Annotated in this window: 60 protein-coding genes and 1 riboswitch (2 of these 61 running past the window's edge); of the genes, 23 read left to right on the top strand and 37 right to left on the bottom strand. The window is 60.1% G+C overall.

Features of this window, described 5'->3' with window-relative positions; all coding sequences use genetic code 11:
• The 3 genes from P3S72_RS05605 to P3S72_RS05595 all read right to left on the bottom strand — a co-directional run.
• Positions 1-1,318: the 5' portion of a DUF1329 domain-containing protein gene (locus tag P3S72_RS05605; protein WP_276196559.1), read on the bottom strand. 47 nt of this gene lie to the left of the window's left edge; only the first 1,318 of its 1,365 coding nucleotides appear in the window; the start codon lies at positions 1,316-1,318; its stop codon lies off the left edge, out of view.
• Positions 1,319-1,347: 29 nt separating this feature from the next.
• On the bottom strand, positions 1,348-3,219 hold the full coding sequence (locus P3S72_RS05600) for a DUF1302 domain-containing protein (RefSeq protein ID WP_276196558.1): 1,872 nt from the start codon (positions 3,217-3,219) through the stop codon (positions 1,348-1,350).
• 332 nt (positions 3,220-3,551) lie between these two features.
• Positions 3,552-5,234: a fatty acid--CoA ligase gene (locus tag P3S72_RS05595; protein WP_276196557.1), complete on the bottom strand. Its 1,683-nt coding sequence runs from the start codon at positions 5,232-5,234 to the stop codon at positions 3,552-3,554.
• A gap of 256 nt (positions 5,235-5,490) precedes the next feature.
• Between P3S72_RS05595 and P3S72_RS05590 the strand changes: the two genes are divergently transcribed.
• The 3 genes from P3S72_RS05590 to P3S72_RS05580 are packed head-to-tail and all read left to right on the top strand — an operon-like array spanning position 5,491 to position 8,594.
• On the top strand, positions 5,491-6,846 hold the full coding sequence (locus P3S72_RS05590; protein WP_276196556.1) for a lipase family protein: 1,356 nt from the start codon (positions 5,491-5,493) through the stop codon (positions 6,844-6,846).
• Positions 6,827-7,531, top strand: coding sequence for a hypothetical protein (locus tag P3S72_RS05585; protein WP_276196555.1), 705 nt, complete (start codon positions 6,827-6,829; stop codon positions 7,529-7,531). The genes P3S72_RS05590 and P3S72_RS05585 overlap by 20 nt, the downstream gene beginning before the upstream one ends.
• Positions 7,524-8,594: a hypothetical protein gene (locus tag P3S72_RS05580; protein ID WP_276196554.1), complete on the top strand. Its 1,071-nt coding sequence runs from the start codon at positions 7,524-7,526 to the stop codon at positions 8,592-8,594. The genes P3S72_RS05585 and P3S72_RS05580 overlap by 8 nt, the downstream gene beginning before the upstream one ends.
• A 93-nt stretch (positions 8,595-8,687) precedes the next feature.
• Here P3S72_RS05580 and P3S72_RS05575 read toward each other — a convergent pair whose 3' ends face one another.
• Positions 8,688-9,320 carry a LysE family transporter gene (locus P3S72_RS05575; protein ID WP_253393439.1) on the bottom strand — a complete coding sequence of 211 codons (633 nt, stop codon included), beginning with the start codon at positions 9,318-9,320 and terminating at the stop codon, positions 8,688-8,690.
• A gap of 84 nt (positions 9,321-9,404) precedes the next feature.
• On the opposite strand from P3S72_RS05575, the gene P3S72_RS05570 reads away from it, so the two are divergent.
• The 3 genes from P3S72_RS05570 to P3S72_RS05560 all read left to right on the top strand — a co-directional run bounded on the left by P3S72_RS05570 (position 9,405) and on the right by P3S72_RS05560 (position 12,244).
• A complete protein-coding gene (locus P3S72_RS05570; protein WP_276196553.1) occupies positions 9,405-10,370 on the top strand; it encodes a 2-hydroxyacid dehydrogenase in 966 nt (321 codons plus the stop codon).
• Between the two features lie 30 nt (positions 10,371-10,400).
• Entirely contained in the window at positions 10,401-11,399 is a 999-nt protein-coding gene (locus P3S72_RS05565; RefSeq protein ID WP_276196552.1) for a class I SAM-dependent methyltransferase, read from the top strand.
• Positions 11,400-11,450: 51 nt separating this feature from the next.
• Positions 11,451-11,570, top strand: a riboswitch (yybP-ykoY riboswitch).
• An 89-nt stretch (positions 11,571-11,659) separates the two neighbouring features.
• On the top strand, positions 11,660-12,244 hold the full coding sequence (locus tag P3S72_RS05560; RefSeq protein ID WP_276197899.1) for a TMEM165/GDT1 family protein: 585 nt from the start codon (positions 11,660-11,662) through the stop codon (positions 12,242-12,244).
• 143 nt (positions 12,245-12,387) lie between these two features.
• Here the strand turns inward: P3S72_RS05560 and P3S72_RS05555 are convergent, their stop codons facing one another.
• The 4 genes from P3S72_RS05555 to P3S72_RS05540 all read right to left on the bottom strand — a co-directional run bounded on the left by P3S72_RS05555 (position 12,388) and on the right by P3S72_RS05540 (position 14,473).
• Complete coding sequence (locus P3S72_RS05555) at positions 12,388-13,206, bottom strand: M48 family metallopeptidase (protein WP_276196551.1); 819 nt, start codon at positions 13,204-13,206, stop codon at positions 12,388-12,390.
• A 155-nt stretch (positions 13,207-13,361) separates the two neighbouring features.
• Positions 13,362-13,982, bottom strand: a complete 621-nt coding sequence (locus P3S72_RS05550; protein WP_247395962.1) for an SOS response-associated peptidase — start codon at positions 13,980-13,982, stop codon at positions 13,362-13,364.
• Between the two features lie 36 nt (positions 13,983-14,018).
• Entirely contained in the window at positions 14,019-14,279 is a 261-nt protein-coding gene (locus P3S72_RS05545) for a DUF2007 domain-containing protein (protein WP_276196550.1), read from the bottom strand.
• 11 nt (positions 14,280-14,290) lie between these two features.
• The gene (locus P3S72_RS05540) at positions 14,291-14,473 is read right to left on the bottom strand and encodes a CPXCG motif-containing cysteine-rich protein (RefSeq protein WP_276196549.1); all 183 of its coding nucleotides are present in this window, start codon (positions 14,471-14,473) and stop codon (positions 14,291-14,293) included.
• A 133-nt stretch (positions 14,474-14,606) separates the two neighbouring features.
• Between P3S72_RS05540 and P3S72_RS05535 the strand changes: the two genes are divergently transcribed.
• Positions 14,607-15,770, top strand: a complete 1,164-nt coding sequence (locus tag P3S72_RS05535) for a 1-acyl-sn-glycerol-3-phosphate acyltransferase (RefSeq protein WP_276196548.1) — start codon at positions 14,607-14,609, stop codon at positions 15,768-15,770.
• 121 nt (positions 15,771-15,891) lie between these two features.
• On the opposite strand, the gene P3S72_RS05530 is transcribed toward P3S72_RS05535, so the two are convergent.
• Complete coding sequence (locus P3S72_RS05530; RefSeq protein WP_276196547.1) at positions 15,892-16,149, bottom strand: hypothetical protein; 258 nt, start codon at positions 16,147-16,149, stop codon at positions 15,892-15,894.
• A 181-nt stretch (positions 16,150-16,330) separates the two neighbouring features.
• On the opposite strand from P3S72_RS05530, the gene P3S72_RS05525 reads away from it, so the two are divergent.
• The gene (locus P3S72_RS05525; RefSeq protein ID WP_276196546.1) at positions 16,331-16,540 is read left to right on the top strand and encodes a hypothetical protein; all 210 of its coding nucleotides are present in this window, start codon (positions 16,331-16,333) and stop codon (positions 16,538-16,540) included.
• A gap of 54 nt (positions 16,541-16,594) precedes the next feature.
• Here P3S72_RS05525 and P3S72_RS05520 read toward each other — a convergent pair whose 3' ends face one another.
• Positions 16,595-17,179: a YajG family lipoprotein gene (locus P3S72_RS05520; RefSeq protein ID WP_276196545.1), complete on the bottom strand. Its 585-nt coding sequence runs from the start codon at positions 17,177-17,179 to the stop codon at positions 16,595-16,597.
• 193 nt (positions 17,180-17,372) lie between these two features.
• On the opposite strand from P3S72_RS05520, the gene P3S72_RS05515 reads away from it, so the two are divergent.
• Both P3S72_RS05515 and mqo read left to right on the top strand, forming a co-directional pair.
• Positions 17,373-17,606 carry a hypothetical protein gene (locus tag P3S72_RS05515; protein WP_276196544.1) on the top strand — a complete coding sequence of 78 codons (234 nt, stop codon included), beginning with the start codon at positions 17,373-17,375 and terminating at the stop codon, positions 17,604-17,606.
• A 728-nt stretch (positions 17,607-18,334) separates the two neighbouring features.
• Complete coding sequence (mqo, locus tag P3S72_RS05510) at positions 18,335-19,843, top strand: malate dehydrogenase (quinone) (RefSeq protein WP_276196543.1); 1,509 nt, start codon at positions 18,335-18,337, stop codon at positions 19,841-19,843.
• Positions 19,844-19,905: 62 nt separating this feature from the next.
• Here mqo and P3S72_RS05505 read toward each other — a convergent pair whose 3' ends face one another.
• From P3S72_RS05505 to P3S72_RS05490, 4 genes are all read right to left on the bottom strand, one after another.
• A complete protein-coding gene (locus tag P3S72_RS05505; RefSeq protein ID WP_276196542.1) occupies positions 19,906-20,193 on the bottom strand; it encodes a PA4642 family protein in 288 nt (95 codons plus the stop codon).
• Positions 20,194-20,323: 130 nt separating this feature from the next.
• Positions 20,324-20,809, bottom strand: coding sequence for a hypothetical protein (locus P3S72_RS05500; protein WP_247395972.1), 486 nt, complete (start codon positions 20,807-20,809; stop codon positions 20,324-20,326).
• Between the two features lie 35 nt (positions 20,810-20,844).
• Complete coding sequence (locus P3S72_RS05495; protein ID WP_276196541.1) at positions 20,845-21,312, bottom strand: WbuC family cupin fold metalloprotein; 468 nt, start codon at positions 21,310-21,312, stop codon at positions 20,845-20,847.
• A gap of 3 nt (positions 21,313-21,315) precedes the next feature.
• Complete coding sequence (locus P3S72_RS05490) at positions 21,316-21,873, bottom strand: hypoxanthine-guanine phosphoribosyltransferase (protein WP_276196540.1); 558 nt, start codon at positions 21,871-21,873, stop codon at positions 21,316-21,318.
• A gap of 163 nt (positions 21,874-22,036) precedes the next feature.
• Between P3S72_RS05490 and upp the strand changes: the two genes are divergently transcribed.
• Together upp and P3S72_RS05480 are read left to right on the top strand one after the other, a co-directional pair.
• Positions 22,037-22,675 (top strand): uracil phosphoribosyltransferase, encoded by a 639-nt coding sequence (gene upp / locus P3S72_RS05485; protein ID WP_247395974.1) that lies wholly within the window; start codon positions 22,037-22,039, stop codon positions 22,673-22,675.
• A 2-nt stretch (positions 22,676-22,677) separates the two neighbouring features.
• Entirely contained in the window at positions 22,678-23,952 is a 1,275-nt protein-coding gene (locus P3S72_RS05480) for a uracil-xanthine permease family protein (RefSeq protein WP_247395975.1), read from the top strand.
• 129 nt (positions 23,953-24,081) lie between these two features.
• Here P3S72_RS05480 and hisC read toward each other — a convergent pair whose 3' ends face one another.
• The 10 genes from hisC to P3S72_RS05430 form a co-directional block, all read right to left on the bottom strand.
• Positions 24,082-25,134 carry a histidinol-phosphate transaminase gene (hisC, locus tag P3S72_RS05475; protein ID WP_276196539.1) on the bottom strand — a complete coding sequence of 351 codons (1,053 nt, stop codon included), beginning with the start codon at positions 25,132-25,134 and terminating at the stop codon, positions 24,082-24,084.
• 3 nt (positions 25,135-25,137) lie between these two features.
• Positions 25,138-26,463, bottom strand: coding sequence for a histidinol dehydrogenase (hisD, locus tag P3S72_RS05470; protein WP_276196538.1), 1,326 nt, complete (start codon positions 26,461-26,463; stop codon positions 25,138-25,140).
• A 379-nt stretch (positions 26,464-26,842) separates the two neighbouring features.
• A complete protein-coding gene (hisG, locus tag P3S72_RS05465) occupies positions 26,843-27,478 on the bottom strand; it encodes an ATP phosphoribosyltransferase (RefSeq protein WP_017845970.1) in 636 nt (211 codons plus the stop codon).
• 216 nt (positions 27,479-27,694) lie between these two features.
• Positions 27,695-28,960 (bottom strand): UDP-N-acetylglucosamine 1-carboxyvinyltransferase, encoded by a 1,266-nt coding sequence (murA, locus tag P3S72_RS05460; RefSeq protein WP_247395978.1) that lies wholly within the window; start codon positions 28,958-28,960, stop codon positions 27,695-27,697.
• Positions 28,961-28,983: 23 nt separating this feature from the next.
• Positions 28,984-29,223: a BolA family protein gene (locus tag P3S72_RS05455; RefSeq protein ID WP_247395979.1), complete on the bottom strand. Its 240-nt coding sequence runs from the start codon at positions 29,221-29,223 to the stop codon at positions 28,984-28,986.
• Positions 29,224-29,337: 114 nt separating this feature from the next.
• Positions 29,338-29,643: an STAS domain-containing protein gene (locus P3S72_RS05450; protein ID WP_276196537.1), complete on the bottom strand. Its 306-nt coding sequence runs from the start codon at positions 29,641-29,643 to the stop codon at positions 29,338-29,340.
• The gene (locus P3S72_RS05445) at positions 29,640-30,287 is read right to left on the bottom strand and encodes an ABC transporter substrate-binding protein (protein ID WP_276196536.1); all 648 of its coding nucleotides are present in this window, start codon (positions 30,285-30,287) and stop codon (positions 29,640-29,642) included. The genes P3S72_RS05450 and P3S72_RS05445 overlap by 4 nt, the downstream gene beginning before the upstream one ends.
• 11 nt (positions 30,288-30,298) lie before the next feature.
• Positions 30,299-30,766 carry an outer membrane lipid asymmetry maintenance protein MlaD gene (mlaD, locus tag P3S72_RS05440; protein ID WP_247395982.1) on the bottom strand — a complete coding sequence of 156 codons (468 nt, stop codon included), beginning with the start codon at positions 30,764-30,766 and terminating at the stop codon, positions 30,299-30,301.
• Complete coding sequence (gene mlaE / locus P3S72_RS05435; protein ID WP_247395983.1) at positions 30,766-31,563, bottom strand: lipid asymmetry maintenance ABC transporter permease subunit MlaE; 798 nt, start codon at positions 31,561-31,563, stop codon at positions 30,766-30,768. Before mlaE ends, mlaD begins: the two co-directional genes overlap by 1 nt.
• The gene (locus P3S72_RS05430) at positions 31,563-32,372 is read right to left on the bottom strand and encodes an ATP-binding cassette domain-containing protein (RefSeq protein ID WP_276196535.1); all 810 of its coding nucleotides are present in this window, start codon (positions 32,370-32,372) and stop codon (positions 31,563-31,565) included. The genes mlaE and P3S72_RS05430 overlap by 1 nt, the downstream gene beginning before the upstream one ends.
• Before the next feature lie 315 nt (positions 32,373-32,687).
• Here P3S72_RS05430 and P3S72_RS05425 point away from each other — a divergent pair, with 315 nt between their 5' ends.
• The 10 genes from P3S72_RS05425 (at position 32,688) to P3S72_RS05380 (ending at position 39,711) form a co-directional block, all read left to right on the top strand.
• Positions 32,688-33,662, top strand: a complete 975-nt coding sequence (locus P3S72_RS05425) for a KpsF/GutQ family sugar-phosphate isomerase (RefSeq protein WP_276196534.1) — start codon at positions 32,688-32,690, stop codon at positions 33,660-33,662.
• Positions 33,663-34,187, top strand: a complete 525-nt coding sequence (locus tag P3S72_RS05420; protein ID WP_017738753.1) for an HAD family hydrolase — start codon at positions 33,663-33,665, stop codon at positions 34,185-34,187.
• An 8-nt stretch (positions 34,188-34,195) separates the two neighbouring features.
• Positions 34,196-34,768: an LPS export ABC transporter periplasmic protein LptC gene (gene lptC, locus P3S72_RS05415; RefSeq protein WP_276196533.1), complete on the top strand. Its 573-nt coding sequence runs from the start codon at positions 34,196-34,198 to the stop codon at positions 34,766-34,768.
• On the top strand, positions 34,755-35,288 hold the full coding sequence (lptA, locus tag P3S72_RS05410) for a lipopolysaccharide transport periplasmic protein LptA (RefSeq protein WP_247395988.1): 534 nt from the start codon (positions 34,755-34,757) through the stop codon (positions 35,286-35,288). The genes lptC and lptA overlap by 14 nt, the downstream gene beginning before the upstream one ends.
• On the top strand, positions 35,288-36,013 hold the full coding sequence (lptB, locus tag P3S72_RS05405) for an LPS export ABC transporter ATP-binding protein (protein WP_049709979.1): 726 nt from the start codon (positions 35,288-35,290) through the stop codon (positions 36,011-36,013). The genes lptA and lptB overlap by 1 nt, the downstream gene beginning before the upstream one ends.
• A gap of 197 nt (positions 36,014-36,210) precedes the next feature.
• Positions 36,211-37,704, top strand: coding sequence for an RNA polymerase factor sigma-54 (locus P3S72_RS05400; protein WP_247395989.1), 1,494 nt, complete (start codon positions 36,211-36,213; stop codon positions 37,702-37,704).
• 75 nt (positions 37,705-37,779) lie between these two features.
• Positions 37,780-38,085, top strand: a complete 306-nt coding sequence (gene raiA / locus P3S72_RS05395) for a ribosome-associated translation inhibitor RaiA (protein ID WP_247395991.1) — start codon at positions 37,780-37,782, stop codon at positions 38,083-38,085.
• Between the two features lie 12 nt (positions 38,086-38,097).
• A complete protein-coding gene (gene ptsN, locus P3S72_RS05390; protein ID WP_247395993.1) occupies positions 38,098-38,562 on the top strand; it encodes a PTS IIA-like nitrogen regulatory protein PtsN in 465 nt (154 codons plus the stop codon).
• A 2-nt stretch (positions 38,563-38,564) separates the two neighbouring features.
• A complete protein-coding gene (rapZ, locus tag P3S72_RS05385) occupies positions 38,565-39,422 on the top strand; it encodes an RNase adapter RapZ (RefSeq protein WP_276196532.1) in 858 nt (285 codons plus the stop codon).
• A gap of 16 nt (positions 39,423-39,438) precedes the next feature.
• Positions 39,439-39,711: an HPr family phosphocarrier protein gene (locus tag P3S72_RS05380; RefSeq protein WP_276196531.1), complete on the top strand. Its 273-nt coding sequence runs from the start codon at positions 39,439-39,441 to the stop codon at positions 39,709-39,711.
• 38 nt (positions 39,712-39,749) lie between these two features.
• Here P3S72_RS05380 and P3S72_RS05375 read toward each other — a convergent pair whose 3' ends face one another.
• The 6 genes from P3S72_RS05375 to pmbA all read right to left on the bottom strand — a co-directional run bounded on the left by P3S72_RS05375 (position 39,750) and on the right by pmbA (position 45,004).
• Complete coding sequence (locus P3S72_RS05375; RefSeq protein WP_276196530.1) at positions 39,750-40,643, bottom strand: ZIP family metal transporter; 894 nt, start codon at positions 40,641-40,643, stop codon at positions 39,750-39,752.
• Positions 40,644-40,676: 33 nt separating this feature from the next.
• Positions 40,677-41,288 carry a superoxide dismutase gene (locus tag P3S72_RS05370; protein ID WP_276196529.1) on the bottom strand — a complete coding sequence of 204 codons (612 nt, stop codon included), beginning with the start codon at positions 41,286-41,288 and terminating at the stop codon, positions 40,677-40,679.
• Position 41,289: 1 nt separating this feature from the next.
• On the bottom strand, positions 41,290-41,718 hold the full coding sequence (locus P3S72_RS05365; protein WP_247395999.1) for a hypothetical protein: 429 nt from the start codon (positions 41,716-41,718) through the stop codon (positions 41,290-41,292).
• A 27-nt stretch (positions 41,719-41,745) separates the two neighbouring features.
• The gene (locus tag P3S72_RS05360) at positions 41,746-43,122 is read right to left on the bottom strand and encodes a class II fumarate hydratase (protein WP_276196528.1); all 1,377 of its coding nucleotides are present in this window, start codon (positions 43,120-43,122) and stop codon (positions 41,746-41,748) included.
• Positions 43,115-43,510, bottom strand: a complete 396-nt coding sequence (locus P3S72_RS05355; protein ID WP_253393416.1) for a FagA protein — start codon at positions 43,508-43,510, stop codon at positions 43,115-43,117. The genes P3S72_RS05360 and P3S72_RS05355 overlap by 8 nt, the downstream gene beginning before the upstream one ends.
• Before the next feature lie 147 nt (positions 43,511-43,657).
• Positions 43,658-45,004 (bottom strand): metalloprotease PmbA, encoded by a 1,347-nt coding sequence (gene pmbA / locus P3S72_RS05350; RefSeq protein WP_247396002.1) that lies wholly within the window; start codon positions 45,002-45,004, stop codon positions 43,658-43,660.
• A gap of 108 nt (positions 45,005-45,112) precedes the next feature.
• On the opposite strand from pmbA, the gene yjgA reads away from it, so the two are divergent.
• Entirely contained in the window at positions 45,113-45,634 is a 522-nt protein-coding gene (gene yjgA / locus P3S72_RS05345) for a ribosome biogenesis factor YjgA (RefSeq protein ID WP_247396003.1), read from the top strand.
• A 45-nt stretch (positions 45,635-45,679) separates the two neighbouring features.
• Here the strand turns inward: yjgA and tldD are convergent, their stop codons facing one another.
• From tldD to mreC, 7 genes are all read right to left on the bottom strand, one after another.
• Complete coding sequence (tldD, locus tag P3S72_RS05340) at positions 45,680-47,122, bottom strand: metalloprotease TldD (RefSeq protein ID WP_253393415.1); 1,443 nt, start codon at positions 47,120-47,122, stop codon at positions 45,680-45,682.
• 16 nt (positions 47,123-47,138) lie between these two features.
• Positions 47,139-47,987 (bottom strand): carbon-nitrogen hydrolase family protein, encoded by an 849-nt coding sequence (locus tag P3S72_RS05335; RefSeq protein WP_276196527.1) that lies wholly within the window; start codon positions 47,985-47,987, stop codon positions 47,139-47,141.
• A gap of 48 nt (positions 47,988-48,035) precedes the next feature.
• Complete coding sequence (locus tag P3S72_RS05330; protein WP_276196526.1) at positions 48,036-51,851, bottom strand: YhdP family protein; 3,816 nt, start codon at positions 51,849-51,851, stop codon at positions 48,036-48,038.
• Positions 51,852-51,927: 76 nt separating this feature from the next.
• Positions 51,928-53,385 (bottom strand): ribonuclease G, encoded by a 1,458-nt coding sequence (gene rng, locus P3S72_RS05325; protein ID WP_010567681.1) that lies wholly within the window; start codon positions 53,383-53,385, stop codon positions 51,928-51,930.
• Positions 53,386-53,454: 69 nt separating this feature from the next.
• Positions 53,455-54,051 carry a nucleoside triphosphate pyrophosphatase gene (locus tag P3S72_RS05320; RefSeq protein ID WP_276196525.1) on the bottom strand — a complete coding sequence of 199 codons (597 nt, stop codon included), beginning with the start codon at positions 54,049-54,051 and terminating at the stop codon, positions 53,455-53,457.
• A gap of 51 nt (positions 54,052-54,102) precedes the next feature.
• A complete protein-coding gene (gene mreD, locus P3S72_RS05315) occupies positions 54,103-54,591 on the bottom strand; it encodes a rod shape-determining protein MreD (protein WP_276196524.1) in 489 nt (162 codons plus the stop codon).
• A protein-coding gene (gene mreC, locus P3S72_RS05310; protein WP_276197898.1) for a rod shape-determining protein MreC crosses the window boundary here: on the bottom strand, positions 54,591-55,116 show its 3' end. The gene runs 590 nt beyond the window's last position; 526 of the gene's 1,116 nt are visible here — the last part of the coding sequence; its start codon lies beyond the right edge, outside the window — the gene reads right to left on this strand; its stop codon occupies positions 54,591-54,593. Before mreC ends, mreD begins: the two co-directional genes overlap by 1 nt.

The following is a 55,116-nucleotide window of genomic DNA, read 5'->3' as shown; positions in this document are numbered from 1 at the left end:
TGGTGGCGGTGAAGCCAAAGTCATACGCCTGCTTCTCTTCGTTCTTCATGCCCAGGGCCAGGTAACGGCCGGACTGCAGGTCGTAAAGGGTTTCCAGGGCGTACCACGGCACTTGCTTGTCGTAGTAGTTCTCGGCATGGGCTTCGGCGACGCGCCACAGTTGGCCGCGACCGTCGTAGTGATCGATCACCGCCGCTTGCCAGGTGTCTTCGTCGATGAAGAAATCACGCTTGGCGTAGATGTGGCGCTGGCCTTCCTTCAGGGTCGCGACCACGTGCCACACGCGGCGCAGCTCGTAGCGTGCGAGGTCCTGGTTGATGTGGCCGGCCTTGATGATGTCGGCGTACTTGAGTTTCGGATCGTCGATCTTGTAGCTGTTGGAGGCGATGTAGATTTCTTTCTTGCCTTCCAGTTTCCAGTCGTAGCGGTCCGGCGCACCGTTGTACATGTCGAGGTTGTCGGAGGTACGCAGGCCGTCGGCGGCGGTGCCCGGCCCGTCATAAGACACTTGCGGCGCCCGGCGCACACGGCGCTGGCCGGCGTTGTAGACCCACGCCGAGCGCGGTTCCTTGACCTGGTCGAGGGTTTCGTGGACCAGCAGCACACCACCGGCCAGGCGCGCCGGCGCGGTCACTTGCTGCTTGAAGTAGAACAGCACGTTGCCGGGGTTTTTCGGGTCGAAGTCCTTCATCTTGTCGCGAAACACGAACTGGTCTTTGAAATACACCAGGCTGAACGAACCGTTGGTTTGCGGCGTGGCTTGGGTCACCAGACGGGTCACGCTGCCGCCACGGTAGCGGGTGATGTGGTTCCAGATGACTTCAACGCCGCTTTTCGGAATCGGGAACGGCACGGCGGTTTCGAAGTTTTCCAGGCCGTTGCCGCCGGACACCAGGTTGGTGGTGGTGGCGTTCTTCTTGATCGAGGCGAACACCTCGGCCGGTACGGTGGCGCCGCGATGGGTCGGGTAGACCGGCATCTTGAAGGTTTCCGGGTAGCGCTTGAACATCGCGTACTGCCCCGGCGCCAGCTTGTCTTTGTATTGCTCGACGTTTTGCGCGGTGATGGTGAATTGCGGTTGCTCACTGGCGTAAGGGTTGGCCAGGAAACCACGGGCGTCGACGGCGCCAGCATTCGTTGCCAGTGGCGACCATTTAGGAATGGTGCCTGCCGCGTTACCGGCCATTTCGGCGCCCATCGGGGTCAGGGTCGTGCCCAACTTGGCGGCCTCATCCGCCGATACCGCCGCCATGACGTTGCTCGCCAGGATCGACAGCCCAAGCACACCAACGTGCAACAGACTTTTAGTTATTTTCATGTTCTGGTTCTTCCTGAAATGCAGTGTGCTTAGAAGTTGGCGCCGACGCTCAGGGCGATGAAATCACGGTCGTCTACAGTGGAATACTTACCGCCGAAGAAGTTGGTGTAGGCCAGGCTCGCGGTGTAGGTATTCTGGTATTCAGCATCCAGGCCGAGACTGACAGCCTTGCGACCTTCTTCGAAGTTGCCGCCTGGGCCTGGCGAATAACCGCTGACGTCGTGGGACCAGGCCACGTTGGGCTTGAGGTTCACGCCAGCAAACACATCCGGGTATTCCCAGATTGCCCGGCCGCGATAGCCCCAGGAGTTGGCGGTGGTAAAGCCGTCATTGTTGCAGTTGGCCGTCAGATTACTGCGGTCAGTACCTGCGCCTGCTCCCGCAATGGTTCCCGCGTTAAGCGTCGCACACAGTGGGCCTTCCCCAGGGCCAAATACCGGATCACGCCCGTAGCGGGCTTTCGAGCTGCTTTCCAGGCCACCGACGTGGGTCATCCCCACTTCGCCCACCAGCGTCAGCCGGCTGGCGCCCATGACCTGATCAAAGAAGTGCGTAAAGGTTGTCTGGATCTGGGTAATTTCCTTGCGGCGGTAGCCATTCAGATCCTGACCTGCGGCGCCCTTGAGCGGGGAGGCGCCATTCAAGCCAATCAGCGGTGTAACGCCCGCGTACAAGATGTCGGTGGTGTTGAGCTGAACCGGTGCGTTCGGCCGGTAGCTGATCTCGCCGCTCCACGCTGTGCCGGTAGGCAAGGTCGTCGAGAAGCTCAAACCGTACAGGCGAATGTCTTCTGGATATTCGACGAAGTAGCTGGAGTTACCGGCCACGATGAGTGGACGCAGACTACTGGCTGGCGTGGACGTCAATGCGTTAGCTGCGGCGTAAGTCGCCGCCGATGCGCCCTTGGCGCTGAAAATCGGCGCACGGCTATGGTAGTTCATGAAATAAGCGCCGAACTCAGTGTCCAGCGGCTCGAAGTTGTAGTGCATGGCTACGCCGAACTGCCCGCTATCGCGTGCGTCACGATCAGCGCCGCGCTTGACCAGTACACCTTCTTCGTTAATGTCGACGCCAAACCGATTCATCAGCGGCAAACCACCGCCCGCGGTTATGACAGAGCGCTTGCTGAGCAACCGCAGGTTGTCATTGCACCCGCCCGTAATGACGTCCGCCTGGGAGAAAAATGTTCCGCAGTTATCGGTGACGGTCTTCTCCCAATCCAACTGATAGAAGCCTTCCGCCGACAAGTTTTCGGTCAGAGTCTGTGACACATAGAACATGTTGACCGGAATCAGGCCTTCCTTGATTTCGGCGCCAGGGCGACGGAACGCCGCCACGTCAATCGGGTTGACGGAGTTAATACCGCCGCCAATGAAGGTACTTTCGCCCCAGCTCACAACCTGCTTACCGAAACGCACGGAACCGGGCTCATCGGCAATCGAGTAGTTGTGATAAATGAATGCGTCGAGAATTTCCCCGCCAGAAGACCGGGCGCCCATAGGACGGCCGTTGTCACTGATGTCCTTGAACTCACGATTTTCGTCCTTGAGCTCAAAGTCATACCAGTACTTGCCCCGCACAAACACACCGGTGTCGCCGTATTTCAACTCCAGGTCGTGGATACCCTTGAAGATTTTCGAGAACGTTTCGCCGCGCTTGAAGTTCAAGTGGCCGTCATCGGAGGTCTGGGACAAGCCCTTGCCACCATTGTTGACGCCGATCAGGTCGCGGTTGGCGTTGGCTGTCGACCAACTGGCTCCCACGGAAAGGGACGAATCGAAGCTACCTTCGATTTCACCAATGTTGAAACTGACGCCGAATGCCGGCCCGGCGAGCGTAGAGGCGAGACTGACAGCCAGGGGCAATCTTGCCCGGCGCCAGAACTGGTTTACTGAGGTCATCGACGCTACTCCATGTGCATTATTGTTATGGCAGTGAGTTCTTTCTGTGATGCATGTAACGGCCGAAATACAACGATTCCAATGCCGCTCCGGCAACCGAGCCCCCGTGGCTCGAAGTGCAACATCCTTGAAAAACTCTGAGAGGGACTATAGCCAGCAGGGGGTACCGCTTGATCCCTCTAAAGTGTGATTTGCATCACCGACCCGTCTGCCACAGCCCTTTCGCCACGTCGACGAAGGCCGACGCGGCAAGGATGGCTGAAAATCGGCAAATCACAAGTGAAGCCGCGAGATAGAGCATTGCCGTGCCCGAACGAGCACGGCGAAGGGTATCAAAGGGTGGACAGGAACGTGCTGTTGTTGGCCTGCCATTCGATGATGTCGATGCGGATACGTTTTTTGTCGAGCTTGCCGACACTGGTCTTGGGAATTTCAGTAACAATGGCGATCTGGCTTGGAATTGCCCACTTGCTCAAGTGGCCCAATTCCACGAACGGCTTGAGGTGTTCCTTGAGCTCGCGAGCCCCTATCACATGGCCATCACGCACCACCAGCAAGGCAAACGGGCGCTCGCCCCACTGCGGGTCGGCGATGCCGACCACCGCTACTTCGCGTACCGCCGGGTGGCGGCTGACCAGGTCTTCGAGGGCCAGGGACGAGACCCACTCGCCACCGGTCTTGATCACATCCTTGATGCGGTCGCGGATATCGATCACCCCAAACGCGTCGAGAGTCGCCACGTCGCCGGTGTGCATCCAGCCACCTTCCCACAGCTCCGCGCCCTTTTGCGGCTCGTTGTAGTAGCCCTCGGTCAGCCACGGCGCACGCAACACCAACTCGCCCTGGGACTCGCCATCAGCGGGCAGGAAATGGCCGTCGCTGTCGATGATCGCCGCTTCCACCAAGGGCCCGGGCACACCGGCCTTGATGCGGTAAGTGGTGCGCTCGTCTTCGGTGCCGGCCATCAGCTCATCGTTAAGATGGGCGCAGGACACCAGCGGCCCGGTCTCGGACATGCCATACGCAGCGGTCAGTTGAATCCCACGGGCCTTGGCCGCTTCATACAGCGTGCGGTTGAGGGCGCTGCCGCCGATGACGATCTTCCAGCCGCCAAAGTCCACGCCCTGGGCGGCCTTGGCATTGAGCACCATCTGCAGGATGGTCGGCACACAGTGGGAGAAGGTGACCTTCTCCTTGCGCCACAGCTCCACCAGGTATTCCGGATCATAACGGCCGGGGTAGACCTGTTTCAGGCCCAGCATGGTAGCCACATACGGCAGGCCCCAGGCATGCACATGGAACATCGGCGTGATCGGCATGTACACGTCGTTGGTGCCCAGCAGGCGCACGCTGTCGACACTGCCCATGATGGTCGCCACGCCGATGGTGTGCAGCACCAATTGGCGATGGGTGAAGTACACGCCCTTGGGGTTGCCGGTGGTACCGGTGGTATAGAAGGTGGTGGCGACAGAATTTTCGTCAAAATCCTCGAAATCGTACTTCGGGCTGGCGGCGGCCAGCAAGGTTTCGTACTCCCCCACCAGATTGGGCAGCTCGGCGGTTTTCTCCGCCGCATCGGTCAGCAATAACGTTTTGTCGACGGTGGTGAGCTGCCCGGCAATGACCTGGTAGAGCCCCACGAACTCGCTGTTGACCAGCACAAAGCGGTCCTCGGCGTGGTTCATGGTGTAGAGAATCTGTTCGGGCGACAGGCGCACGTTGATGGTGTGGATCACCGCGCCGATCATCGGGATGGCGAACATGCATTCCAGGTAACGGTGGCTGTCCCAGTCCATCACAGCGACGGTATCACCGGCCTTGACCCCGGCGTCAGTGAGCACATTGGCCAGGCGAGCAACCCGCTCGATCAGGGTCGGGTAGGTGTAGCGCAGTTTGTCGCGGTAGATGATTTCCCGGGTCTTCTCGTAACGGGCCCCGGACATCAGCAGGCGTTTGATCAACAGCGGATATTGGTACGCACCTTCGGCGGGCGGGATAACACGGGTCTGCAACATACGAATCCCTTTTTATGACTGCACGGTCTTGGCTTGAAGACCTGCACTGTAGAGACGTTATGTGCTGGCCAAATCAGCCAAAGGAATGATTTGCAGCCTCCTGTGAATGCTAGCTTTGAGCCAGCATCCGCTTCGGGACATAAGCAAATAAGATCAGGAAGCACCCTTCGCTGAAAGGCGAACCTTCCGACATTCGTCACGGATAGCAACTCTTTACGCTTTGGACTTTCGTCGCACCCATCGCTAAAGGACCGCTATGCACAACGATCCCATGCACCGCACGGACACACTCAACCCGAACAAGGAATTCATCGGCGGCAAACAGAAACGGCATTGGATAGAGTTCCAATTGCTGGATGAACAGGGCGAGCCCCTGGCGAACCTGCCTTACCGTGCGATGAATGAGGCCACTCGTGAGCGTGTTGTGCCGGAGTTTCTTGGCCGCAGCGATGCCGAGGGGGTGATTCGCATCGAGGGCTTGCATCCGCTGTCTATCACGTTGTTGATGGAGGCCAACCCTTTGGCCGATCAACTGCAAACGCGTCGTTTGCGTGCTGAACGCGCAGAGCCCCCTCGGCCGGTTATCGGGGATCGTACACCGCTGTATGGCCCGCAACGCTCAGGCTTTTCGCCGATTGAGAAGCAGGCGTTGGCTGCGGGGCGCTGTTACCACTATCTGCGAATCGGTCAATTATGTGACCGACAACCAACCTTCCAGCCCCCCTTGAATGATTCGAATCAGCTACCGACGTTTCATTTCCCGGAACGAAAGTTCAACGGCTTCACCGTCAGTGGCGATGAACTGGACCGTCGTCATGTGCTGGAAGTCTGCCCATTTCGCGCCTGGTCTCTGATGTTGCATCACCAGCCTGGGTACAGCCTGGTCAATGCCTACAACCTGGGTTTGATGAGTATTCTGGCGTATAGCACGCGGGATGAACGCGAACTGGGTTCCGTCAACGAGTTTTTCGAGCAGCAATGCCTGGATTTGTCACGTACACCTCGGGTTTGGGATAACGGCCAGGCATGGCCCTGTGTGGTGGTTGATGTGCCTTTTAGTGATCGTTATTTGACGATCAAAGTCTTGGATACCGCTAAGGCAGACGTGCCGGAAGGTCACACCCAGCTGTTTTACGCTATCAATGCATCCAAGGTGTTGGTGGCGTGGCGCGGTACTGAGATGGAAGGGCTTGCTGACCTCATCACCGATGCGACCTTTCGTCCTGTGAAACCGGAGATCGCTGCGATTTGCGAGCCCAAGGTTCCTTGCCCTGACCTTACTGCTGTGGGCAATGTGCATCTTGGCTTTCGCGATGCCTTTGAGGTGGCGAGAAGAGTTTTTGATACTGATTTTGGCAAGACGATTCTTGGTGGTGCTCGCGATAAAAAATTGTTCATCTGCGGCCATAGCCTGGGCGGCGCCCTCGGCCTCATCCACGCGGCCTCGCTGAAAAACCATAACCCCCTGCTCTACACCTACGGCATGCCCCGCACCTTTACCCTCCACGCCGTACAGTTTTTGGGCGACCTATGGCACTTTCGCCATGTCAACGACATGGACGCCATTCCTCGCGTGCCCCCCCGAGGCCGCGTTGGACAATTACCTATATGACGCCTATGGCCCTGTCGGCCTGCTCGCTGGGTTTAGTTGGTCGCTACGTCAAGCCGTCTCCAGCGCAGTATTCAAACATGAAGACCCGTTCAGCCATCACGGTGAGATCGCCATGTTTTTCCGTGCCGAGCAACACCAGCAACAGGAGATCACTCCATACCCTGCTTACCGAAAACCCGATGGCACGCCCTATCGCAGCACTATCGCCTACGAACTGCCGGAAAAAGCCAAGCTGTATTTGGTCCCCAGCCTGAGCGAGGACGGTGACCTGCAGGTCGAGCAGGCCACGCAGTGCCTGAACACGTCGTTGAACGCCGAAAGCCGGGCCCGGTTCTTCCCTCGTTACAGCAACCCGGCGACGGGTCGAATGCTGCGTATTGGCGATCACTTCATGTCGCAATACCAACCCTATATCCATAACCAATTACTGGAATCGATTGACGCCGAGCGCGATCCGTTGCTGGAGCGACAGGTCCAACGGCGCAAGTTCGAACAACAGCTAAAGGATTACTACGGGAGCATTCACGAGGAAGAACTGGCCCGCAATCGCGTGTTCCTCGACTTACAGCGCCTGGTAGACCACGCCCTGCATATCACCCAGCAAGTAGCAGGTGGCGCCGAGGCGCTGCGGCGCTTTAACGCCATTGCCGACCCAAAAGCTTATTACGAGAAAACCTATGGTTAAGCCGATCAACACGCGAAAGAACAAAATCCGGTTTCTGCGCCTGCTCACTGTTGTGTGCGCGATGTTTTTTAGTCTCAGTGGATGCCGTCAGGACCACAGCCTGGCCCCGCCTGCTAACAGCGAAAAAATAACCGTCACCGTAAAACTGCCCAAGGAGCTGAAAACCGAAACCATGTGGGTGATGTATCGCTCGCCCATTTGTAAGCGTGTCGACTACGGCGCCAGCGGCCAGCGCACTGAACGGGATGGTCATCACTCGGTTTACAAGGAACTGGAGCGCCAGGGGCAGAGTGATCTCTACCAAGTGGAACTGCCGAAAGATGGCGGTGGCGCGTGCCGCTGGCATCTGGCGAATGTGACATTTGGTGTGGTTTATGCTGATCCAACGCGTTTTGGCGAGAATGTGACCTCTGGGGGAGGCGGGGGCGTGGTTGTGATATTTGACTACAACGACTCGCCACGGGGAGGAGCTGATATCAAGGTTGAAGGCGATCTGACGATCAAGAAGGATTACTACCCTTGGGTCGATGAAGAGTTTTTGGGGCCTTATAAAAAAACTGTGGGCTTGGCCGGCGAGGGCAGCATTTACCTCAGTTACCAAGCATTACAGGCGCGGCAGGTATATTTCGAACCAGTCATACATTCCGATTTCATAGTTTATTCGGCGGGGCCAAAGGAAAAAAAAGAGGGAAACCACACCGTTTTCACCTATCCCGACGGCAATGTCGTGGCAGATGGTCAATCGACGCCAGACTTCTGGAAACTACAAAGCCTGCGCACAGGACGTGCCCCCGAGTGCTTTTCACGCTGGCGTTATGCCGATTGTCGGGACCCCCGCCCGCAGCTGTTACCCGACTGGCTCCCAGAACCGGATAAGCCAGGGTTTGGGCGCTACCTCATTGTGGACGAATGGGGGAAAAGACTGCCTTCGTATAGCTATAGGCTGGTCGGTAACAACGGTCAAATATTCGAGGAGAAGACAGATGTCGAGGGGCTTACCGACCCCTTACCGGAAAGCGCCCATCCAGTACGTGAAGTCGATTTCCCCAACAGGAGATGGTGATGCCGCCTATACAAAAATTGGCTTTCGAACCCGCTGGTTCCGCCAAGGACAAAACCATATTCCATCTTGGTGCCGGCCGTAAGAGAGTTCGACTCACTTCATACTGGTAAACGCCAACTTCACCCCAATCGCAATCAACACCGCTCCCATCGTCCGATCGAACCAATGCCCCATCCGCGCAAAACCGGCGCGGACACGCTGCTGGCTGAACAACATCGCCACCAGGCAGAACCACAACGCCGTGGCCACCGCCAGGTACACGCCATAACCAGCCTGCACCGCCAGCGGGGTGTGCGGGTTGATCACTACGGTAAACAGCGACAGAAAGAACAACGTCGCCTTGGGGTTCAAACCGTTAGTCACAAAGCCTGCGGTAAACGCCCCGCGCGGAGTGCGCTCGCCAACTTCGCGGTGCAACTCGCCTTCGGCGGCAGGTTTGGCCGGCTGCGCGCGCAGGGCCTTGAAGCCGATGTACAGCAGGTACGCCGCCGCCGCCCATTTCAGTGCGTTGAAGAGCACGATGGACTGGGACACGATCAAGCCGATGCCGAGCAACGAATACCCCACGTGCAGGAAAATCGCCGAGCCCACGCCCAATGCAGTCCAGGTCCCGGCGCGACGGCCGTGGGTCACACTTTCACGGACCACCACCGCGAAATCCGGGCCGGGGCTGGCTACCGCCAACAGGTGAATCAGGGCCACAGTCAAAAACTCGGCGACGTACATACTCACTCCATGAAGTAACAGATTATTTCATCTGATAGGCTCGGTAGATTACGCCTTCGAACCCTGTCACAAAAGGTACAGTTGATGACGAACAATCGCCGCGCCGTCTTCCTTGATCACCCGTCCCTGGACCTGGGGGACCTCGACCTCAGCGAGTTGCGAAACTGCTTCAGCGACCTGCAGCTATTTGAGCAGACCACGTCGCAGAATGTGCTCGAGCGCCTGCAAGGCGCCCAAGTTGCCATCAGCAACAAGATTGCGCTCAACAGCGAAACCCTGGCGGCCTGCCCCGAGCTCAAGCTGATCCTGGTGTCGGCCACCGGCACCAATAACGTCGACCTTGAAGCCGCCCGTACCCATGGCGTCACCGTGAGTAACTGCCAGGGCTACGGCACGCCGTCGGTGGCGCAGCATACGATCATGCTGCTGCTGAACCTGGCGACGCGTTTGAACGACTATCAGCGGGACGTGAAGGCCGGCAAATGGCAACAGGCCAAGCAGTTTTGCCTGCTGGATCACCCGATCGTCGAACTCGAAGGCAAAACCCTCGGCTTGCTCGGGCATGGCGAACTGGGCAGCGCCGTCGCGCGGCTGGCCGAAGCCTTCGGCATGCGCGTCATACTCGGCGCTATTCCCGGGCGCCCTGCCCGCGCCGATCGCGTGCCGCTGGATGAACTGCTGGCGCAGGTCGACGCATTGACGTTGCACTGCCCGCTCAACGAACACACCCGCGACTTGATCGGCGCCCGCGAGCTGGCGCTACTCAAGCCCGGCGCGTTTATCGTCAACACCGCGCGCGGTGGCTTGATCAACGAACAGGCCCTGGCCGATGCCTTGCGCAATGGGCACCTGGGCGGCGCGGCGACCGATGTGCTGAGCGTCGAACCCCCGGTGCATGGCAACCCGCTGCTGGCCGGCGACATCCCGCGCTTCATCGTCACGCCCCACAATGCCTGGGGCAGTCGCGAAGCGCGGCAGCGGATCGTCGGTCAACTGGCAGAAAACGCCCGCGGCTTTTTCAGCGGCGCCCCGCTGCGCGTCGTCAGTTGATAAACTGCGCCCCTTTTCAAGGAGCAGACCATGGATCCGCGCAGTGAAGTACTGCTTCGTCAGGCCGAACTTTTTCAAGGCAACCTGCTGCTGGTGGGGTTGCCCGCTGACGATTTGCTCGGCCGCCTGCCCAATGCGCATGGCTGGTGCTGGCATGCCGGTGACCAGGCGGCGCTCGACGCACGTTTCCCCGAGCGCAGCCAGTTCGGCGTGAATGTGCCGCAGCGCGCGTTTGATGCGGCAGTGATCTTCCTGCCCAAGTCCAAGGACCTGACCGACTACCTGCTCAACGCCGTGGCCGCACGCCTGCCCGACGCCGAGCTGTTTCTGGTGGGGGAGAAAAAAGGCGGTATCGAAAGCGCCGCCAAGCAGATGATCCCCTTCGGCAAGCCGCGCAAACTCGATAACGCGCGCCACTGCCAGTTGTGGCAAATCACCGTGGCCAACGCGCCGCAAGCGGTGGAGCTGGAGAGCCTGGCGCAGGTCTTCGAAGTGCCGCTGGCCGAGGGGCCGCTGAAGGTGGTGAGCCTGCCGGGCGTATTCAGCCACGGCCGCCTGGATCGCGGTACCGAATTATTGCTGGAACACTTGGACAAACTGCCCAGTGGCCACCTGCTGGACTTCGGTTGCGGCGCTGGAGTGTTGGGCGCGGCGGTCAAACGTCGCTACCCGCACAATACAGTGACGATGCTGGATGTGGATGCCTTCGCCACCGCCAGCAGCCGCCTGACCCTGGCCGCCAACGGTCTGGAAGCCGAGGTGCTGACGGCGGATGGCATCGACGCCGCGCCGATGGGCTTGAACGCGATCCTGAGCAACCCGCCGTTCCATGTGGGAGTCCACACCGACTACTTCGCCACGGAGAACTTGCTGCGAAAAGCTGCGAAACACCTGGCAAAAGGCGGCGAACTTCGGCTGGTTGCCAACAGTTTCCTGAAGTACCAGCCACTGATCGAAGAGCACTTGGGCGTGTGTGCGATCAAGGCCGAAGGCAACGGTTTTCGCATCTATCGCGCCAAGCGCGGCTGACAGGCGTTTGAAAAAGAACACTTGCCGAATGGATTTCGCCTAGGCAGAATCCGCTCCGTCCTAGGGGAGTAGTCTCCCACGAGCGCCACGCTCGTCCGGCATACGTCAACATACTTGGTCAACAGACCATGGCGTATGCGACCCAGGAGTCCGCTCAGACGGACCGGGGTTTGACAAGACCTATGACACGCACACCTTACCCGGGGCGGGAAGGCTGTACGTGTCATAGCCGTGTCGACCCGCCCCTGGAAACCTACCTGATGCTCGATTCATTGCTCGTACCTACCGCAATCGTTGCCTTGGCCGAAATCGGCGACAAGACCCAACTGCTCGCGCTCATCCTTGCCGCACGCTTTCGCAAACCCTGGCCGATCATCGCCGGCATCATCGCCGCGACCCTGGCAAACCATGCCGCCGCCGGTGCAGTGGGTGCCTGGTTCGGTAGTTTCTTCTCGGATGCGGTGCTGCACTGGATTCTCGCGGCGAGCTTCTGCGCCACGGCGCTGTGGACCCTGGTACCGGACAAACTCGACGATGACGAAGCCAGCACCTCGCGCAAGTTCGGGCCGTTCCTGACCACCCTGATTGCGTTCTTCATCGCCGAAATCGGCGACAAGACGCAGATCGCCACGGTGATGCTGGCAGCGCAATACCCTGAGCTGTGGCTGGTGATTATCGGCACCACCCTGGGCATGTTGATTGCCAACGTACCGGTGGTTCTGGCGGGGAATTTTGCCGCAGAGAAATTGCCGTTGACCTTGATTCGTCGACTGGCGGCTACGGCGTTTTTCGTCCTGGCGATCGTGGCGGTGTACAAGGCCATGCAAAGCAGCGGCTGGATCTAAGGGTCTAAGCCTGCAAACCCAATCCAATGTGGGAGGGGGGGCCCCCCCCGATAGCGGTGATCAGTCAATGCATGCGCTAACTGACCCAACGCCATCGGGGGCAAGCCCCCTCCCACATTTGGATCTTCATAAGGCTTGGATTATCAGGACTTCTTGGCCTGTTGGTAGAGCGGCATCACCTTCGGAATCGCCGCCTGCAACGAGGCGATCCGGCTGTCGGAGGCCGGGTGAGTGCTCATGAACTCCGGTGGCGCGCCTTCCGAAGCCTTGGCCATTTTGTTCCACAACGTGATGGCCGCGTTCGGGTTGTAACCGGCGCGGGCCGCCAGCTCCAGGCCGATCAGGTCCGCTTCGTTTTCATTGCTGCGGCTGTTGGGCAAGGTCATGCCGTAGTTGGCCACGGTATCGGCCAGCGCCAGGCTGTCCTGGCCCAGGCCGAACAACGCGCCGGCGCCTTGCTTGGCCATCTCGATGCCGTAGGCTTTGGACATGGCTTCACGGCCATGTTCACGCAAGGCGTGGGCGATTTCATGGCCCATCACCGCAGCCAGTTCGTCATCGGTGAGCTTGAGGTTATCGATCAACGCGCTGTACACGAAGATCTTGCCGCCCGGCCCGCAGTTGGCGTTCATCTCATCGCTCTTGATCAGGTTCACTTCCCACTTCCACTGCGCCGCATCCGGACGGAAGGTAGGCGCCTGGGCGATCAGGCGGTTGGCGATGGCCTGCACGCGTTTGGCGTTGGCGCTGGTCTTGTCCACCAGGCCTTTGCCGCCAGCCTCACCCAGGGTCTGCTGGTAGGACTGCGCATACATCTGGTCGACTTCCTGGCTCGACAGCATGCTGAACATGTACTGCTTGCGCTCCACCCCAACGGCACCGCCGCTAGTGGTGTTGACCGACTGACACCCGGCCAGCAGCACCGCCGCCGCCAATACACTTACGGCCAATGATTTCTTCATCAACACACTCTCCCTGAAAGACGCCTTGAAAACATGGCGAGTATCCTAGGCGGTGATTTGTATCGACGCTAGATACATCAGACGTGTAGACGCTAAATTTCGGATACATCCCACATTCCCGCCACAGCAACAGGCTGGATCAATCCGATCAAAATTCAAGCCGGGGTCAGGCACTCAGGCCCATTGAGCTTGGGATCGTTGACCATGTTGGCCAAAACCCGCTCGCGCAAAGGGACAGGCTCACTGGCCAGCAACCCCTGTAATACGTGCAAGGGCGTTTCGGGGTTCAGCCACGCCTCCTGCCCCGCCGCGTCCAGAATCAACGGCCGCCGCTGACTCTGCGCCGCCTGCGTCACCACCGCTGTGCTCAACCACACTTGTTCCTGCACTGGATAGGCTTCCCAGATAGCCGCGAAAAACAGCGTCGAACCTTCCCCTGGCGTCAGCCAGTACGGCCGCTTGCGCTGGGTGCCACGCCATTCGTAGAAACCGTTAGCCGGTAGCAGGCAACGGCGTTGACGAAACGCTTCGCGAAACATCGGTTGCTCAGCCAGGGTTTCGGCACGGGCATGCGCCGGAGTACGGGAAAGATCCGTCAGCCATGGCGGCGTCAGGCCCCAACGGGCGCGCGCCAGGGTGCGCTGGCCGTCGGCGGCGCGCTGGATCAGCACCGAATCATTGGGAGAAATATTCCACTGGGCCTGCTGATCCGCCGGAAAGCCCGGCAAAGCAGCAAACGTGGGATTCCAGCGAAACAGGGCATAACGTCCACACATGGGGCAACACGACTCTTGGGTAAACCGACCGACAGCCTAACAGACCAATACATCAGGGAAGCTGTCGGGTTCATCGCTGGGCAACGGTTGCGCACAGTTATAGGTGGTGATCAGCTCGCGGGCGTAGGCAGCCTGGTCATTGTCCACCTCCAGCCCCAGCAGCCCGAAAATCGGCAACTCACCCGTACCGCCGAGCAAATGGCGCCCCACCAAGTGCGCCTCGATCCCTTCGCTGGCGAGCATCTGCTGCAGTAACTCGCCTTCCATCAGGTTTTCCGGTTCATAGATTCGCTGCATGGGCGCACCTGCTATTCGTTTTCGCTGCGCGTTTCGAGCATCCACTCTTCACCATGGACCTGCAGACTGAAAATGATCGGTCGGCAACACACATGACAGTCTTCTATATAAGTCTGGTCACCGCCGGATAAATCCACCGTGGTTTCCACCACCTCGCCACAATAAGGACAATCGTACAGCGCAGTTTCCAGCATCGCAGCCTCCCAGGTGACTTGTGCGTATAATCGCCGGTCTATTTACAGGGTTATATTTCGGCCGAGCCCATTACTCAGGCCGCACCCTGGTATTTTCTCTACTTACCCTAGCCGTTTCTAACAAGAGAGCATGATGGGCGAATTCGATACCATCCGACCTTACAACGACAGCGAAGTCCCGGCAGTGCTGGAGCGGCTGTTCAGTGACAAGGCCTTTCTGGACATCCTGACCCACTTCCGCTTCCCGCGCTTTGCCGGCGCCTTGGGCTGGCTGCTCAAGCCAATGATCGCCCGCAAGCTACGCCGTGAATTCGCCGATGTCACCACCGTGGCCACGCTGCAGGACAAAGTCGAGTATTACGTCGACCACACCATTGATCGAGCGACCGACGGCGTGACCTATACGGGCGTGGAACAGCTCAAATCGGGCACCGCCTACATTTTTTTGGCCAACCATCGCGATATCGTAATGGACCCGGCCTTCGTCAATTATGCCGTGTATCACGCCGGCCTGCCGACGCCCCGTATCGCCATTGGCGACAACCTGCTGCAAAAACCGTTTGTCAGCGACCTGATGCGCCTGAACAAGAGTTTCATCGTGCATCGCTCGATCACCGGGCGAAAGGAAAAGATGGCGGCCTACCAACTGCTGTCGGCTTACATCAACCATTCGATACGCCACGACTGTCAGTCGATCTGGATCGCCCAGGCCGAAGGCCGCGCCAAGGATGGAGATGACCGCACCGAATCGGCGATCCTCAAGATGTTTCACGTCAGCCGCAAGGACGAGCCGTTTGCCGAGGTGATCCAGTCACTGAACCTGACGCCGGTATCCATCAGCTACGAGTACGACCCGTGCGATGCCGCCAAGGCCCGCGAGTTGTACATCCGCGCCACCACCGGCACCTACACCAAGGCGCAGGGCGAAGACGATGTGAGCATTGCCCTCGGCATTACCGGCTACAAGGGCCGGGTGCATGTGAACTTTGCGCCGCCGATCACCGAGCGTTTCGAAGACACCAAACTGCTCGCCGTGGAAATGGACCGGCAGATTCTCGGGGGTTATCGCTTATTCCCGGTTCACTACCTGGCATATGCCCAGTGGAGTGACGCCGACCCGCAATTGCAGGTGCCCAAGGCAGTGGATATCTTCCCGGCCGACGAGCTGGCCAAGGCCAAAGCGGAGTGGGAGCGGCGCTTGAACGAGTGCCCGATCGAACACCGGCCGTTTCTGGTGGTGCAATATGCAACGCCAGTGCGCAATCAATATCGGGTCAAAGCGGGCATCCCGCTGTAATACACCTATCCAAACCTGTGGGAGCGGGCTTGCCCGCGATTCGGTGGTTCAGTCACAGATGTGCCGACTGTTACTCCGCTATCGCGAGCAAGCCCGCTCCCGCAGTCGTTTCAGGGCGCAACTAAAAACGTGTACTGATCCATGAGCTCAGCAGCGCGAGCCCCAGGCAGGCGAAACCAATACGATAAGCCAGGCGATGCGCCCGTTCGGTGCGCACATCCAGAAACAGCATGGGCTGGTCGATGGCGCGCTCTTCGCTTTGCGCGGCGAGCCTGGCCATGGCGCGCTGTTCCTTCAAACGGGTAATGGATAGCAGCGCAGCCCCAGGGCAAGCCACTAATAGAGCAACAACATTGATCAGCAGTCCGGGCAGCGCCATCACAAACCTCGTTGAAACAGTGCCTTGGTATCAATTCAGATACAAACCTGAACGATAGTCGCCTCCTGCGCCTAAAGCTCCCTTCCCCATTGACGGCTAATGTATCCAGTAATTTCCGGCGTCACCTGAACGTCACCTTAACCGTTCACTCTATGGCCCTTCGAACACTCGGGAGCTTGTCATGTTGCACGCGCAAAACCAGGATCGGCTGTATTTGATTGCCCCAAGCGATGAGCAAGAGGCGCTGATCGGCGGCCTCGCGTTCAACGTCCAGGACCGCCACTGGCTGGTGTATTGCGCCCTCGGCGGGCACCAGCATGCGGACCTGCCGGAGACGGATCTGCTGACCGGGATAAGCATGCTCGACTTCGCTATCGACACCGCAGCATGAAACGCCAGGCAAAAAAAACCGGGCTCAGCGCTGAGCCCGGTCTTTTATCAACCGTTATTGCGAGCTGAGCAATTGGCCGATGCTCGGGTCCTTGAACAGACGGGTCAGGGCGTCGCTCAGGACATCACTGACCAGCTTGGTGTTGGTCTCCTGGTTAGGCGACATGCCAAAACGCTGGTTGAGGGACGCACCGTAACGGCCACTGTAGCGACGGGTACCGGCGCTGACGTCGGATTTGAACGTCGCGCCGATAGAGGCCTCGGTCACGTAGAGGCCTTCTTTGGGCGACTGGTATTTCAGCTCGGCCAGTGTGATGGTCAACTGCGGAGCGCCCGGCGAGTTCGCCGGGGTAAAACCGAGTAGACGCACCGCCGCCTCAGCCTGGGCTTGCAGCTTGGGGAGCACGTCGGCGGCGCTTACCGACACCAGGGCGGTCTCCGGGTACAGGCCACCACGGGAGCCCAGGGTAGGCGAAGGACGACCATCCACCACACGCACCGACACCGGCTGACCGTGACCCACCGGAGCCAACTGCGTGGTGAGCTTAGGTTGCGGGCTGAGTTGTTGCGGGCTATTGGCGCAGCCAACCAGGGTCAAACTGGTCACAGTGATCAAACCGAACAACAGGCGTTGCAACATGCTCTTCTCTCCAGAAATCGAGTACCGACAGGCCAGCAGTATAGCGGGCGGCCCTTGCCGGGAACTAGCGTCAGTTACAACCTATGACTCACGGGCATTGCAGGGGTTCGATGTCACCAATATGTCACAGTCGATACATGCGCTCGTCATCCCCCGCAGGCATGCTTGGTCTCAATTTCAGGAGGCCGATCCCATGTCTTTTCTCTGGTCGCTGTTTACGCGCAAGCCCGTCCTTCGCCAATTTGCCCTGCTCGATGCGCAAGGCCGCTGCCAAGCCTTCAAAGAGTGCAGCCAGCCTCCGGTCGGCGAAGGCTGGGTGGAAATCGAAGAAATTCGCTTGAGCTGGATGCACCACCCACTGCCCGCCAGCGCCCGCATCAGCGCGCGCTCGGCGCAGTCGGCGCATCACCAGCCGTTGACCGCCTGACCAAACGCCTAATAAAAGTCATAAAACACGCCCTTTTCCTTAGCGTTCTTCGCTACAATCTCCCCCCGATTATAAGGACGTCTCCTGATCGGGCCTCGCAACATCGTTAATGCCTCGGCATTAGCCCCCCCAGATCGCCCACAGAGAGCCGCCCACACAGATCGTGTGAAGCTGGCGCGCTTGCTGTTTTCTTTGCAAACCACCCGCCTTTACCGAATCTGCCAGAGCTGCCATTGCGCTCGGCCACTTGAGTTGTTTGCCCGTTTTGCCGCATGCCGGCAAGGTTTTCCGGGCCAGGTGCCAGGCTGGGCAGCCCTTTTTTGAGGTTCACGTCTTCAAAAGAGCGTGAAAAAAACGGGTTTTCACAACTTCACAAGAGTGTGGCGAGCAAATGAATAGTTTGGCGTTAGTACAAGCACCATCAGCGTCTGGAACAGCCCAATCACACAGGACCGAGTACTCCTTAAAAACCGGAGCTTGAGCCTGTCCGCTACGGATTGATTGCATGAATCGCACGCCGTTGACCATAAGTCGAATTGCCACAGTCGCCCATGAATGCGTTCATAGGCAGATTAGCCCGGCAGGAAGCGTGCGCTGAACTTGCAAAGAATTGCGAAACGGACATGGCGATCCTGGCCATGGGTAACCTGGGGCAACACGTGAACCGCCCCGTCACTCCTGGCAGCCATGCCGTCAATTTGGTGCTGCAGATTTTGGAGACGCGTTAAATGGCGCATAACGAAGCAGTCGACGTAGTACTGGTAGGGGCCGGCATCATGAGTGCCACCCTGGCCGTACTGCTCAAAGAGCTCGACCCCGGCCTCAAGCTGGAAGTCGTTGAGCTGATGGACTCGGGTGCCGCGGAGAGTTCCAACCCGTGGAACAACGCCGGTACCGGCCATGCCGGGCTGTGTGAGCTGAATTACACACCCCAGGCCGCCGACGGTTCCATCGACATCAAGAAAGCCGTCCACATCAACACCCAGTTCGAGGTGTCGAAGCAGTTCTGGGCGTACCTGACCAAAAAAGGCACCTTTGGCTCGTCCAAGTCCTTTATCACCCCAGTGCCGCACCTGAGCTTCGTGCAGGGCGACAAAGGCGTGGCATTCCTCAGGAAACGCTTTGAAACCCTCAGCCAGCACCACGCATTTTCGGATATGCGCTATACCGAAGACCGCAACGATATGGCCGAGTGGATGCCACTGATGATGCCGGGCCGCCCGCTCGACGAAAAAATCGCCGCAACCCGCGTGCAGAACGGCACCGACGTCAACTTCGGCGCCCTGACCAACCAGTTGCTGGGCCACCTGACCAGCTCGCCTGATGCGCAGGTCAAGTACAGCAAACGCGTGACCGGCCTCAAGCGCAATGGCGCAGGCTGGACCGTGAGCATCAAGGATGTCAACAGCGGCAACAGCCGCGACGTGGACGCCAAGTTCGTGTTCCTCGGCGCCGGTGGTGCAGCCCTGCCGCTGCTACAAGCCTCGGGTATCGAAGAAAGCAAAGGCTTCGGCGGCTTCCCGGTCAGTGGCCAGTGGCTGCGTTGCGATAACCCGGAAGTGGTCAAGCACCACCAGGCCAAGGTCTACAGCCAGGCCGCCGTGGGTTCGCCGCCGATGTCCGTGCCGCACCTGGACACCCGCGTGGTCGACGGCAAGACGTCCCTGCTGTTCGGGCCTTACGCCGGTTTCACCACCAAGTTCCTCAAGCACGGCTCGTTCCTTGACCTGCCGATGTCGGTACGCGCCGGTAACATCGGCCCGATGCTGGCCGTGGCCCGGGACAACATGGACCTGACCAAGTACCTGGTCAGCGAAGTGATGCAGTCCATGGAACAGCGCCTGGAATCCCTGCGCCGCTTCTACCCGCAAGCAAAAGCCGAAGACTGGCGCCTGGAAGTGGCCGGCCAACGGGTGCAGATCATCAAGAAAGACCCGAAAAAAGGCGGTGTGCTGCAATTCGGCACCGAGTTGGTCGCGGCCAAAGACGGCTCGCTGGCGGCGCTGCTGGGCGCGTCCCCGGGCGCTTCGGTGACGGTGTCGATCATGCTCGAACTGATCGAGCGTTGCTTCCCGGACAAGACTGCGGGCGAGTGGGCGGCCAAGCTGCACGAGATCTTCCCGGCCCGTGAAAAGGTCCTGGAGACTGACGCCGAGCTGTACCGCAAAATCAACGCGCAGAACAACATCAGCCTGGAACTGGTTGAGCACAACAACGAAGCTGAAAGCTACGCTTAAGGCCTCGAGATAAAAAAGCCCCGCTTCTCGATCTGAGAAGCGGGGCTTTTTTTCGCCTGCGATCAGCCGCGGGCGTTATCGATCAGCTCAATGTACTCGGCGGCGTTGCGCTGGTCCTTGATCAGGTCGACAAAGGTCTGGCCATGCTCGTCCTTGCCGTCGAGGTCCAGGCCGGCTTCCTTGAAGAAACCCAGGAAGCGCTCGAAGTCGTCGATACGCAGGCCACGGTAGGCCTTGGTCAGCTTGTGCAGGGACGGTGAAGTCGCGTCGACCGGCTCGAAGTTCAGGAACAACTTGATTTGATCGTCGCCGATCTCGTCACCAATCACCTGTTTCTTATCTTTACGCATTACCGACTCCAGCCTGCAGACATTTACACGGGGGGGTAAAGTCTACCTGCGAGGCGCCGGCTTCGAAAGCACTGAGAACCACTGTGGGAGGGGGCTTGCTCCCTCCCACAGTGGTTCTTCAGTGATCTCGCTACTTGGAGCGAACGGCGCCGGTGTGCAAATCCGCCCAGATATGCCCGTTGGCATAACTGAGGAACTGCACATACACCGTGTCATTGCGCAGCAGGTCGACGATCATGCGGTATTGGACCGCAGGGTAGGACAGGGTCAGGGTTCTGGTCTTGTCGTCGAACACCGGCTTTTTCAGGCTTTTACTTTCGGCGTCAAAATTGAGGATCACCTGAGCGATGGTCGCGCCTTTGTTCAAGGACTTACCCTTGAGGCGAATCATCAACGGCGACGTCACGGGGATCGGCTGTTGCGTGGATTGACGCTGGTTACCCACCACCACCGCGTACTCGGTGACTTGCAACAGTTGCTGCTGATCGGGCGCTGCGGCGCGCAGGGCCAGGTCGTCCGGCGGCAGGAATTGGCTGTGCATCGGCGCCGGGGCGGCGGCCAGCGGCAGGCTGAGGCTCAGCGCCAGGGCGGCGCAGGTGCGAATCAATAGGCTCATAGGCCGCTCCGGGAAAGATAGCCCAGCACTGTAGCTCAATCGAACTGGGCAAGCATCCAGCGTTGATACTCGGCCACATCGGCATCGCCTTCGCGAGGTGCCCAGTCGGCCAATTCGCCCTCGCCCACCGGTCGATACGGCCCGGCCTTGCACTCGAACATCACCGTGTCAGGCGCCAGCACGACCAAGCCATGGAATACCCCCGGCGGCAGATCGATGCCCGAACACTCGCCGCCCGCCTGCATCACACGCTTGGCGATCACTTCACCGCTGTCGCCGAACACCAGCACACCCAGGCGCCCCTGGAGCACCAGCAGGGTTTCTGCCTTGTCCGCGCTCAGGTGCCGATGAGGCGGCACGTAGGTGCTGGGTTGCAAGCCCACGGCGAGGCGATGGCAGGGCTCTTCCATTTCGTGGAAGTTGTGGTGGTGTCGGCCACGAGGGCTGGCGGCCGCTTTCTCGGCCAATTCAGCAAACAGCGTCTGATCAAGAAAGCGAGTCATGCATTACATCCCTTTAACGGCGTAAATCCCATTGGCATTACGCCAGTAACCTTTGTAGTCCATGCCATAACCGAAGATGTAGCGGTCGATGCACGGCAGGCCGACGAAATCGGCTTTCATCTCAGGCCGAGCCTTACGGTCGTGGTCTTTGTCGATCAGCACGGCGGTGTGGACTTTGCGGGCACCGGAGTGTTTGCAGAAGTCGATGATCGCGCCCAGGGTGTGCCCTTCATCGAGGATGTCGTCGATGATCAGCACGTCGCGGTCCATGAACGAGACTTCCGGCTTGGCTTTCCAGAACAGGTCGCCGCCGCTGGTTTCGTTGCGATAACGCGTGGCGTGCAAGTAGGACGCTTCCAGCGGAAAGTGCAGATGGGTCAGCAATTTTCCAGCGAAGATCAGACCACCATTCATCACGCAGAAGACCACCGGGTTGGTGTCGGCCATTTCGCGGTTGATCTGTGCGCCGACCTTGGCGATCGCCTCTTCGACTTGCGCTTCGGTGTACAGGCAGTCAGCCTCGCGCATGATTTGACGGATATGCTCGAGATCAGCGGACATGGCGCTCTCCAGGGGGTGCTGTGGCAAGAAAAGCGGGCAAAGGTACGCATGTGAAGCGCAACGTTCAAGCCTTAATGGACTAACGTGCTAGATGTCTATAGGACAACACCCTCGGATAGATTAATCTAGGCCGTTTTTTTTGCCCGCCGCCGGAGCCTTTCCCATGCCCACTCGCGAGATCCGCCATCCGCTGATCCGACACAAGCTCGGCCTTATGCGCCGCGCCGACATTAGCACGAAGAACTTCCGTGAGCTTGCTCAGGAAGTCGGAGCGTTGCTCACCTACGAAGCCACCAAAGACCTGCCCCTGGAAAGCTACGAGATCTGCGGTTGGGCCGGTCCCGTCCAGGTCGAGAAAATCGCCGGCAAGAAAATCACCGTAGTGCCGATCCTGCGCGCCGGCATTGGCATGCTCGAAGGCGTACTCAGCCTGATCCCGGGCGCAAAAGTCAGCGCCGTGGGCGTCGCCCGCAATGAACAAACACTGCAGGCCCACACCTACCTGGAAAAACTCGTACCGGAAATCAACGAGCGCCTGGCGATGATCATCGACCCGATGCTCGCCACCGGCAGTTCCATGGTTGCCACCATCGACCTGCTGAAGAAGGCCGGTTGCAAGGACATCCGCGCCATGGTGCTGGTCGCCGCGCCCGAAGGTATCGCCGCCGTCGAGAAGGCTCATCCGGACGTGCAGATCTACACCGCGTCCATCGATGAGCGCTTGAACGAACACGGCTACATCATCCCAGGCCTGGGCGACGCCGGTGACAAGATCTTCGGTACCAAGCAGAAGGACGCGTGAGCATGCAGGATGAATTCAACGACCCGCTTTGGCGCCAGATCCTGTCTGGCGCACAAATGCTCTTCGTAGCATTTGGCGCGTTGGTGTTGATGCCGCTGATCACAGGTCTCGATCCAAACGTCGCACTGTTCACCGCAGGCCTGGGCACGTTGCTGTTCCAGGTGGTGACCGGACGGCAGGTGCCGGTGTTTCTGGCGTCGAGCTTTGCCTTTATCACCCCGATCATTCTCGCCAAGGGCCAGTTCGGCCTGGCGGCGACCATGGGCGGGGTGATGGCGGCCGGTTTCGTTTATACCTTCATGGGCCTGGCGGTGAAGATCAAGGGCACCGGTTTCATCGACCGGCTGCTGCCGCCGGTGGTGATCGGCCCGGTGATCATTTCCATCGGCCTGGCGATGGCGCCGATTGCCGCCAATATGGCGATGGGTAAATCCGGCGACGGCGCCGAGTTGATCCATTACCAGACGGCGATGCTGATCTCGATGCCGGCGCTGCTGACCACAGTGATCGTGGCCGTGTTCGGCAAGGGCATTTTCCGCCTGGTGCCGATCATCTCCGGCGTGCTGGTGGGCTTTGCCATGGCGTTCTACTTTGGCGTGGTCGATACGGCCAAAATTGCCGCCGCACCGTGGTTCGCCCTGCCCCACTTCACCGCGCCGGAATTCAACTGGCAGGCGATCCTGTTTATCGTCCCGGTGGCCCTGGCGCCGGCGATCGAGCATATCGGCGGTGTGATCGCGGTGGGCAGCGTGACCGGTCGCGACTACCTGAAGAAGCCCGGCCTGCACCGCACCCTGCTGGGTGACGGCATTGCCACCACAGCCGCCGGCCTATTTGGCGGCCCGCCGAACACCACCTACGCCGAAGTGACCGGCGCAGTGATGCTGACCAAGAACTACAACCCGAAAATCATGACCTGGGCGGCGGTGTTTGCCATCAGCCTGGCGTTTATCGGCAAGTTCGGCGCACTGCTGCAGAGCATTCCGGTACCGGTGATGGGCGGGATTCTGTGCCTGCTGTTCGGCTCGATTGCTGCCGTGGGCATGAACACGCTGATTCGCCACAAGATCGACCTGGGCGAAGCGCGCAATCTGGTGATTGTGTCGGTGACGCTGGTGTTCGGGATTGGCGGTGTGCTGGTCGGCACCGGCAACGGCCCGGACGATTTCGGCCTGAAGGGCATCGCCCTGTGTGCGGTGGTGGCGATTGGTTTGAACCTGCTGCTGCCGGGCAATGACGGCTGGAAGCACAAGAAGCCGGATGACCCGCTGATCTAACCAGCACTGCAAAACTGAATGTGGGAGGGGGCTTGCCCCCGATGACGGAGTGTCAGTCGACATCTAAACGACTGATCTACCGCTATCGGGGGCAAGCCCCCTCCCACATTTTTAGATCTTCAGTGTGACTTAGAGCTCGCCTAGGCCATCGATCAGCGCCTGGTTCTGCTCCGGCGTACCGATGCTGATCCGCAGGAACTGGTCAATCCGCGCCTGCTTGAAGTGCCGCACAATCACCCCTTGCTCACGCAACTTGGCCGCCAGGCCGGCGGCGTCGTGCCGTGGGTGACGAGCAAAGATGAAGTTGGCCGCCGACGGCAGCACTTCAAAACCTTTCTCCTCCAACTGCCCGACGACCTTTTCACGGCTGTCGATCACCCACCGGCACGTCTTCTCGACGTACTCACGGTCATCGAACGCCGCCGCCGCGCCGACAATCGCCAGGCGATCGAGCGGATAGGAGTTGAAGCTGTTCTTGACCCGCTCCAGCGCCTCGATCAGGTCCGGGTGGCCCACGGCCAGGCCCACGCGCAAACCGGCCAGTGAGCGCGATTTGGACAAGGTCTGGGTGACCAGCAGGTTCGGGTAGCGATCCACCAGACCGATGGCGGTTTCGCCGCCGAAGTCGACGTAGGCTTCATCCACCACCACCACCGAATCCGGGCTGGCCTTGAGGATCTGCTCCACCGCGTCCAGCGTCAGTACGCAGCCGGTCGGCGCATTCGGGTTAGGGAAGATGATCCCGCCGTTCGGCCTGGCGTAGTCCGCTACGCGGATCTGGAACTGCTCATCCAGCGGCACCGGGTCGGACTTGATGCCGTAGAGGCCGCAGTACACCGGATAGAAGCTGTAGCTGATATCCGGAAACAACAGCGGCAGGTCGTGCTGGAACAGCGCGTGGAAGATGTGTGCCAGGACTTCATCGGAACCATTGCCGAGGAACACTTTGCCGGCGTCGATCGCGTAAAAGCGGGCCACGGCCTGCTTGAGCAGGTCGCTGTTAGGGTCCGGATACAGGCGCAGGTTGTCGTTCAACTCGGCCTGCATGGCCGCCAGCGCCTTGGGCGACGGGCCGTAGGGGTTTTCATTGGTGTTGAGCTTGACCAGCTTGCTCAGCTTGGGCTGCTCACCGGGTACGTAAGGCACGAGGTCCTTGACGAAGGGGCTCCAGAATTTGCTCATGTCTCAGTTCCCCTTATTGTCTTCAAGGATGCGGTATTCGGCGCTACGTGCGTGGGCGCTCAAGGATTCGCCACGGGCCAGTACCGAGGCGGTCTTGCCCAGCTCGGAAGCGCCTTGTGGCGAGCAGAAGATGATCGACGAACGCTTCTGGAAGTCATACACCCCCAGTGGCGACGAGAAGCGCGCGGTGCCGGAGGTCGGCAACACGTGGTTGGGACCTGCGCAGTAGTCGCCCAGGGCTTCGCTGGTGTGGCGGCCCATGAAGATCGCCCCGGCGTGACGAATCGACGGCAGCCAGGCTTGCGGGTCGGCCACGGACAACTCCAAGTGCTCCGGTGCGATGCGATTGGCCACTTCGATGGCCTGCTCCATGTCGCGCACCAGGATCAGCGCACCACGGCCATTGATCGACTTCTCGATGATCTCGGCGCGGTCCATGCTCGGCATCAGCTTGTTGATGCTGGCGGCGACCTGGTCGAGGAACTCGGCGTCAGGGCTGACCAGAATCGCTTGGGCGTCTTCGTCATGTTCGGCCTGGGAGAACAGGTCCATGGCGATCCAGTCCGGGTCGGTCTGGCCGTCACACACCACGAGGATTTCCGAAGGGCCGGCGATCATGTCGATACCGACCTGGCCAAACACGTGGCGCTTGGCGGTGGCGACATAGATGTTGCCGGGGCCGACCACTTTGTCGACCTTCGGCACGCTTTCAGTGCCGTAGGCCAACGCCGCGACAGCCTGGGCGCCGCCGATGGTGAACACACGGTCGACACCGGCGATGCAGGCTGCCGCGAGGACCAGCTCGTTGATTTCACCGCGCGGCGTCGGCACCACCATGACCACTTCGGTCACACCGGCGACCTTGGCCGGAATCGCGTTCATCAATACCGACGACGGGTACGAGGCTTTACCGCCCGGCACGTACAGCCCGGCGCGATCCAGCGGCGTGACCTTCTGGCCCAGCACGGTGCCGTCGGCCTCGGTGTAGCTCCAGGAATCCTGTTTCTGCTTCTCGTGGTAACTGCGCACCCGCGCCGCCGCGAGTTCCAGGGCTTCGCGCTGCGGCACGGTAATGCGCGTCAGGGCCAGCTCCAGGCGTTCGCGGGGCAGGATCAGGTCCGACATGGACTTGACGTCCAAACCGTCGAACTGGCGGGTGAAGTCCACCAACGCGGCGTCACCGCGCTCGCGCACGGCCTTGATGATGTCGAGCACCCGCTGGTTGACCGAGTCGTCGGACACACTTTCCCAACTCAGCAGATGATCCAGATGATGGGCGAAATCCGGGTCGGCAGCGTTGAGTCGGGCAATTGCAGTGGACGTGGTCATAGCGAGGGCCTCATAGGATTGGCAAAAACTCAGGCGCCCGAAGGTGCGCTGACATTCAATAACGAATCGCGTTGGTGCTGCGGTCGTGCCAGGCAAGGCGCGGGACGCCGGTAAGGGTTGTTTCCTTACCAAGTCCCGCAACGCAGCATGGCGCGGCCACAGTACCAACCCGTAGGGCCTTGCCTCAAAAGGCAGGCTGCTACGCGTGGCTAGGTATTGAAAAAGAATCTTCTACTAACATAACTTGCCTTTTGGGGTAAGGCGCGATTCGTTATTGAACGTCAGCGCACCTTCCCAGCAGTCGTTTTCCGCTTGGGCACCTGAGAATTCTGGCTATGAGGCGGATAGACGGGCGCAGCCGTTTGGCTACGCGGGTGAGTCAACCGCGGTGTCGAGACTCCACTGCGTTGCGCAGGGTGTCGATCAACGCCTGGATACGCGCGTGCTGCATCTTCATCGATGCCTTGTTGACGATCAGGCGAGAGCTGATGTCAGCAATGAAATCCTGGGGCTCCAGGCCGTTGGCGCGCAGGGTGTTGCCGGTGTCGACCACGTCGATGATCTTGTCGGCCAGGCCGATCAGCGGTGCCAGCTCCATCGAGCCGTACAGCTTGATGATATCGACCTGGCGGCCTTGCTCCGCGTAGTAACGCTTGGCGATATTGACGAACTTGGTGGCCACCCGCAGGCGCCCCTTGGGCTCGACGTCACCGACCCGGCCAGCGGTCATCAGCTTGCACAGGGCAATACGCAGGTCCAGTGGTTCGTACAGGCCCTGGCCACCGTATTCCATCAATACGTCTTTACCGGCGACACCCAGGTCGGCGGCACCGTGTTCAACGTAGGTCGGCACATCGGTAGCCCGCACGATCAGCAGGCGAACGTCGTCCTGGGTCGTAGGGATGATCAACTTGCGGCTCTTGTCCGGATTCTCGGTCGGCACGATGCCCGCTTCAGCCAGAAGCGGCAAAGTGTCGTCAAGGATACGGCCCTTGGACAGTGCGATGGTCAACATGGGAAACGTCAGTCCTTCATCAGGCTATTGCGGTCTGGTCGCAAACGGCGCCAGACACAGATCGAGGCCATTACAGCCTCGATTTGAAACAAATCAGCTAACCGCAAACTGTGGCGAGGGCGCTTGCTCCCGTTGGACTGCGTAGCAGTCCCGCTCTTGGGGCCGCTTCGCGACCCAGCGGGAGCAAGCTCCCTCGCCACAATTGCAGTCCTTGGACTAGCCCGGTACCCGGCGGATCTTCGCGCCGAGCATCTGCAGTTTTTCTTCGATGCACTCGTAGCCACGGTCTATGTGGTAGATGCGGTCGATCAGCGTGTCGCCCTCTGCGCACAGTGCGGAGATCACCAGGCTGGCCGAGGCCCGCAGGTCGGTGGCCATGACGGGCGCGCCTTTGAGCTTGTCGATGCCGGTCACAATGGCCGTGTTGCCTTCGACCTGGATCTTCGCGCCCATGCGGTGCAGTTCATACACGTGCATGAAGCGGTTTTCAAAGATGGTCTCGATCACGGCACCGGTGCCTTCGGCAATCGCGTTCAGGGAGATGAACTGCGCTTGCATGTCGGTCGGGAACGCCGGGTACGGGGCGGTCCGCACGTTGACGGCTTTTGGCCGCTTGCCGTGCATGTTCAGCTCGATCCAATCTTCACCGGTGGTGATTTCAGCGCCGGCTTCCTTAAGTTTTTCCAGTACGGACTCAAGGATGGTCGGATCAGTGTCCTTGACCTTGACGCGACCACCGGTGACGGCGGCGGCGACCAGGTAGGTCCCGGTCTCGATGCGGTCCGGCATCACCTTGTAGGTGGCCGAATGCAGGCGTTTTACACCTTCAATGGTGATGGTGTCGGTGCCGGCGCCGCGGATGTTGGCGCCCATGGCGATCAGGAAGTTGGCCAGGTCGACCACTTCCGGCTCGCGCGCGGCGTTTTGCAACACACTGCGACCGTTAGCCAGGGCCGCGGCCATCATGATGTTCTCGGTACCGGTCACGCTCACGGTATCAAAGAAGAAGCTGGCGCCACGCAGGCCGCCTTCCGGCGCCTTGGCCTTGATGTAGCCGCCTTCGACGTCAATGGTAGCACCCATGGCTTCAAGACCACGGATGTGCAGGTCCACCGGACGCGAACCGATCGCGCAACCGCCAGGCAGGGCCACTTCGGCTTCGCCGAAACGGGCGACCATCGGGCCAAGCACCAGGATCGACGCGCGCATGGTTTTCACCAGCTCATACGGGGCGATCAGAGTCTTGATGGTGCGCGGGTCGATTTCAACCGACAGTTTTTCGTCGATCACCGGCTCAATGCCCATGCGACCGAACAGCTCGATCATGGTGGTGATGTCGTGCAGGTGCGGCAGGTTGGCCACGGTCACAGGGCCATCGCACAGCAGGGTCGCTGCCAGGATCGGCAAGGCGGAGTTTTTCGCACCGGAAATGCGGATCTCGCCATCAAGGCGGGCACCGCCGGTAATAATCAATTTATCCATAAGAATCTCGACGCCTTGGGGGCTCAGGTGCGCTCGGCCCAGGCCGCGCGGCTGAAAAATTTCATAGTGACCGCATGGATGCTGCCATCGGTGATCCACGGGTTCAAATGGGCATAGACCTGCTGTTGACGCTTGACCGGGCTCAGCGCCGCCAGTTCATCGCTAATCAAATTCAGCTGGAAGTTGCAGCCTTCGCCTTCAACTTCTACGTTCGTTTCCGGCAGCTTTCCTTCAAGGAAGCTCTTAACTTCTAGGGCCTGCATGCTCAACCTCTATCGGCGCCCAGTGCGCACGGGTCGCACATCATACAAAAAAGCCCCGCGCCTGCGAACCCCGCATAGCAGGACTCTGACGGGGGGCTTCCTTGAAAATGTGTATTAAGGATGCGCCAACAGCTCGGTCAGACCGTAAACCTCGGCAATTTCACGCATGTCATCGGGCAGCGCACTTATGCTGACCGGTTTTTTGGCTGCCTCGGCATCACGTATAAAGCACAGCAGTAACGACAAACCGACGCTGCTGGACTTGCTCACCGCCGAGCAATCGAGCACCAGCGACGGCGCGGTGCTCGCTTTGATCAGCGCCTGCCCCTGCTTGCGCAAGTCCGGCCCGGTGCGGTAATCCAGCACACCGCTGAGGAACAACTCGCCGGCGTCGCCGATACGAACAGCCGCCTCGGTCATTGCGCGGGCTTCCCAGCAGCTTTATCGGTCTCTTCCTTGGCCTTGGCCACTTCACCAGCCCAACCATTGATGGTCTTGTCCAGGTCGTTGCCATTGCGCTGCATCGCATCAGCGAACTGGTCACGGAACAGCTTGCCGATGTTGATACCGTTGATGATCACGTTACGCAGCTTCCACTCGCCGCTGACCTTTTCCAACGTGTACTGCACAGGATAGATCGCGCCGTTGCTGCCCTTGACGGTCATGCCGACACTGGTGCGATCGCCCGACTCATCCTTGGCGGGATCGACAGTGATCCCCTGGTTGTTGTATTCGAGCAGGGCGTTACCGTAGAACTGGAACAGGCCCTTCTTGAAGTTTTCCTGGAATGTCTGCATCTGCGCGGGCGTGGCCTTGCGCGAATACTTGACCGTCATGATGCTGCGCGAAATACCTTCGGCGTCCACGACCGGGCCGACAATGGTATTGAGCGAGTCGTAAAACTTAGTCGGGTCTTGCTTGTACTGTTCTTTATTGGCGGTCAGGTCAGCCAACATTTTGCTGGTCGTGTCCTGCACCAGTTCGTGCGCAGAACCCGCCGCGTTGGCCATCAACGGCAGTGCTGCAAGCAGTACCAGCAGACCACGTCGCAAGGTAGAGATCATGAACAGAGTCCTCATTTGGCGTCTTTATTGACCGTATTGAGCAGGAATTTACCGATCAGGTCCTCAAGCACCAGCGACGACTGTGTGTCGTGGATGGTCGAGCCATCCTTGAGCAGAGCAGTTTCACCACCCACGCTGATCCCGATGTATTTCTCGCCCAGCAAGCCCGCAGTGAGGATAGACGCAGTAGAGTCGGTTGGTAGGTTATCTACCTTCTTGTCCAACTGCATCGTCACTCGCCCGGTGAAGCTGTCGCGATCCAGATCGATTGCCGAGACCTTGCCGATGGTCACACCGGCCATGGTCACTTTAGCTCTGACAGTCAAACCGGCGATATTGTCGAAGTACGCGTAAAGTTTATAAGTATCGGCGGTGGGACTGGCCGAAAGGCCACTGACTCGCAGGGCCAGCAACAGTAAAGCCAGGATGCCAGCCAGCAAGAAAAGGCCGACACCGATTTCCACAGTGCGGTTTTGCATCAGAAGTCTCCAAACATCAAGGCGGTCATAATGAAGTCAAGGCCCAGTACCGCCAGCGAGGCGTACACAACGGTCTTGGTGGTGGCGCGACTGATCCCTTCTGAAGTGGGCTCACAGTCATAGCCTTGGAATACGGCGATCCAGGTCACGACAAAGGCGAAGACAATGCTCTTTATAATGCCATTGAGCACGTCGCCGTTGAAGGTCACGCTGTTTTGCATGTTGGCCCAGTAGGAGCCGTCGTAGACCCCCAGCCAGTCCACCGCAACCCATGAACCGCCCCAGATACCCACCACGCTGAAGATCATCGCCAGCAGCGGCAGGGAAATGAAGCCGGCCCACAGGCGCGGTGCAACAATGTACTTGAGCGGGTCCACACCGATCATCTCCAGGCTGGACAACTGCTCGGTGGACTTCATGTTGCCGATTTCGGCGGTCAGCGCAGAACCGGCGCGCCCGGCGAACAACAGGGCCGCGACGACCGGGCCGAGTTCACGCAACAGCGTCAGGGCGACCATCTGCCCCACCGCCTGTTCCGAGCCGTAGCTGGACAGGATATTGAAGCCTTGCAACGCCAGCACCATGCCGATGAAGAGCCCGGAGACCACGATGATCACCAGGGACATCACACCGACGGCGTGCAGTTGCTTGATTAGCAGACCGAAGCTGCCGCCAATGCCACCACGGCCGAGCAAGGCGTGGAACAGGAAAATCGTCGAACGGCCGAGCACTTCGATGATGTCGATGCCGGAACGACCGAAAAGGCGCACCTTCTCGATAAGAGATGTCTTGCGCATCAGCGCTTCCCCAGAAGATCTGAGCGGTAGTCCGCTGCCGGAAAATGAAAAGGCACCGGGCCATCGGGATCGCCGGTCATGAATTGGCGAATGCGCGGGTTGTCAGCGTTCATCAGTTCTTCCGGCGTTCCCTGCCCCAGCACCTGGCCATCACCGACCACATAGAGGTAGTCGGCGATGCTCGCGGTCTCGGCCAGGTCGTGGGAGACCACGATACTGGTAATCCCCAGCGCATCGTTGAGCAGGCGGATCAGGCGCACCAGCACGCCCATGGCGATCGGGTCCTGCCCCACGAAGGGTTCGTCATACATGAGAATCTGCGGATCGAGGGCAATAGCACGCGCCAATGCGACACGACGCTTCATGCCGCCGGACAGTTCGTCCGGCATCAGGTCGAGGGCTCCGCGAAGGCCCACGGCTTGCAGTTTCAGCAGCACAATGTCACGAATCATTTCATCGGACAGCTGAGTATGCACCCGCAGCGGAAACGCGACGTTTTCGAACACATCGAGGTCGGTGAACAGCGCACCGCTTTGGAACAGGACCCCCATGTGCTTGCGCGCATCGAACAGATCGCTGCGCGACAGCGTCGGCAGGTTCTGGCCGTTGACCCATACTTCGCCTGCGTTGGGGCGCAATTGCATGCCCATCAGGCGCAACAGGGTGGTCTTGCCGCAACCGGAAGGCCCCATGATGCCCGTGACCTTGCCGCGGGGAATGCGAATATCGACGTTATTGAAGATGCTGCGCGTCCCGCGCTTGAAGGTAAGGCCCTTCAGCTCGACCGCGTAGGCGTTATCGGCACTCATCTAAACTCCTTGGGATGCAGCCTTTCACTCAGACACCACGTTTGCGACAAACGTTTGCAACGGTTGCGCAATATATAGTTAGCCACATGGGCTGGGTGGACCGAGCTGGCGGCGAACTATATCACTGCTGGTGCAGAGCCCCCAAGGCCGGAACAGCGCTTGTTCAGATTGGGGACAGGGAAAAAACGTTGCTGGCTATGTTACCGAGGAAGGAGTCTGAAGCGCCTGACGACTAAAGGCTGACGAACTTGCGTGAGGGAATTGATCATTACCGTTATAATCGCCGACTTTTCGTCAGGCTATACGATTTCAGACATGAGCCAATCCAGCGACCTTATCCAATCCGCACAACGCACCATCCGCCTCGAGCTTGAAGCCGTAGAAGGCTTGTTGGCCCATATCGACGCAGATTTCGTGCGCGCCTGCGAGATGATTCTGGCCAGCAAAGGCCGCGTTGTCGTGGTCGGCATGGGCAAGTCCGGTCACGTCGGCAACAAGATCGCCGCCACCCTGGCAAGCACCGGGACCACAGCGTTTTTCGTCCACCCGGCCGAAGCCAGCCATGGTGACATGGGCATGATCACCAAGGATGACATCATCCTCGCACTGTCCAACTCCGGCACCACCAACGAAATCGTGACCCTGCTGCCGCTGATCAAACGCCTGGGCATCCAGATGATCAGCATCACCGGCAACCCGGAGTCGACACTGGCCAAGGCCGCCGAAGTAAACCTGAATGTTCACGTGACCGCTGAGGCCTGCCCGCTGAACCTGGCACCGACCTCCTCCACCACCGCCGCGCTGGTCATGGGCGATGCCTTGGCCGTGGCGCTGCTGGAAGCGCGCGGTTTTACGGCGGAAGACTTCGCGTTTTCCCATCCGGGCGGTGCGCTGGGCCGACGCCTGCTGTTGAAAGTGGAAAACGTCATGCATTCCGGCGATGAACTGCCCCAGGTACAGCGCGGTACCCTGCTGAAGGACGCGCTCATGGAGATGACCCGCAAGGGCCTGGGCATGACCGTGGTCCTGGAAGCCGACGGACGCCTGGCCGGCGTCTTCACCGACGGAGACCTGCGCCGCACCCTGGACCGCACTATCGATATCCACACCGCCACCATCGATGCGGTGATGACCCCCCACGGCAAGACTGCACGCGCGGAAATGCTGGCGGCCGAGGCCCTGAAGATCATGGAAGACCATAAGATCGGCGCGCTGGTGGTGGTCGATGGCGACGACCGCCCGATTGGCGCCCTGAACATGCACGACTTGCTGCGTGCGGGAGTGATGTAAATGACCAGCGACCTGTTGCAACGCGGCAAACACATCAAGTTGGCGATTTTCGACGTTGACGGCGTGCTGACCGATGGCCGCCTTTACTTCCTCGAAGACGGCAGCGAATTCAAGACGTTCAACACCCTCGACGGCCAGGGCATCAAGATGCTCATGGCGGCGGGCGTGCAAACAGCGATTATCAGCGGTCGAAAAACCCCGGTTGTGGAACGCCGCGCACAAAACCTGGGGATTCCTCACCTGTATCAGGGCCGGGAGGATAAACTAGTCGTCTTGGACGAGCTGCTTGGCCAACTCAACCTAAGCTATGAGCAGGTTGCCTATCTGGGCGACGACCTGCCCGACCTGCCGGTGATCCGCCGGGTGGGCTTGGGCATGGCTGTCGCCAATGCGGCGGCATTTGTTCGCGAGCATGCCCACGGCATCACCACGGCCCGTGGCGGCGAAGGCGCCGCCCGCGAGTTCTGCGAGTTGATCCTGCGTGCCCAGGGCAGCCTTGAAGCGGCCCACGCCGCCTACCTATAGAGCGTTTTATGCTGAGCAAAAAGATTCGCAACTTCCTGCTATTCGGGGTCATCGCCGCGCTGCTCCTGGCGGTTGGCTACTGGAATATCAGCCCGGAGCGCTTTCTCGACCAGCCTGTTGCGCAGGCTGACCAAGGCGCTATCGACTATTACGCCACCAATGCCTACAGCGTGCAGTTCCTACCTGACGGCAAAGTGCAGTACGAAATGACATCGGACAAAGTCGAACACTTGAAGGCATCCGAAGTCACCCTGCTGACCAACCCCGACCTGAATCTGTACCGCGGCACCGAATTCCCCTGGCACGTCACCAGCAAGCGTGGCGAAGTCAACCCGGACGGCACCGAAGTGGAACTGATCGACTCGGTACGCGTCGCACGGACTGACGCGCAGAACCGCGACACCATCATTACCAGCAGTCGCATGACCGTATTCCCACAGAAGCAATATGCGCAGACCGAGCAAGACGTTAGAATCGACGGCGCTGGCGGTGTATCGACTGGCAAGGGAATGAAAGCGTATTTGAAAGAAAGCAGGATACACCTGCTATCGAACGTAAGAGGACAGTATGAGGCTCGTTAAAACCCTCCCTATTTTGCTCGGTCTGGGCGCAGCACTGGGAAGCGTGAGCGCCTGGGCTCTGCCGAACGATAGCCAGCAACCGATCCACATTTCGGCCGACGATGCACAGCTCGATGACAAACAAGGCGTCGCGACCTACACCGGTGGCGTGATCATTACCCAGGGCTCGATGAAGATCACCGGCAACACGGTGACGCTGACTCGCACCCCTGCTGGCGACATCGACGTTGTGACTTCCGTGGGCAACCTGGCTTACTTCGAACAGAAGCAGGCGCCCGCCGATACCGCACCAATGAAGGGCTACGGCAAAACCATCCAGTATCACGCCCAGCAAAACCGCATCGTGCTGATCGACCAGGCCAAGGTACTGAGCCCCGACGGCAACTCCACGGAAGGTGAAAAGATCACCTATGACACCGTGAAGCAGATCGCCAACGCCGGTCGCGCCAACGGCAGCAAGGTCACCGCACCACGCCCACGTATCGACATGGTTATCCAGCCGAAGAAGAAGGCCGAGTAATGGCAACCCTGAAAGCCCAGCATCTGGCCAAGGCCTATAAAGGCCGTCAGGTCGTGCGCGACGTCAGCCTGTCGATCGACAGCGGCCAGATCGTCGGCCTGCTTGGCCCCAACGGTGCCGGCAAAACCACTTGCTTCTATATGATCGTCGGCCTGGTTCAGGCAGACCAGGGTCGCGTGTTGATCGACGACCTGGACGTCAGCCACCAGCCGATGCACGGCCGCGCGCGCGCCGGTATCGGCTATCTCCCCCAGGAGGCGTCGATCTTCCGCAAACTGTCGGTCGCCGATAACATCATGGCGATCCTCGAGACCCGTAAGGAACTCGACCGCGACGGCCGCCGCAAGGAGCTGGAAAGCCTGCTGCAGGAGTTCCACATCAACCACATCCGCGACAACCTCGGCATGAGCTTGTCCGGTGGTGAACGTCGCCGCGTGGAGATTGCCCGCGCACTGGCCACTGCGCCGAAGTTCATCCTGCTGGACGAACCTTTTGCCGGTGTCGACCCGATCTCGGTTGGCGACATCAAGCAGATCATCCATCACCTCAAGGCCAAGGGCATCGGTGTACTGATCACCGACCACAATGTCCGCGAGACCCTCGATATCTGCGAAACTGCATATATCGTCAATGATGGGCAACTGATCGCAGAAGGCGATTCGGCCACTATTCTGGCCAACGAACTGGTCAAGGAAGTGTATCTGGGCCACGAGTTCCGCCTGTAAGCCTGCCGGTAGAAAATGGCGGTGGCAGGCCGTTCGCCAAGGTGCGCGGGAGTCAATGAAAACCTCCGGATTTTTATTGTTACCGCGCTCTAGGCAAAGCCCCCGATATCAGGCATATAATTTGCTTATGTTTGGCGCTCACGCGCCCTGTCGTGGATGGCGCATTGCGCCGGCGAATAAGGTGTTAAGCCCCTGCCATGAAACCATCGCTAGTCCTGAGAATGGGCCAGCAGCTGACGATGACACCGCAGCTGCAACAGGCCATCCGCCTGCTCCAATTGTCGACACTGGACCTACAACAGGAAATCCAGGAAGCCTTGGAGTCCAATCCGATGCTCGAACGCCAGGAAGAAGGCGACGACTTCGATAATGCAGACCCACTGGCCGACAACGTCGAGCAAAAACCCAATTCCGATGTGCAGGAACCCTCTTACCAGGAAACCGCCCCTACGGTGGATAACCTGGAGGAAGGCGAATGGAACGAACGCATCCCCAACGAACTTCCCGTGGACACCGCCTGGGAGGACGTCTACCAGACCAGCGCCAGCAGCCTGCCGAGCAATGATGACGACGAGTGGGATTTCACCACCCGCACCTCAGCCGGCGAGAGCCTGCAGAGCCACTTGCTGTGGCAATTGAACCTGGCGCCGATGTCCGACACCGATCGCCTGATCGCCGTGACCCTGATCGACTGCATCAATAACCAGGGTTATCTGGACGAGACGCTCGAAGAGATTCTTGAAGCCTTCGACCCGGAACTGGACATCGAGCTGGACGAAATCGAAGCCGTCCTGCACCGCATCCAGCAGTTCGAGCCCGCCGGCATTGGCGCACGCAACCTTAGCGAGTGCCTGTTGCTGCAATTGCGCCAACTGCCCGCCAAGACCCCTTGGCTCGCTGAAGCCCAGCGCCTGGTCACCGACTACATCGACCTGCTGGGCAGCCGCGACTACAGCCAACTGATGCGCCGCATGAAGCTCAAGGAAGACGACCTGCGCCACGTCATCGAGCTGGTGCAAAGCCTCAACCCGCGTCCGGGCTCGCAGATCGAGTCCAGCGAAGCCGAATACGTCGTCCCCGATGTAATCGTGCGCAAGGACAACGAGCGCTGGCTGGTGGAACTGAACCAGGAATCGGTGCCGCGCCTGCGGGTCAACCCGCAATATGCCGGTTTCGTGCGTCGTGCCGACACCAGTGCCGACAACACCTTCATGCGCAACCAGTTGCAGGAAGCGCGCTGGTTCATCAAGAGCCTGCAAAGCCGCAACGAAACCCTGATGAAAGTGGCCACCCAGATCGTCGAGCACCAGCGCGGCTTCCTGGAATACGGCGACGAAGCGATGAAACCCCTGGTTCTGCACGACATCGCAGAAGCGGTGGGCATGCACGAATCGACGATTTCCCGGGTAACGACGCAAAAATTCATGCATACCCCGCGGGGTATATATGAGCTGAAGTACTTTTTCTCCAGCCATGTCAGCACCTCCGAAGGCGGCGAATGCTCGTCCACGGCGATCCGCGCGATCATCAAAAAACTGGTTGCCGCGGAAAATCAGAAAAAGCCGTTGAGTGACAGCAAGATCGCTGGTTTACTGGAGGCACAAGGCATTCAGGTCGCCCGTCGAACCGTCGCCAAGTACCGCGAGTCCCTTGGGATTGCGCCTTCCAGCGAGCGTAAGCGTTTGATGTGACGGGCAGGCCACAGCGTTCCAGTGGCGGGTATTCCTACCCGTCGCTTTATGCACTGGCAACGAAGGAGAAGCTGTATGCAAGTCAATATCAGTGGACACCAACTGGAAGTGACCGAAGCGCTGCGCACTTATATCGGCGAAAAACTCAAACGAATTGAGGGGCATTTCGACAAGATCACCAACGTGCAAGTCATTATGACTGTCGAAAAGCTGAAGCAGAAAATCGAAGCCACCTTGCGTATACCCGGCGGGGAAGTCGTCGCCAATGCTGAGCATTCTGATATGTATGCCGCCATTGACGACCTGACCGACAAGCTGGATCGCCAAATCAAAAAGCATAAGGAAAAGCAGCAGAGCCTCCTTCAGGGCACCGGCCGCTAACACTCCCCACCCATGATCCGACTTGAAACCATCCTGACTCCCGGCCGTTCCGTTGTGAACGCGCCGGGGGGCAGCAAGAAGAAAGCCCTCGAACAGATTGCCAACCTGATCAGCAAACAAGTGCCTGAATTGGAGATGCAAGATGTCTACGAGGCTCTGATTGCCCGTGAAAAACTCGGCTCGACCGGTTTTGGTAACGGCATCGCCATTCCTCACTGCCGCCTCAAAGGCTGCGAGACACCTGTCAGCGCCCTGCTGCACCTGGACGCTCCCATCGATTTCGACGCCATCGACGGTGCGCCGGTCGACCTGCTGTTTGTGTTGCTGGTCCCGCAAGCCGCCACCGATGCACACCTGGAACTGCTCCGGCAGATTGCAAGCATGCTCGACCGCAAGGAAGTACGCGACAAACTGCGCAGCGCCAGCAGCAATGAGGCGTTGTATCAGGTTGTCCTGGATGAACAAAACGGGCATTAATCATGCGTTTGATCATCGTCAGCGGCCGCTCCGGCTCAGGTAAAAGCACCGCCCTCAATGTTCTTGAGGACAACGGTTTCTATTGCATCGACAACTTGCCCGCAGGCCTGCTGCCGGAGTTGGCGGAGCGCGCACTGATCCACACCGAACTGGCACAGCCGTTGGTGGCCGTTTCGATTGATGCCCGCAATCTGCCCAGCCACCTCTCGCGCTTCCCGGAACTGCTCGAGGAAGTCCGTGCCAAGCACATTCACTGCGATGTGCTGTACCTGGATGCCGACGAAGAAACCCTGCTCAAACGCTTCTCCGAGACTCGTCGACGCCACCCCCTCAGCAGCCCACACCGTTCGCTGGCCGAAGCCATCGAGGACGAGACCACGCTGCTGGGGCCGATCATTGACCTCGCCGACCTCAAGATCAACACCACCAGCCTCAACCTGTACCAACTACGCGATGCGATCAAGCTACGCCTGCTGAACCAGCCTGAACCCGGCACGGCCTTTCTGGTCGAGTCGTTTGGCTTCAAGCGCGGTATGCCGGTGGATGCCGACCTGGTATTCGATGTGCGCTGCCTGCCCAATCCTTACTGGAAGCCTGAGTTGCGTGATCAATCAGGGCTGGACCAGCCTGTGGCGGACTATCTGGCCGCGCAACCGGATGTCGAGGAGATGTTCCAGGACATCTCCAGCTACCTGCTCAAATGGTTGCCGCGCTTTGCCGCGAGCAATCGGGCCTATGTCACCATTGCCATCGGCTGCACCGGCGGCCACCACCGTTCCGTCTATCTGACCGAACGCCTGGGCCAGACGCTGCAACAAACCCTCAAGAACGTCCAGGTTCGCCACCGAGACCTTAGCTGAAAGGAACACCCCCGCGATGCCCGCTCTGGAAATTGAAATCATCAACAAGCTGGGCCTGCACGCCCGGGCCTCAGCCAAGTTCGTCGGCATCGCCGGGCAGTTCCCCTGCCAGGTCCGCGCTGGGCGCACCCCAGAATCCATGGTCGACGGCAAAAGCATCATGGCGATGATGATGCTGGCCGCCGGCAAGGGCACCAAGATTCATTTGAAGACGGAAGGCGAGCAAGAGCAGGAAGCGATGGACGCCCTGGTCAAGCTGATCAATAACTTCTTTGATGAGGGTGAATAAGCCCACCCTTTGAGACAGCGGCTGAAGCCGCAACAGCTTCAGCCCAGCGCGGTATCCATCACCATCATCAAACAGAACCCAATGCACAATCCCAGGCTGGCGAGCTGTTCATGGCCATTGCGCCGCGACTCGGGGACCACCTCGTGAGTGACCACCAGCAGCATCGCGCCGGCAGCCAACGCCAAGCCTAGCGGTAGCAACACTTCTGCCAGGCTCACCAACCAGGCGCAAAGCACGGCAAATATCGGCTCGACCAGACCCGAGGCCGCACCGATCAGGAACGCCTTGACCCGCGACATCCCTGCCCCGGCCAACACCAACGCAATCACTAGGCCTTCGGGCACATCCTGCAAGGCAATGCCCATGGCCAGGCTGTCGGCATCCGGCATACCGCCGCCCGCCGAAACGCCCACGGCCATACCCTCCGGGATGTTGTGCGCAATGATGGCAAATACGAACAGCCAGATGCGTGGCGGGATCACCGGGTGCTCCGGCGTGCCGACCAGCATTTCCGGGCTGGCACCGGAGACCTTGCGGTCGACCAGGTACAACCCGAACGCCCCCAGCAGGATGCCAACGCTGATCAAGCCACTCGCGCCCCACGGGGTGAGCCCCAGGCCTTCAGCCGCCGCAATGCCCGGTACGATCAGTGAAAACGCTGTCGCCGCGAGCATCACTCCGGCACCGAAACCCAGCAAGGTATCGCTCAACGCTGCCGGCATGCGCCGGATAACCAACACAGGCACGGCGCCCAACGCGGTGCCGAGCGCGCAGATCGCCCCACCCTGCAGGGCTCGCAGGATGCGCGGCTCCAAGTCCAGCCAGGCGAATCCTTGAGCCACCAGCAATGCAGTACCTGCCAATAGCAGCAGCGAGCCAAACGTATAACGAAACATTCGCACGCCGCTGATCGCCAGTGTTTCAGTGCCCATAGTCAGCCTTAAGTCTTGGTAGAGAGGGTGATATCAGGCCAGGGCGGCCTGGTAGCGGGCAGCAACTTCCGGCCAGTTGATAACCCTGTAGAAAGCATTGATGTATTCAGGCCGACGGTTCTGGTAGAGCAGGTAGTAGGCGTGTTCCCACACATCCAGGCCGAGGATCGGAGTGTTGCCGTTCATGAGCGGGCTGTCCTGGTTGCCGCTGCTCTCCACCACTAAGGTCTTTTGCGGGGTGACGCTCAGCCAGGCCCAGCCGCTGCCGAAGCGCGTCAACGCGGCTTTGGTGAAGGCGTCCTTGAAACTGTCGAAGCCGTCCAGTTGCTCATCGATCGCCTGGCCCAGCGCGCCCTCGGGTTTGCCGCCACCTTTGGGCGACATTACCGCCCAGAACAACGAGTGGTTGGCATGACCACCGCCTTGATTGATCACCGCAGCGCGCAGTTTCTCGGGCAGTTGCTGGACGCTCGATACCAGCTTCTCTACCGGCCAGCCCGCAAACTCGGTGCCCTCCACGGCGGCATTGAGGTTGTTGATATAAGCCTGGTGGTGCTTGGTGTAGTGAATTTCCATGGTTTGCGCATCGATATGCGGCTCCAGGGCATCGTAGGCGTAAGGCAAGGCAGGCAAGGTGTAGGACATATCAGTGTGCTCCGTATTGAGGAGGGGTCGGTTGCGCCGCAGTACCGCCCAGCAAGCGATGGGTACGGGGGTATTCGCCGTAATCGCTGATGAAGTTCAACAGCTCGACGTAGGTTTTGCTGCTCTGGCGCAGCGCCGCATCACGCAGTTGCGGGCTCAGACGCCGGTCCTGCAGGGTCTGTAACAGGCGCTGGTGGATGGCGCAGAGGTATTCTGCGCTTTCTTCCGGCTGGTTCAGGCGCAAGTGCAGGTCCGCCAGGTTGTGATGGGAAATGACACAGGCGGCCACTGCTTCGTCGGCGTTCGCCCAGCGTTCGAACAACACTTGAGCCAGGGCCAGGGCCTGCAAATAGGCTTCGCGAGCGTCGACCAGTTCGCCCTGCATAAAGCAGCGATTGGCCCGTTCGATCGTGCGTTTCCAATGCTCCATGGTGAGCCTCCAAAGCAGGGTCGATGATTACACGCCGCCAGCCGTGAGCTTTTCCGGGTCCAGCAGGACCTCCAGTTGGCTGCGCGGCAAGTCCGTGTGTTCGAGGGCGACATCAATCACCGGACGACCTTGCTGATAGGCTTGCTTGGCGATTTCAGCGGCCTTTTGGTAACCAATGATCGGGTTGAGTGCGGTGACCAGGATCGGGTTGCGCGACAGCGCCTCCTTGAGCTTTGCCTCATTGACCTTGAAGCTGGCGATGGCCTTGTCCGCCAGCAGGCGGCTGGAATTGGCCAGCAGTTCGAGGCTGCTGAGCAGGTTCTGGGCGATGATCGGCAGCATCACGTTCAGCTCGAAGTTGCCGGATTGGCCGGCAATGGTGATCACCGTGTCATTGCCGATGACTTGCGCGGCGACCATGGCCGTCGCCTCCGGGATCACCGGGTTGACCTTGCCGGGCATGATCGAAGAGCCAGGCTGCAACCCCTCCAGTTCGATTTCACCCAGGCCTGCCAGCGGGCCGGAGTTCATCCAGCGCAAGTCGTTGGCGATTTTCATCAACGACACAGCGATAGCTTTCAACTGGCCGGAGACGGCGACGGCGGTGTCCTGGGAGCCGATCAACGCGAACAGGTTCTTGCCCGGGGTGAATTGCACGCCGGTCAAGCTGCTCAGTTGCTGGCTGAAACGCACTGCGAACTCCGGGTGCGCGTTGATCCCAGTGCCGACAGCCGTACCGCCCTGGGCCAGGGCTTGCAGGCTCGGCAGCAAGTCCTGTAGATGAGCGATATTGGCCTTGAGCTGCTGCGCCCAGCCATTGAGCACCTGACTCATGCGCACCGGCATGGCGTCCATCAGGTGCGTGCGGCCGGTCTTGATGAATGGGTGGACCTCTTCGGCCTTCTGTTCGATGACCTGCACCAGGTGCTGCAACGCCGGCAACGTTTGCTCATGCAGCACCAGCGCCGCGCTGACGTGGATAGTGGTTGGGATGACGTCGTTGCTGCTTTGGCCGCAGTTCACGTGATCGTTGGGGTTGACCGCCTCGCCGAGCAAACGGCTGGCCAGGGTCGCGATCACTTCATTGGCGTTCATATTGGAACTGGTGCCGGAACCGGTCTGGAAAATATCCACCGGGAAGTGCGGCATGAAATCGCCTTCCAGCAAGCCTTGAGCGGCATCGACGATAGCCTTGCCCTGCCCTTCGCTGATTTGCTTGAGGTCGACGTTGACCTTGGCCGCTGCAACTTTGGCCAGGATCAGCGCACGAATGAATGGCGCCGGCATGCGCTGGTGGCTGATCGGAAAGTTGTTCACCGCGCGCTGGGTTTGCGCGCCGTACAAGGCCTCGGCGGGGACTTGCAGTTCGCCCATGCTGTCACGTTCGATACGGCTATTACTCATCGGAAGATCCTTGCACCCAGTCAGAAACGGAAATCGAAGGCAGCAATTCGCACGTCGCCAATTGCCAGGCAAAGCTCTGCCAGCGCTTGAGGCGGCAGGCACAGCGGGAGAGTTTTTCCAGGTCGCGCAGCGGGCGCCAGGCCTGGTCCAGGCACTGGGATCGCCAATGCCACGGCAAGGCGATGTCGGTGGCGGTGTCGATCAGCAGACGGAAGGCCGTTTCAGCGATCGTCCACGGATGGGTCGCGGTGCAACACGCGAGGTATCGACCTTCATTGAGGTAGTGTTCGATCAGGCGCGGCTCATTGGGATCGAGGCAGCAGCGAATCTGACGACTCATCCAACGCCAGCTTTCCAGATAGGGGTCCTCATGCAGGACAGCACTCATGATCCGCACTCGCTTGATAATGATATTTATTATTAAATGATATTGAGAATCAAAACAAGAGCGCCAAGCCAATCAACCTGAAACGCAGCCACAAAAAAGGCGCGCCATCTGCAAGATGGCGCGCCTTTTGGTGAAACGTCGGAAGGATTAGCTACCGGCGACCGTCATCCGCTCGATCAGGACCGAACCTGTACGGATATTGCTGCGCAGCTCCAAGTCGTTACCCACGGCAACGATCTGCTTGAACATGTCGCGCATATTGCCGGCAATGGTCACTTCCTGGACGGCAAACTGGATCTCACCGTTTTCTACCCAGAAACCCGCCGCACCGCGGGAATAATCCCCCGTGACCATGTTCAAGCCCTGGCCCATCAATTCGGTCACCAACAGGCCGCGCCCCATGCGCCGCAAAAGCGCCGCCTGGTCCTCTTCGCCGTGGGTCACGAACAGGTTGTGCACACCGCCAGAGTTCGCAGTGCTCGGCAGGCCGAGTTTTCGCCCGGCATAAGTGCCCAGCACGTAGGAGACCAACTCACCGTTTTCGACGAACGGCTTGGCATAGGTCGCCAGGCCATCGCCGTCGAACGACGAGCTGCCCATGGCACGCATCAGGTGCGGACGCTCATCGATGGTCAGCCACTCCGGAAACAGCTTCTGGCCAATCGCACCTTCGAGGAACGACGATTTGCGGTACAGGTTGCCGCCGGAAATCGCCCCCAGGAAACTGCCGAACAGGCCACCGGCCAGTTCGGCCGAGAACAGCACTGGCACTTCACAGGTCGGTACCGGGCGCGCGCCCAGGCGGCTTGCGGCACGTTGCGCAGCACGCCGGCCGATGCTGACCGGGTCGGCCAGCAAGTCACCCTGGCGGTTCACGTCGTACCAGTAATCACGCTGCATCTGGCCGTTGGCTTCGGCGATCATCACGCAGCTCAGGCTGTGGCGCGTCGAGGCATAACCGCCGATAAAGCCATGGCTGTTGCCATACACGCGGCAGCCCTGATGGGTGCTCAAGGTGGTGCCGTCGGCGTTCTTGATCCGGGGATCGGCATCAAACGCCGCCGCTTCGCAGGTCAGCGCCTGCTCGATGGCTTGTTCCGGGGTGATGTCCCAGGCATGGAACAGGTCGAAATCCTGCAGATCCTTGGCCATCAACGCCTTGTCGGCCAGACCCGAGCTTTCATCCTCAGACGTGTGCTTGGCAATCGCCAATGCGGCGGCCACCGTCTCGCGAATTGCTTCCGGCCCACTCGCCGACGTGCTGGCCGAGCCTTTGCGCTGGCCTACATACAAGGTGATGCCGAACCCCTGATCGCGGTTGAATTCGACGGTTTCGACTTCCCGCTGACGCACCGACGTCGACAGCCCCTGCTCCAGGGACACAGCCACCTCGCAGGCACTGGCCCCCTGGCGCTTGGCCTCGGCAAGGATCTGCTCGACTTGTTCCTGCAGTGCCGGTAACGCTTGCGGACCGACGCTTTGGGCTGCACTCATGGTTTTCTCCACTCAAATTCTGCTTTCGGTTAAGGCCATCGAGCGACCGGGCCGGACAAGCGGCCCCCGACTGGTTATCATGGCGGCGTTTCTTTGCGGACTGCCACCATGGTTGATTCTTACGACGACTCCCTCGATGGGGAGAAAAGCAAAACCCAGGTCAAACGCGAGCTGCATGCTCTGGTTGACCTCGGCGAGCGCCTTACAACGCTCAAGCCTGACTTGATTGCAAAACTGCCGCTGACCGACGAAATGCGTCGGGCTCTGCAGGATGCACCCAAGCACACCGCGAATATCGCGCGTAAACGGCACATCATGTTTATCGGCAAGCTGATGCGCGATCAGGACACTGACGCGATTCTGACCCTGCTCGATCAACTCGATGCCTCCACTCGCCAGTACAACGAACGCTTCCATAACCTGGAACGTTGGCGTGACCGCCTGATCTCGGGCGATGACGCGGTGCTGGAGAAATTCGTACTGGACTACCCGGACGCGGATCGCCAGCAACTGCGCTCCCTGATCCGTCAGGCCCAGCACGAACTGGCGCAAAACAAGGCGCCGGCCACCAGCCGTAAAATGTTCAAGTACATCCGTGAGCTGGACGAGACTCAACGCGGCCTGCGTTGATCCTCTTCCCCGGGTGGCGGTCTTCGCCACCCGAAGCTCCCGCTCTTACGACCCCGTGCCACCCACGGTGATCGCATCAATTTTCAAGGTTGGCTGACCCACGCCCACCGGCACCGACTGCCCATCCTTGCCGCACGTGCCCACGCCGCTGTCCAGCGACAGGTCGTTACCGACCATCGACACCTTGCTCATGGCTTCCGGCCCGTTACCAATCAACGTCGCCCCTTTGACCGGCGCGGTAATCTTGCCGTCTTCGATCAGGTACGCCTCGCTGGTGGAGAACACGAACTTGCCGCTGGTGATGTCGACCTGACCGCCGCCGAGGTTGGCGCAGTAGATCCCGCGTTTCACCGAGGCGATGATTTCCGCCGGGTCGCTTTCGCCTGCAAGCATGTAGGTGTTGGTCATGCGCGGCATCGGCAGGTGCGCGTAGGATTCGCGGCGACCGTTACCGGTACGTGCCACGCCCATCAGGCGGGCGTTGAGCTTGTCTTGCATGTAGCCCTTGAGCACGCCGTTTTCGATCAATGTAGTGCATTCAGTCGGGGTGCCTTCGTCGTCGATGCTCAACGAGCCACGGCGACCGGCCAGGGTGCCGTCATCGACAATGGTGCATAGCTTGGAGGCGACCATCTCGCCCATGCGCCCGCTATAGGCCGAACTGCCCTTGCGGTTGAAGTCGCCTTCCAGGCCATGCCCCACGGCTTCATGGAGCAATACGCCGGACCAGCCCGAGCCCAACACCACCGGCAAGGTGCCGGCAGGTGCAGGGATGGCTTCCAGGTTGACCAACGCCTGGCGCAGCGCTTCGCGGGCATAGCCCATGGCGCGGTCCTCGGCGAGGAAATAACGGTAGTCGGTACGCCCGCCACCGCCGTGGCCTCCGCGCTCGCGGCGGCCGTTCTGTTCGACGATCACGCTGACGTTAAAACGCACCAGCGGCCGCACATCTGCCGCCAGACCACCGTCGGTGGACGCCACCAGGATGCGTTCCCACACCCCGGCCATGCTCACGGTGACTTGCTGGATACGCGGGTCGAGGGCGCGGGTCGCGGCGTCGATACGCTTGAGCAGATCGACTTTTTCTGCACGGCTGATCACTTCCAGGGGGTTATCCGGCGCGTACAACTGAGCCACGTCCTGGGTGCTGAATGCCTGCACCGTGCCGTTCTGGCCAGCGCGGGAAATCGAACGGGCGGCACGGGCAGCCAGGCCCAGGGCTTCCAGGGTGATCGCGTTGCTATAGGCGAAACCGGTTTTTTCACCGGATTGCGCACGCACGCCGACGCCCTGATCGAGGTTGAAACTGCCTTCCTTGACGATCCCATCTTCTAGGGCCCACGACTCGGAAATCTGCCCCTGGAAATACAGGTCGGCCGCGTCGATGCCCGGCCCGGCGAGATCGCCCAGCACGGTTTGCAGGCTTTCGATGGTCACGCCACCGGGTGCCAGGAGGTGTTCACTGACTGAGGACAACAACTCGCTCATAGGTTTGGCCTTAAATTCATCGTTCTGAAGCAGGCCGCTGCGCGCCCCGCGAGAAAAAACGCCGGTGGTTGACCACCGGCATGCGCGCCCGTATCGACGCCTGTTCACTGCTGTCGCGTTCGGCCAGCAACACCGCTTCGCCTTGATCCTGTTGCGTCAACACGCGGCCCCATGGATCGACAATCGCCGCATGCCCATAGGTTTCCCGTGGCCCCGGATGAACCCCGCCCTGGGCGGCCGCCAGCAGATAGCACTGGGTCTCGATGGCCCGCGCACGAATCAGCACATCCCAATGTGCGGCGCCGGTCACCGCAGTGAAGGCCGAGGGCGCGGTAATCAGTTCAGCCCCCGCTGCGCGCAACTCGCTGTACAGCTCCGGAAAGCGCAGGTCGTAACACACCGTCAGGCCCAAGCGGCCCACCGGTGTATCCGCCACGACGACGTTGCTCCCGAAAGCATAGTCATCGGACTCACGATAGCGACCGCGCGCATCCGCCACGTCGACATCGAACAAATGCAGCTTGTCGTAGCGGGCGACGATCTCGCCATGGTCATCGATCAACAACGAGCAGGCGTTGGCCTTGGCGTTCGGTTGGTCCTTGGGCGGCAGCGGCAAAGTGCCGGCGACTATCCATAAGGTGAGGTCGCGGGCGGTCTGTTTCAACCATGGCAGGATCGGCCCTTCGCCCAGCGCCTCGGCGCGACCGATGTCAGCCACATCACGGCGGCCCATGGCGGCGAAGTTTTCCGGCAGCACCACCAGCCGCGCTCCCTGGGCCGCCGCTTGCTCCAGCAGGCGCCGGGCCTGGGCCAGGTTGGCCAGCACATCGCTCTGGCTGACCATTTGAATTACCGCAAAGGACATCGGCCGACACTCCATAAATGGCATGCAGCCATGCTACTCCACAGGCTCTCAGTTTGGCTTTTCAAATGGCTTGTCGAAGGTGATTTTCGGGTCTTTCCATGGCCCTTCCACTTTGTACTGCACGCTGGCAAAACGCGAAACACGGTCGCCAATCAGCTTGTCGATCAGGAACAGCGCGCCACCAATGGCCGGTGCACCGACAATCAGCGCGGCGATCGGCAGGTTATTGGTCACCGGCAGGGTCACCAGCAGTTTGGCATCTACGCGATCAGCCACCAGGTCCAAGGTGCCATTGAGTTCCAGATTGCTCGACGGCCCCGTCAGGGTGATCGGCTCGCGCGTCACAAACACCCCGTTGCTGGCCGCGAGCAAGCCTTTGACCCGGTCATAGCTCAAGCCTTTGCCGAGTAGGTCGGAGAAGTCCAGGCGCAGCCGGCGGCCGATCGAGTTGAAGTTAAGCAGGCCGAACACCCGCAACGCCTGGGCGCCGCCTTCCACTTCAACGAACTGACCTTTGCGGAACGTTGCATCCAGGCTGCCGGAAAAACGCTTGGGTCCGACCCAAGCGGGCGAGCCCGCCCAACGGCCGTCCACATCCAGGTGAAAGTCTTCACTGGTCACGGTAGGTGCATAGCCCCACCCCTTGAGGACATCGGCAATGTTCTTGCCATCCAGGCGCCCTTTGTACCAACTACTGCTGTCACCCGCAGCCCCCTCCCAACCGCCTGCCCCCTTGAGCTGCATGCCCTTGAGGCCCAGGTCCAGGTTGTTGAAGGCCAGGCCCTTGGCGGTCGGCCGGATCTTCAACGACCAGGCGCCGATCAGGTCCGGCCCCTGGAACAGTTGATCGATGCTGATATCCAGCGCTGGAATAACCTTGGGATCGATGTCGGCCAATGGGTCGGGCGCATTCTCATCCGCCTGTACCGTTGGGTCCAAGGCCGGCAATTTCACGTACTGCAGGTTGACCGCAATCGGCGCGCCTTTGGCGTCCAGCAGGTTGACCGTGCCCTTGGCCTGCTGGCTGTCAAACTGCAGGCCCCAGGCCGCGGGTTTGCGGTCCAGTTGGAGGTTGACCTGGTCGAACTGCTGCCCAAAGCCGGTCAACTTGCCCACCTTGAAGTCGGCACCGCTCAATAGCTGTTTCGCGCTGCCTCCCGGGTCGTTGCCCGCGTAGCGATCGACGAGTTTCTTCCACGGTTCGATGTCCAACTCCGACAACACACCGCGAATGCGTAGGCCTTTGCCACCGGGCAGCAGCGCATCGCCATTACCCAGAAACAACTCGCCGCGGCCTTCGCTGAACTTGTCCGGCGGCGCCGCAAAGGTGAAGTTCGCCAGATCGCCGTAATCGAACCAGTAGCGGCGTTCGGCGCCCTGCAAGGTCATGCGGAACACGCTGTCACGGCCCTGGCTGGCCGGCATGCCGAACGGCGCCGGCAGGTCCACCGCCACACCTTTGAGGTTGGAGCTGACCATCAACTGGCTGTCAGCACCGTCCAAATTGAGCTGCAACTGGTACGGAATATCGCCGGACACTGGCAGCGGCTGGCTGACTTTCAACCAGTCCGTCAGGCGCTTGACCGTGACCTGGCCTCTGGCGGTGACGCGGGTACTGATCTTGCCCGGCTTGCCATCCGCAAAGATCTGCGCGCTGATCGGCCGATCGAAGGCTTGCGCCGTGATGTTCTGCCCGCTCAGGCCCTTGGCGCTGTCGAAGCGGAAATCGCCCTTGAGCTGGTTCAGGTCCAGGGTCGGCTCGGCCAATTGCAGGCGCGCCTTGTCGGTCTGGAAATCCACCACGATCTTCGGCTCGGTGCCCTTGGCCAACGGGACATCCAGATCCAGCTTGCCCTGCAGATCGCCCTCGCCTTTCCAACCGGCAAAGGTCGCAGCGGTGCCTATCGGCGCTTCCTGGAGGACTTTCAGGCCATCACCCAGGCCGCCGGCAAAACCACCGGTGAGCAGCAGGTGGCTATCCTTGCCCGCAGGCGCGTGAGGAATATTGACGTAGACGTCCTTGACGCCGGTGTCGAGCAGTTGGCCCTTGCTGGCCAGGATGCGGACACCGCTTTCCTCGACAAACACTTCGCCGTTGACCTTGCTCACATGGGGCCAACCCGGCTGGAACGCCAATTCAGCATCATGCACTTTGAAAAACAGGCTGATATTGCGCGAGGCGGGCAATGCGTCGTGATTCAACGAGCCTTGATACTGGAAGAAGCCTTCATCGACCGCGCCCTTGAGGATCGCAGTGCGCAGCCATTCATCCAGCGCCGGGCTCAGCACCGCCGGCAGGTATTTAGGCGTGAAACGCCCGTCGCCGTCGACCATGCCGACCCGCAGGTCCATGTAGTCTTCCTGGCTATTGTCGAAATGCAGGCGAATCAGGAAGTCGGCGGCGACCTTGCCCTCCTCGCCCAGCACCTTGATATACGGTGCGATCAAGGTGAAGCCTTGCTGGTCGAGCTTCCAGGTCAGGCGCGCATTGGCCTGGATGTACTGCCAGGGCTTGGCAAAGATCGGGTCGAGATGCAGAGAAAAGTCCTTGCTGTCCATGCGCAACTCGCCCTGTCCCAGGTCGCCGCTGATGCTGCCGGAAATGTTACGTGCGGCAGGGGCACCGAAGTAGGCGTCAAAGCCTATCCGGTCGAGGTTGGCGGCAAAGCTGACTTTCTGATCGGTCGTGTCCTGTGGGCGAAAATCCACCAACACATTGCGCAGCACGCCGGTGGCCTTAAGGTGTTCGATCGTCTTGGCGAATCCTTCCGGCAATGGCGCCAGAGCATTCAGCAGCGGGGTGATCGGGGTCAGGTCGAGGCGGTCGGCCTGCAGCTTCCAGACTTCCTGCTCCTTGTCGGTGGCCAGGCGTTGCTGCAATTGCAGGCGCGATTCCCAGCGGGTATCACCGAGGTTCATCGCCAACGAATCGAACAGCACCTTGAGGCCGCTCTCACTGCGTTGCAGGTAAGCGGTCAGGGCGAGGTTTTCAATGTGTACCGGCTTGCGATCCGCGTAGCTGCCCTTCACTTGCGGCGAGTTGAGGCGCACCACCGCGCTTTGCACGGTGCCTTTGGCCCAGGTCAGCCAGAATTCGCCGCCAGCCTTGAACTGCGTGAGTTTCCATTGCTGGGTCAACCTGGCCGGAATCCATGTGGCCCAATCGCTCTGGGGCAAGCTCAGGTAGGCCTGAACCTCAGCGTCTTTCCAGGCACTGGCGCGGATTTGCGTGCGCAGGCTCAGGGCCAGGGGCTGGCCATCCGGCAGGGTCAGGCGGGCGTCCAGGCGTTGGCGGGTGGTGCCGGTTTGCAGGCTCAGGCCCACATACGTGAAGGTCAGCGGCGCCTGGTCGAACGGCTGCAACGTGACCTGGCTATCCAGCAACGAGACCCGCTGGACGCTCTGCATGCGGTTGAGCAACTGCTCCGGGGCCAGCGGCTGGTCGTCCTGCACCGGCAGGCCTTGCAGCGCCCAGTGGCCATCCTTGTCCTCCTTGACGCTCAGTTGCAGGCCGCTGACTTCCAGGTGGGCGATGCGCACGTCGCGCGCCATCAGGCTGGCCCAGATGTCCGGTACCACTTGGACCTGGTCCAGGCGCAAGGCATTGCTGCCCTCGCCCACCATCACGTCGTGGGCCAGCAACACAGGCGCGAAACCGCTCCAGCGGCCTTCAAGACGACCGATCTGCAGCGGCATGTCCAACGCGGCCTGGGCCTTGGCTTCGATTTCGGCGCGGTATTCGGCGACCAACGGGGTCAATTCACGCCCAAGGCTCACGTACACCGCCGCCAATACCAGCAGCAAGGCGCACAGGCCCAGGCCCCAGCGGGTCAAAGCGGCAAAAAAGCGTATCAGACGCTCCATGTCAGGCGACCCTCAAGGCAGTAGTCGGACCACAGATCAAGGTCTGTCGGAATCAGGGAAAACAAATGAATGAGGATCAGAGCAGCACCACGTCGTATTGTTCCTGGGAATACATGGTTTCGACCTGGAACCGAATAGTACGACCGATAAACCCCTCCAGTTCGGCCACGTTACCGGACTCTTCATCCAGCAGACGGTCGACCACTTTCTGGTTGGCAAGCACTCTATAACCTTCAGCCTGGTAGGCTCGCGCCTCTCGTAGGATTTCCCGGAAAATCTCGTAGCAAACCGTTTCAGGCGTCTTCAATTTACCGCGTCCCTGGCAACTGCTGCATGGCTCGCACAGCACTTGCTCCAGGCTTTCGCGGGTGCGCTTGCGGGTCATTTGCACCAGGCCCAACTCGGTGATGCCGATGATGTTGGTCTTGGCGTGATCACGCTCCAGTTGTTTCTCGAGGGTGCGCAGCACCTGACGCTGGTGTTCTTCATCTTCCATGTCGATGAAGTCGATGATGATGATCCCGCCCAGGTTGCGCAGGCGCAATTGGCGGGCGATCGCAGTGGCCGCTTCGAGGTTGGTCTTGAAGATGGTCTCTTCAAGGTTGCGATGCCCCACGAACGCACCGGTGTTGACGTCGATGGTGGTCATGGCTTCGGCCGGATCCACCACCAGGTAGCCACCGGACTTGAGCGGCACCTTGCGTTCGAGGGCCTTCTGAATTTCGTCTTCGACGCCGTACAGGTCGAAGATCGGCCGCTCGCCTGGGTAATGCTCCAGGCGGTCAGCAATTTCCGGCATCAGCTCGGCAACGAACTGCGTGGTGCGTTGGAAGGTTTCCCGCGAGTCGATGCGAATCTTCTCGATCTTGGGGCTGACCAGGTCACGCAAGGTACGCAAGGCCAGGCCCAGGTCTTCATAGATGACACTGGGGGCGCCGACGGTCTTGATCTGTGCGCCGATCTGGTCCCACAACCGCCGCAGATAACGGATATCCATGAGGATTTCATCGGCACCGGCGCCTTCAGCGGCGGTGCGTAGAATAAACCCACCCGCTTCCTTGATGCCCTCGGCGGCAACGCAGTCGCTGACCACTTTTTTCAGGCGCTCGCGCTCTGCTTCGTCCTCAATCTTCAGCGAAATGCCGACATGCGCGGTGCGCGGCATGTACACCAGGTAGCGCGAAGGAATCGACAGTTGGGTGGTCAGCCGCGCACCTTTGGAGCCGATGGGGTCCTTGGTGACTTGCACCACCAGGCTCTGCCCTTCATGCACCAGGGCGCTGATGCTTTCCACCGCTGGGCCTTCACGCAGGGAAATTTCCGAAGCATGGATAAACGCGGCACGGTCCAGGCCGATGTCGACGAAGGCGGCCTGCATGCCCGGCAATACGCGCACGACCTTGCCTTTATAGATGTTGCCGACGATCCCGCGTTTCTGGGTGCGTTCGACGTGAACTTCCTGCAGAACACCGTTCTCTACCACCGCCACGCGCGATTCCATCGGCGTGATATTGATCAGAATCTCTTCACTCATGGCTGGGTCTCGTTCAGGCGTTTTCACAATAGTGACCGGTCGCTTAAGGCTGGGCGCTGTGTACGAGGCTCAGCGCACGGTAAGGTTTTGCCAACAGGGTATGCCGAATTGGCCAAGCAACTGAGCGGTTTCGCACACCGGCAGGCCTACCACGGCGGAATAACTGCCAGTGAGCCCGGCCACGAACACCGAGCCTAGCCCTTGGATAGCATAGCCTCCGGCTTTGTCCTGGGGTTCTCCACTGTGCCAGTAGGTTGTAGCCTCCTCGACAGAAATCCCCCGAAAAAGTACCCGACTGCTTACACATCGGGTTACACAGCGCTGACCGTCCGTGAGGGCAATGGCCGTCAGCACTTCATGTTCACGCCCTGCCAGAGCCAGCAACATGGCCAGGCCGTCGGCCAGATCCACTGGTTTGCCAAGGATCTGGCCATCAACGATCACCGCCGTGTCGGCGCCCAGCACGCAGCCCCCCGAGGTTTCCCCTAGGGCAGCAAAACCCGCCGCCGCCTTGGCACGCGCCAGGCGCTCGACGTAGGAAACGGGAGATTCGTCCGTAAGAGGCGTTTCATCAATCGCGGCGCTGACCACGGTGAAGGGCACACCGATCTGGGTCAGCAGTTCACGCCGCCTTGGGGAGCCCGAGGCCAGATAAAGCGAATTCATTGCAGACTCTCCCTGTGGGGTTCGATAACCAGGCAGAGCCTCGCAATCCATTCAATTGATTTTATAGCGACGACATAACCCGCGCAGACCGAAACTGACCCACGGCCACAGCAACGCACTGACCAGGGCCGGCAACACCAGCGCCAAGGTCGGCTGCCGGTTACCGGTCAAGGCACTGAGCCATAGCTGCACCAACTGCGCCAAGCCGAAGATCACCAGGATCACCAGGCACTGTTGCCACATGGGGAACATGCGCAGACGCTGCTGCAACGAGAGCACCAGAAAAGTGATCAGGGTCAGGATCAACGCGTTCTGCCCCAGCAAGGTGCCATAGAGCACATCTTCCGCCAAGCCCAGAAACATCGCCGTGACCATGCCCACTTTATCCGGCAGGTTCAGCGACCAGAATGCCAGCAGCAAAGCCAGCCAGAGCGGGCGCAGGATTTCCATGAACTGCGGCAGCGGCGATACGCTGAGCAACAAGCCGAGGGCAAAGGTCAGCCAGACGATCCAGCCATTGTGCGAATGAGTACCGGCCATTATTCCTCCCTCTGCCGCGTGGTTGCCGGGGCGGCGGCCGGCGGCTTCGCAGCGGGCGGCGTGGTCGCAGGCTGGGCGGCCGGCGGTTTAGTCGCCGCTGGTTTCACCGGGCGAGTGCTGTGAGCGACCGGCTTGGCTGGCGTGGCCACGGGCGCAGCCGGCGCCGGCGCAGTTGCAGGCGGTGTAGCCGGCGCGGGTTTTGGCACGGTCGCCGGGATGATCGGCACGGTGCCGTTACGCTTGTCTTCCGCTTCCTGGGCCTGAGCGGCGTCGTTGGCGCGCTCTTCCGCGGTGCGGTTGTCGCTGAACACCAGCAACAGGTAGCGGCTGCGGTTCAGCGCGGCAGTCGGCACGGCGCGGACAATAGCGAAGGGCTGGCCGGAGTCGTGGATCACTTCCTTGACCGTCGCCACCGGATAACCCGCCGGGAAGCGTTGGCCCAGGCCGGAACTGACCAGCAGGTCGCCTTCCTTGATATCGGCCGTGTCGGCCACATGACGCAGCTCAAGACGCTCCGGATTACCC

Origin of the sequence: Pseudomonas sp. D3 (assembly GCF_029320995.1) — a bacterium.
GTDB classification, from domain to species: Bacteria; Pseudomonadota; Gammaproteobacteria; order Pseudomonadales; family Pseudomonadaceae; genus Aquipseudomonas; species Aquipseudomonas paraveronii.
This window is presented reverse-complemented; position numbering and strand designations above follow the sequence as displayed.

Bases quoted from the DNA above. Each gene is read 5' to 3' on its own strand.
- P3S72_RS05455 (WP_247395979.1), bottom strand. From the start codon at position 29,223: ATGCAGGCCCTAGAAGTTAAGAGCTTCCTTGAAGGAAAGCTGCCGGAA.
- tldD (WP_253393415.1), bottom strand. From the start codon at position 47,122: ATGAGCGAGTTGTTGTCCTCAGTCAGTGAACACCTCCTGGCACCCGGT.
- P3S72_RS05560 (WP_276197899.1), top strand. From the start codon at position 11,660: ATGCTCGATTCATTGCTCGTACCTACCGCAATCGTTGCCTTGGCCGAA.
- P3S72_RS05515 (WP_276196544.1), top strand. From the start codon at position 17,373: ATGTCTTTTCTCTGGTCGCTGTTTACGCGCAAGCCCGTCCTTCGCCAA.
- P3S72_RS05500 (WP_247395972.1), bottom strand. From the start codon at position 20,809: ATGAGCCTATTGATTCGCACCTGCGCCGCCCTGGCGCTGAGCCTCAGC.
- P3S72_RS05370 (WP_276196529.1), bottom strand. From the start codon at position 41,288: ATGTCCTACACCTTGCCTGCCTTGCCTTACGCCTACGATGCCCTGGAG.
- P3S72_RS05400 (WP_247395989.1), top strand. From the start codon at position 36,211: ATGAAACCATCGCTAGTCCTGAGAATGGGCCAGCAGCTGACGATGACA.
- upp (WP_247395974.1), top strand. From the start codon at position 22,037: ATGCCCACTCGCGAGATCCGCCATCCGCTGATCCGACACAAGCTCGGC.
- lptB (WP_049709979.1), top strand. From the start codon at position 35,288: ATGGCAACCCTGAAAGCCCAGCATCTGGCCAAGGCCTATAAAGGCCGT.
- P3S72_RS05595 (WP_276196557.1), bottom strand. From the start codon at position 5,234: ATGTTGCAGACCCGTGTTATCCCGCCCGCCGAAGGTGCGTACCAATAT.
- P3S72_RS05590 (WP_276196556.1), top strand. From the start codon at position 5,491: ATGCACAACGATCCCATGCACCGCACGGACACACTCAACCCGAACAAG.
- P3S72_RS05535 (WP_276196548.1), top strand. From the start codon at position 14,607: ATGGGCGAATTCGATACCATCCGACCTTACAACGACAGCGAAGTCCCG.
- P3S72_RS05355 (WP_253393416.1), bottom strand. From the start codon at position 43,510: ATGAGTGCTGTCCTGCATGAGGACCCCTATCTGGAAAGCTGGCGTTGG.
- P3S72_RS05545 (WP_276196550.1), bottom strand. From the start codon at position 14,279: ATGCAGCGAATCTATGAACCGGAAAACCTGATGGAAGGCGAGTTACTG.
- hisG (WP_017845970.1), bottom strand. From the start codon at position 27,478: ATGTTGACCATCGCACTGTCCAAGGGCCGTATCCTTGACGACACTTTG.
- mreD (WP_276196524.1), bottom strand. From the start codon at position 54,591: ATGGCCGGTACTCATTCGCACAATGGCTGGATCGTCTGGCTGACCTTT.
- P3S72_RS05335 (WP_276196527.1), bottom strand. From the start codon at position 47,987: ATGTCCTTTGCGGTAATTCAAATGGTCAGCCAGAGCGATGTGCTGGCC.
- P3S72_RS05320 (WP_276196525.1), bottom strand. From the start codon at position 54,051: ATGAATTCGCTTTATCTGGCCTCGGGCTCCCCAAGGCGGCGTGAACTG.
- P3S72_RS05575 (WP_253393439.1), bottom strand. From the start codon at position 9,320: ATGTACGTCGCCGAGTTTTTGACTGTGGCCCTGATTCACCTGTTGGCG.
- pmbA (WP_247396002.1), bottom strand. From the start codon at position 45,004: ATGAGTGCAGCCCAAAGCGTCGGTCCGCAAGCGTTACCGGCACTGCAG.
- hisC (WP_276196539.1), bottom strand. From the start codon at position 25,134: ATGAGCAAATTCTGGAGCCCCTTCGTCAAGGACCTCGTGCCTTACGTA.
- P3S72_RS05540 (WP_276196549.1), bottom strand. From the start codon at position 14,473: ATGCTGGAAACTGCGCTGTACGATTGTCCTTATTGTGGCGAGGTGGTG.
- P3S72_RS05445 (WP_276196536.1), bottom strand. From the start codon at position 30,287: ATGATCTCTACCTTGCGACGTGGTCTGCTGGTACTGCTTGCAGCACTG.
- P3S72_RS05360 (WP_276196528.1), bottom strand. From the start codon at position 43,122: ATGAGTAATAGCCGTATCGAACGTGACAGCATGGGCGAACTGCAAGTC.
- P3S72_RS05365 (WP_247395999.1), bottom strand. From the start codon at position 41,718: ATGGAGCATTGGAAACGCACGATCGAACGGGCCAATCGCTGCTTTATG.
- P3S72_RS05495 (WP_276196541.1), bottom strand. From the start codon at position 21,312: ATGACTCGCTTTCTTGATCAGACGCTGTTTGCTGAATTGGCCGAGAAA.
- yjgA (WP_247396003.1), top strand. From the start codon at position 45,113: ATGGTTGATTCTTACGACGACTCCCTCGATGGGGAGAAAAGCAAAACC.
- ptsN (WP_247395993.1), top strand. From the start codon at position 38,098: ATGATCCGACTTGAAACCATCCTGACTCCCGGCCGTTCCGTTGTGAAC.
- mqo (WP_276196543.1), top strand. From the start codon at position 18,335: ATGGCGCATAACGAAGCAGTCGACGTAGTACTGGTAGGGGCCGGCATC.
- rapZ (WP_276196532.1), top strand. From the start codon at position 38,565: ATGCGTTTGATCATCGTCAGCGGCCGCTCCGGCTCAGGTAAAAGCACC.
- P3S72_RS05375 (WP_276196530.1), bottom strand. From the start codon at position 40,643: ATGGGCACTGAAACACTGGCGATCAGCGGCGTGCGAATGTTTCGTTAT.
- rng (WP_010567681.1), bottom strand. From the start codon at position 53,385: ATGAGTGAAGAGATTCTGATCAATATCACGCCGATGGAATCGCGCGTG.
- P3S72_RS05420 (WP_017738753.1), top strand. From the start codon at position 33,663: ATGACCAGCGACCTGTTGCAACGCGGCAAACACATCAAGTTGGCGATT.
- P3S72_RS05555 (WP_276196551.1), bottom strand. From the start codon at position 13,206: ATGAAGAAATCATTGGCCGTAAGTGTATTGGCGGCGGCGGTGCTGCTG.
- P3S72_RS05570 (WP_276196553.1), top strand. From the start codon at position 9,405: ATGACGAACAATCGCCGCGCCGTCTTCCTTGATCACCCGTCCCTGGAC.
- P3S72_RS05600 (WP_276196558.1), bottom strand. From the start codon at position 3,219: ATGACCTCAGTAAACCAGTTCTGGCGCCGGGCAAGATTGCCCCTGGCT.
- P3S72_RS05505 (WP_276196542.1), bottom strand. From the start codon at position 20,193: ATGCGTAAAGATAAGAAACAGGTGATTGGTGACGAGATCGGCGACGAT.
- raiA (WP_247395991.1), top strand. From the start codon at position 37,780: ATGCAAGTCAATATCAGTGGACACCAACTGGAAGTGACCGAAGCGCTG.
- mlaD (WP_247395982.1), bottom strand. From the start codon at position 30,766: ATGCAAAACCGCACTGTGGAAATCGGTGTCGGCCTTTTCTTGCTGGCT.
- P3S72_RS05480 (WP_247395975.1), top strand. From the start codon at position 22,678: ATGCAGGATGAATTCAACGACCCGCTTTGGCGCCAGATCCTGTCTGGC.
- P3S72_RS05530 (WP_276196547.1), bottom strand. From the start codon at position 16,149: ATGGCGCTGCCCGGACTGCTGATCAATGTTGTTGCTCTATTAGTGGCT.
- P3S72_RS05380 (WP_276196531.1), top strand. From the start codon at position 39,439: ATGCCCGCTCTGGAAATTGAAATCATCAACAAGCTGGGCCTGCACGCC.
- P3S72_RS05430 (WP_276196535.1), bottom strand. From the start codon at position 32,372: ATGAGTGCCGATAACGCCTACGCGGTCGAGCTGAAGGGCCTTACCTTC.
- hisD (WP_276196538.1), bottom strand. From the start codon at position 26,463: ATGACCACGTCCACTGCAATTGCCCGACTCAACGCTGCCGACCCGGAT.
- P3S72_RS05520 (WP_276196545.1), bottom strand. From the start codon at position 17,179: ATGTTGCAACGCCTGTTGTTCGGTTTGATCACTGTGACCAGTTTGACC.
- murA (WP_247395978.1), bottom strand. From the start codon at position 28,960: ATGGATAAATTGATTATTACCGGCGGTGCCCGCCTTGATGGCGAGATC.
- P3S72_RS05565 (WP_276196552.1), top strand. From the start codon at position 10,401: ATGGATCCGCGCAGTGAAGTACTGCTTCGTCAGGCCGAACTTTTTCAA.
- P3S72_RS05525 (WP_276196546.1), top strand. From the start codon at position 16,331: ATGTTGCACGCGCAAAACCAGGATCGGCTGTATTTGATTGCCCCAAGC.
- P3S72_RS05330 (WP_276196526.1), bottom strand. From the start codon at position 51,851: ATGGAGCGTCTGATACGCTTTTTTGCCGCTTTGACCCGCTGGGGCCTG.
- mlaE (WP_247395983.1), bottom strand. From the start codon at position 31,563: ATGCGCAAGACATCTCTTATCGAGAAGGTGCGCCTTTTCGGTCGTTCC.
- P3S72_RS05425 (WP_276196534.1), top strand. From the start codon at position 32,688: ATGAGCCAATCCAGCGACCTTATCCAATCCGCACAACGCACCATCCGC.
- P3S72_RS05450 (WP_276196537.1), bottom strand. From the start codon at position 29,643: ATGACCGAGGCGGCTGTTCGTATCGGCGACGCCGGCGAGTTGTTCCTC.
- lptA (WP_247395988.1), top strand. From the start codon at position 34,755: ATGAGGCTCGTTAAAACCCTCCCTATTTTGCTCGGTCTGGGCGCAGCA.
- P3S72_RS05550 (WP_247395962.1), bottom strand. From the start codon at position 13,982: ATGTGTGGACGTTATGCCCTGTTTCGCTGGAATCCCACGTTTGCTGCT.
- P3S72_RS05580 (WP_276196554.1), top strand. From the start codon at position 7,524: ATGGTTAAGCCGATCAACACGCGAAAGAACAAAATCCGGTTTCTGCGC.
- lptC (WP_276196533.1), top strand. From the start codon at position 34,196: ATGCTGAGCAAAAAGATTCGCAACTTCCTGCTATTCGGGGTCATCGCC.
- P3S72_RS05490 (WP_276196540.1), bottom strand. From the start codon at position 21,873: ATGTCCGCTGATCTCGAGCATATCCGTCAAATCATGCGCGAGGCTGAC.